The 57,671-nt window shown below is 64.4% G+C and carries 47 protein-coding genes; 21 read left to right on the top strand and 26 right to left on the bottom strand.

Translation table 11 applies throughout. From position 1 onward, the window contains the following. The first annotated feature begins 117 nt into the window (after positions 1 to 117). The gene (locus tag BUB09_RS16320) at positions 118 to 1,077 is read left to right on the top strand and encodes a beta-ketoacyl-ACP synthase III (protein ID WP_072899512.1); all 960 of its coding nucleotides are present in this window, start codon (positions 118 to 120) and stop codon (positions 1,075 to 1,077) included. Between the two features lie 79 nt (positions 1,078 to 1,156). Next, the gene (locus tag BUB09_RS16315) at positions 1,157 to 1,693 is read left to right on the top strand and encodes an RDD family protein (RefSeq protein WP_072899510.1); all 537 of its coding nucleotides are present in this window, start codon (positions 1,157 to 1,159) and stop codon (positions 1,691 to 1,693) included. Positions 1,694 to 1,711: 18 nt separating this feature from the next. Here BUB09_RS16315 and lptG read toward each other — a convergent pair whose 3' ends face one another. Then, complete coding sequence (lptG, locus tag BUB09_RS16310) at positions 1,712 to 2,773, bottom strand: LPS export ABC transporter permease LptG (RefSeq protein ID WP_072899544.1); 1,062 nt, start codon at positions 2,771 to 2,773, stop codon at positions 1,712 to 1,714. Then, positions 2,770 to 3,891, bottom strand: coding sequence for an LPS export ABC transporter permease LptF (lptF, locus tag BUB09_RS16305; protein WP_072899508.1), 1,122 nt, complete (start codon positions 3,889 to 3,891; stop codon positions 2,770 to 2,772). Before lptF ends, lptG begins: the two co-directional genes overlap by 4 nt. A 270-nt stretch (positions 3,892 to 4,161) precedes the next feature. On the opposite strand from lptF, the gene BUB09_RS16300 reads away from it, so the two are divergent. From BUB09_RS16300 to BUB09_RS16285, 4 genes are all read left to right on the top strand, one after another. Further along, a complete protein-coding gene (locus BUB09_RS16300; RefSeq protein ID WP_072899506.1) occupies positions 4,162 to 5,673 on the top strand; it encodes a leucyl aminopeptidase in 1,512 nt (503 codons plus the stop codon). A gap of 19 nt (positions 5,674 to 5,692) precedes the next feature. Further along, positions 5,693 to 6,130, top strand: coding sequence for a DNA polymerase III subunit chi (locus tag BUB09_RS16295; RefSeq protein ID WP_072899504.1), 438 nt, complete (start codon positions 5,693 to 5,695; stop codon positions 6,128 to 6,130). A 68-nt stretch (positions 6,131 to 6,198) separates the two neighbouring features. After that, positions 6,199 to 9,099: a valine--tRNA ligase gene (locus BUB09_RS16290; protein ID WP_072899502.1), complete on the top strand. Its 2,901-nt coding sequence runs from the start codon at positions 6,199 to 6,201 to the stop codon at positions 9,097 to 9,099. A 10-nt stretch (positions 9,100 to 9,109) separates the two neighbouring features. Continuing rightward, positions 9,110 to 9,544, top strand: a complete 435-nt coding sequence (locus tag BUB09_RS16285) for an FxsA family protein (RefSeq protein WP_072899500.1) — start codon at positions 9,110 to 9,112, stop codon at positions 9,542 to 9,544. Positions 9,545 to 9,549: 5 nt separating this feature from the next. Here BUB09_RS16285 and BUB09_RS16280 read toward each other — a convergent pair whose 3' ends face one another. Together BUB09_RS16280 and BUB09_RS16275 are read right to left on the bottom strand one after the other, a co-directional pair. After that, positions 9,550 to 10,734, bottom strand: a complete 1,185-nt coding sequence (locus tag BUB09_RS16280; protein WP_072899498.1) for a GGDEF domain-containing protein — start codon at positions 10,732 to 10,734, stop codon at positions 9,550 to 9,552. A 178-nt stretch (positions 10,735 to 10,912) separates the two neighbouring features. Then, positions 10,913 to 12,391, bottom strand: coding sequence for a DUF3336 domain-containing protein (locus BUB09_RS16275; protein WP_072899496.1), 1,479 nt, complete (start codon positions 12,389 to 12,391; stop codon positions 10,913 to 10,915). A 274-nt stretch (positions 12,392 to 12,665) separates the two neighbouring features. Here BUB09_RS16275 and BUB09_RS16270 point away from each other — a divergent pair, with 274 nt between their 5' ends. The 3 genes from BUB09_RS16270 to BUB09_RS16260 all read left to right on the top strand — a co-directional run bounded on the left by BUB09_RS16270 (position 12,666) and on the right by BUB09_RS16260 (position 16,565). Then, on the top strand, positions 12,666 to 13,577 hold the full coding sequence (locus BUB09_RS16270) for an AAA family ATPase (RefSeq protein ID WP_072899494.1): 912 nt from the start codon (positions 12,666 to 12,668) through the stop codon (positions 13,575 to 13,577). Positions 13,578 to 13,641: 64 nt separating this feature from the next. Beyond that, positions 13,642 to 14,568 (top strand): DUF58 domain-containing protein, encoded by a 927-nt coding sequence (locus tag BUB09_RS16265; RefSeq protein ID WP_175550233.1) that lies wholly within the window; start codon positions 13,642 to 13,644, stop codon positions 14,566 to 14,568. Further along, positions 14,565 to 16,565 carry a transglutaminase TgpA family protein gene (locus tag BUB09_RS16260; protein ID WP_072899492.1) on the top strand — a complete coding sequence of 667 codons (2,001 nt, stop codon included), beginning with the start codon at positions 14,565 to 14,567 and terminating at the stop codon, positions 16,563 to 16,565. Before BUB09_RS16265 ends, BUB09_RS16260 begins: the two co-directional genes overlap by 4 nt. Positions 16,566 to 16,598: 33 nt before the next feature. Here the strand turns inward: BUB09_RS16260 and BUB09_RS16255 are convergent, their stop codons facing one another. From BUB09_RS16255 to ilvN, 7 genes are all read right to left on the bottom strand, one after another. Continuing rightward, the gene (locus tag BUB09_RS16255) at positions 16,599 to 17,843 is read right to left on the bottom strand and encodes an MFS transporter (protein WP_072899490.1); all 1,245 of its coding nucleotides are present in this window, start codon (positions 17,841 to 17,843) and stop codon (positions 16,599 to 16,601) included. Beyond that, positions 17,843 to 18,343, bottom strand: coding sequence for a ribosomal protein S18-alanine N-acetyltransferase (gene rimI / locus BUB09_RS16250; protein WP_072899487.1), 501 nt, complete (start codon positions 18,341 to 18,343; stop codon positions 17,843 to 17,845). Before rimI ends, BUB09_RS16255 begins: the two co-directional genes overlap by 1 nt. Then, positions 18,340 to 19,158, bottom strand: a complete 819-nt coding sequence (locus BUB09_RS16245) for a uracil-DNA glycosylase (protein ID WP_072899485.1) — start codon at positions 19,156 to 19,158, stop codon at positions 18,340 to 18,342. Before BUB09_RS16245 ends, rimI begins: the two co-directional genes overlap by 4 nt. A 59-nt stretch (positions 19,159 to 19,217) precedes the next feature. Then, positions 19,218 to 20,903 (bottom strand): 2-isopropylmalate synthase, encoded by a 1,686-nt coding sequence (gene leuA / locus BUB09_RS16240; protein WP_072899540.1) that lies wholly within the window; start codon positions 20,901 to 20,903, stop codon positions 19,218 to 19,220. A gap of 307 nt (positions 20,904 to 21,210) precedes the next feature. Further along, on the bottom strand, positions 21,211 to 22,026 hold the full coding sequence (gene pssA / locus BUB09_RS16235; RefSeq protein WP_084083523.1) for a CDP-diacylglycerol--serine O-phosphatidyltransferase: 816 nt from the start codon (positions 22,024 to 22,026) through the stop codon (positions 21,211 to 21,213). A gap of 209 nt (positions 22,027 to 22,235) precedes the next feature. Then, positions 22,236 to 23,252, bottom strand: coding sequence for a ketol-acid reductoisomerase (ilvC, locus tag BUB09_RS16230; protein WP_072899536.1), 1,017 nt, complete (start codon positions 23,250 to 23,252; stop codon positions 22,236 to 22,238). A gap of 87 nt (positions 23,253 to 23,339) precedes the next feature. After that, on the bottom strand, positions 23,340 to 23,843 hold the full coding sequence (ilvN, locus tag BUB09_RS16225; protein ID WP_072899483.1) for an acetolactate synthase small subunit: 504 nt from the start codon (positions 23,841 to 23,843) through the stop codon (positions 23,340 to 23,342). Positions 23,844 to 23,968: 125 nt separating this feature from the next. Here ilvN and ilvB point away from each other — a divergent pair, with 125 nt between their 5' ends. Together ilvB and BUB09_RS16215 are read left to right on the top strand one after the other, a co-directional pair. Continuing rightward, positions 23,969 to 25,822: a biosynthetic-type acetolactate synthase large subunit gene (gene ilvB, locus BUB09_RS16220; RefSeq protein ID WP_072899481.1), complete on the top strand. Its 1,854-nt coding sequence runs from the start codon at positions 23,969 to 23,971 to the stop codon at positions 25,820 to 25,822. 97 nt (positions 25,823 to 25,919) lie between these two features. After that, a complete protein-coding gene (locus tag BUB09_RS16215; protein WP_084083522.1) occupies positions 25,920 to 26,696 on the top strand; it encodes an enoyl-CoA hydratase in 777 nt (258 codons plus the stop codon). A 45-nt stretch (positions 26,697 to 26,741) separates the two neighbouring features. Here BUB09_RS16215 and BUB09_RS16210 read toward each other — a convergent pair whose 3' ends face one another. The 10 genes from BUB09_RS16210 to BUB09_RS16165 all read right to left on the bottom strand — a co-directional run bounded on the left by BUB09_RS16210 (position 26,742) and on the right by BUB09_RS16165 (position 38,264). Continuing rightward, positions 26,742 to 27,899, bottom strand: coding sequence for an acyl-CoA dehydrogenase family protein (locus BUB09_RS16210; protein ID WP_072899479.1), 1,158 nt, complete (start codon positions 27,897 to 27,899; stop codon positions 26,742 to 26,744). Next, positions 27,899 to 28,639: a methyltransferase family protein gene (locus BUB09_RS16205; RefSeq protein ID WP_084083521.1), complete on the bottom strand. Its 741-nt coding sequence runs from the start codon at positions 28,637 to 28,639 to the stop codon at positions 27,899 to 27,901. The genes BUB09_RS16210 and BUB09_RS16205 overlap by 1 nt, the downstream gene beginning before the upstream one ends. Beyond that, positions 28,636 to 29,526 (bottom strand): SDR family oxidoreductase, encoded by an 891-nt coding sequence (locus BUB09_RS16200; protein WP_072899465.1) that lies wholly within the window; start codon positions 29,524 to 29,526, stop codon positions 28,636 to 28,638. The genes BUB09_RS16205 and BUB09_RS16200 overlap by 4 nt, the downstream gene beginning before the upstream one ends. Before the next feature lies 1 nt (position 29,527). Continuing rightward, a complete protein-coding gene (locus BUB09_RS16195) occupies positions 29,528 to 29,842 on the bottom strand; it encodes an SCP2 sterol-binding domain-containing protein (protein WP_072899463.1) in 315 nt (104 codons plus the stop codon). 46 nt (positions 29,843 to 29,888) lie between these two features. Then, positions 29,889 to 31,898 (bottom strand): acetyl-CoA carboxylase biotin carboxylase subunit, encoded by a 2,010-nt coding sequence (locus BUB09_RS16190; protein ID WP_245793323.1) that lies wholly within the window; start codon positions 31,896 to 31,898, stop codon positions 29,889 to 29,891. Beyond that, the gene (locus BUB09_RS16185) at positions 31,895 to 32,731 is read right to left on the bottom strand and encodes an enoyl-CoA hydratase/isomerase family protein (RefSeq protein ID WP_072899459.1); all 837 of its coding nucleotides are present in this window, start codon (positions 32,729 to 32,731) and stop codon (positions 31,895 to 31,897) included. The genes BUB09_RS16190 and BUB09_RS16185 overlap by 4 nt, the downstream gene beginning before the upstream one ends. Beyond that, positions 32,731 to 33,924, bottom strand: coding sequence for an acyl-CoA dehydrogenase family protein (locus BUB09_RS16180; protein ID WP_072899457.1), 1,194 nt, complete (start codon positions 33,922 to 33,924; stop codon positions 32,731 to 32,733). Before BUB09_RS16180 ends, BUB09_RS16185 begins: the two co-directional genes overlap by 1 nt. A gap of 60 nt (positions 33,925 to 33,984) precedes the next feature. Continuing rightward, the gene (locus BUB09_RS16175; protein ID WP_072899455.1) at positions 33,985 to 35,610 is read right to left on the bottom strand and encodes an acyl-CoA carboxylase subunit beta; all 1,626 of its coding nucleotides are present in this window, start codon (positions 35,608 to 35,610) and stop codon (positions 33,985 to 33,987) included. Between the two features lie 12 nt (positions 35,611 to 35,622). Next, on the bottom strand, positions 35,623 to 37,461 hold the full coding sequence (locus BUB09_RS16170) for an acyclic terpene utilization AtuA family protein (protein ID WP_072899453.1): 1,839 nt from the start codon (positions 37,459 to 37,461) through the stop codon (positions 35,623 to 35,625). Between the two features lie 167 nt (positions 37,462 to 37,628). Then, positions 37,629 to 38,264 (bottom strand): TetR/AcrR family transcriptional regulator, encoded by a 636-nt coding sequence (locus BUB09_RS16165; protein WP_072899451.1) that lies wholly within the window; start codon positions 38,262 to 38,264, stop codon positions 37,629 to 37,631. A gap of 266 nt (positions 38,265 to 38,530) precedes the next feature. On the opposite strand from BUB09_RS16165, the gene BUB09_RS16160 reads away from it, so the two are divergent. After that, positions 38,531 to 40,207 carry an AMP-binding protein gene (locus tag BUB09_RS16160; protein ID WP_245793322.1) on the top strand — a complete coding sequence of 559 codons (1,677 nt, stop codon included), beginning with the start codon at positions 38,531 to 38,533 and terminating at the stop codon, positions 40,205 to 40,207. 76 nt (positions 40,208 to 40,283) lie between these two features. Beyond that, positions 40,284 to 42,809: a DUF1302 domain-containing protein gene (locus BUB09_RS16155; RefSeq protein ID WP_245793321.1), complete on the top strand. Its 2,526-nt coding sequence runs from the start codon at positions 40,284 to 40,286 to the stop codon at positions 42,807 to 42,809. 99 nt (positions 42,810 to 42,908) lie between these two features. Here BUB09_RS16155 and fadA read toward each other — a convergent pair whose 3' ends face one another. Continuing rightward, positions 42,909 to 44,072, bottom strand: coding sequence for an acetyl-CoA C-acyltransferase FadA (gene fadA, locus BUB09_RS16150; protein ID WP_084083525.1), 1,164 nt, complete (start codon positions 44,070 to 44,072; stop codon positions 42,909 to 42,911). A gap of 30 nt (positions 44,073 to 44,102) precedes the next feature. Continuing rightward, entirely contained in the window at positions 44,103 to 46,256 is a 2,154-nt protein-coding gene (fadB, locus tag BUB09_RS16145) for a fatty acid oxidation complex subunit alpha FadB (protein ID WP_072899445.1), read from the bottom strand. 221 nt (positions 46,257 to 46,477) lie between these two features. Here fadB and BUB09_RS16140 point away from each other — a divergent pair, with 221 nt between their 5' ends. Together BUB09_RS16140 and BUB09_RS16135 are read left to right on the top strand one after the other, a co-directional pair. Further along, a complete protein-coding gene (locus tag BUB09_RS16140; protein ID WP_072899442.1) occupies positions 46,478 to 46,987 on the top strand; it encodes a phasin family protein in 510 nt (169 codons plus the stop codon). Positions 46,988 to 47,077: 90 nt separating this feature from the next. After that, complete coding sequence (locus BUB09_RS16135) at positions 47,078 to 48,004, top strand: ArsR family transcriptional regulator (RefSeq protein WP_084083520.1); 927 nt, start codon at positions 47,078 to 47,080, stop codon at positions 48,002 to 48,004. A gap of 42 nt (positions 48,005 to 48,046) precedes the next feature. Here the strand turns inward: BUB09_RS16135 and dnaQ are convergent, their stop codons facing one another. Genes dnaQ through BUB09_RS16120 form a run of 3 tightly spaced genes read right to left on the bottom strand, consistent with a single transcriptional unit; the run spans position 48,047 to position 50,057 of the window. Beyond that, positions 48,047 to 48,766 carry a DNA polymerase III subunit epsilon gene (dnaQ, locus tag BUB09_RS16130; RefSeq protein WP_072899440.1) on the bottom strand — a complete coding sequence of 240 codons (720 nt, stop codon included), beginning with the start codon at positions 48,764 to 48,766 and terminating at the stop codon, positions 48,047 to 48,049. A 23-nt stretch (positions 48,767 to 48,789) separates the two neighbouring features. Beyond that, complete coding sequence (gene rnhA / locus BUB09_RS16125; RefSeq protein ID WP_072899438.1) at positions 48,790 to 49,242, bottom strand: ribonuclease HI; 453 nt, start codon at positions 49,240 to 49,242, stop codon at positions 48,790 to 48,792. Next, entirely contained in the window at positions 49,239 to 50,057 is an 819-nt protein-coding gene (locus BUB09_RS16120; protein ID WP_072899436.1) for a class I SAM-dependent methyltransferase, read from the bottom strand. The genes rnhA and BUB09_RS16120 overlap by 4 nt, the downstream gene beginning before the upstream one ends. A gap of 39 nt (positions 50,058 to 50,096) precedes the next feature. On the opposite strand from BUB09_RS16120, the gene gloB reads away from it, so the two are divergent. The 6 genes from gloB (at position 50,097) to BUB09_RS16090 (ending at position 57,412) form a co-directional block, all read left to right on the top strand. Next, a complete protein-coding gene (gene gloB / locus BUB09_RS16115) occupies positions 50,097 to 50,927 on the top strand; it encodes a hydroxyacylglutathione hydrolase (RefSeq protein WP_072899434.1) in 831 nt (276 codons plus the stop codon). 121 nt (positions 50,928 to 51,048) lie between these two features. Next, positions 51,049 to 51,594, top strand: coding sequence for a hypothetical protein (locus tag BUB09_RS16110; protein ID WP_139250325.1), 546 nt, complete (start codon positions 51,049 to 51,051; stop codon positions 51,592 to 51,594). Next, positions 51,591 to 53,450: a tetratricopeptide repeat protein gene (locus tag BUB09_RS16105; protein ID WP_139250324.1), complete on the top strand. Its 1,860-nt coding sequence runs from the start codon at positions 51,591 to 51,593 to the stop codon at positions 53,448 to 53,450. Before BUB09_RS16110 ends, BUB09_RS16105 begins: the two co-directional genes overlap by 4 nt. Continuing rightward, a complete protein-coding gene (locus BUB09_RS16100; RefSeq protein WP_072899427.1) occupies positions 53,447 to 56,314 on the top strand; it encodes a tetratricopeptide repeat protein in 2,868 nt (955 codons plus the stop codon). The genes BUB09_RS16105 and BUB09_RS16100 overlap by 4 nt, the downstream gene beginning before the upstream one ends. After that, positions 56,298 to 57,011 (top strand): tetratricopeptide repeat protein, encoded by a 714-nt coding sequence (locus BUB09_RS16095; protein WP_139250323.1) that lies wholly within the window; start codon positions 56,298 to 56,300, stop codon positions 57,009 to 57,011. Before BUB09_RS16100 ends, BUB09_RS16095 begins: the two co-directional genes overlap by 17 nt. Then, positions 57,008 to 57,412, top strand: coding sequence for a hypothetical protein (locus tag BUB09_RS16090; RefSeq protein WP_072899425.1), 405 nt, complete (start codon positions 57,008 to 57,010; stop codon positions 57,410 to 57,412). Before BUB09_RS16095 ends, BUB09_RS16090 begins: the two co-directional genes overlap by 4 nt. Positions 57,413 to 57,671 lie beyond the last annotated feature (259 nt).

The raw sequence follows: 57,671 nt of genomic DNA, 5'->3' as shown, positions 1-57,671 counted from the left end.
TACGGTGTGCATTTGTAATGCACGCGCCGCCCATCCAAACTGTATTGAGAAAAAGCGTATTCACCCTCTCCGCAGACCCCGGTCCACCAGGGCAACCCGACCATCCGACCCTGATCAATGGCTTATTCGAGAATTGCCGGTACGGGCAGCTATTTGCCCGAGCAGCGCCTGACCAATCAGCAGCTGGCGAAGACGGTCGACACCACCGACGAATGGATCTTTGAGCGCACTGGCATCCGTGCCCGGCACATCGCCGCCGCGGAGCAGCAAACCAGCGACCTGGCGCTGCATGCAGCCCAGCGCGCGATGGAAGCGGCGGGCGTCACAGCCGCCGACATCGACCTGATCGTCGTGGCCACCTCGACGCCGGACATGATCTTTCCGTCGACTGCCTGCCTGCTGCAGGCCAAGCTCGGCGTCACGCGCGGCGCCGCATTCGACGTGCAAGCCGTCTGCAGCGGCTTCATCTACGCGCTGGCCACGGCCGACAAGTTCGTATCCACCGGCTCGGCGCGTTGCGCACTGGTGATCGGCGCTGAAACGTTTTCGCGGATTCTGGACTGGACCGACCGGCGTACCTGCGTGCTGTTCGGTGACGGGGCCGGCGCCGTCGTGCTGACCGCGTCCGACCAGCCGGGCGTGCTGTCGTCGCACTTGCACAGCGACGGCCGGCACAGCGGCATCCTGCGCGTGCCGGGCGGCGTCCAGAACGGCAAGGTTGTCGGCAATCCTTTCGTCGAAATGAACGGCCAGGCGGTCTACAAGCAAGCGGTGCGCGTACTCGGCGAGGTCACGCAGGAAGCGCTGTCGGCGCACGGCCTGACCGGCGCCGACCTCGACTGGATGGTCCCGCATCAAGCCAACATCCGCATCATCATGTCGACGGCCGAGAAGCTCGGACTCAAGCCGGAACAGGTGGTGACCACCGTCCACGAGCACGGCAACACCTCGGCCGCGTCGATCCCGCTGGCGCTGGATACCGCAGTCCGCGACGGGCGCATCCAGCGCGGTCACAACGTGATCTTCGAAGCCGTCGGCGGCGGCCTGACCTGGGGCGCGGTGCTGGTGCGCTGGTAGCGACGCGGGTCGCGCACCGCGCCGCGGAATCGCCGAGACTACGCGCCCCGCCCGTCTCCGGGCCCCGTCTGCCGAAGCCATGTCGCTGAACCTGCCTGCGCCGATCTGGCGCCGTATCGCCGCCTCCGTCTACGACGCGCTGCTGCTGTTGGCGCTCTGGATGGTCGCCGCCCTGATCGACACCGTGGTCCGCGACGCGCTGGGCTTGCCGCGTACCCGGCTGGCCTTCCAGGTGATGCTGTTCCTGCTCGGCATGGGTTTCTTTGGCTGGTTCTGGACCCATGGCGGCCAGACGCTCGGCATGCGCGTGTGGCGGCTGCGCGTGCGGCGCGTCGACGGCGCGGACCTGCGCTGGCCGATCGCCTGCCTGCGCTACGGCCTGATGCTGGTGACCTGGTTTGCGCTGCTGCTGCCGGGCCTGCTGCGGATGCCCAGCGCGGCGGGCTATGCACACGCGTCGACGCTGAGCGCGATCTGCCTGGCCTGGGTGCTGTGCGCGCTGCTGATGATGGCGCTGGACCCGCGCCGCCGCGCGCCCTGCGACTGGGTCGCACGCACCGAGGTCATCGTCGAGCCGCGGGACGATAGCGCCAGCCGAGCCGCCGAGGCTGGCTGAGGCGCCGTCGTTGGGGCTTTAGATGGCCCGGCGCAAGCGCAGCCAGCCGATCATGCCGAGCGCGGCCGTCGGCGCCGATGCTGCCAGCAGCGGCGGCCAGCCGAACAACTGGCCAAAGTCCGCAGTAACTTCGTTGACGACGTAGAAGCCGACGCCGACCAGCACGCCGATCATCAGGCGCAGACCGGCGCCGCTGTTGCGCAGCGACCCGAATACGAACGGCACGGCGAACATCATCATCGCCATCACGGTCAGCGGCTCCACCGCTTTGCGCCACAGCGTCAGCCGCTGTTCGCTGCTGTCCAGGCCGTTGTCGTCCAGATACGCAATCAGCTGCATCAGGCCGTTGGTCGACAGGCTCTTGGCCTGCAGCACGAACAGCCTCAGCACCTGCGGTGACAATCCGCCGGTCAACTCGAAGTGCGGCAACTGCTCGACGCGCGCGCTGTCCTCGGCGAACTCGGTGCGGACGACACCGCTCAAATCCCAGCGACCATCCCGATATCGACCGTCCTGAGCGGTGGTCACCGCCCGCAGACGCAGCTCGTCGTCGATCGAATAGATCACGGCGTCGCCGATGTGATCCTCGGCGATCAAGCGACGGATGTTGAAGATGTCGTTGCCGTTCTTCAGCCACACCGGGCGCGACTGGGCACCTTCGACACCGTAGCGCGCCTGCGTCTTGTAGCGCTCGGCCGACTGCTGGCCCAGCGGCGCAATCCATTCGCCAATCGTCCAGCCCAGCAAGCCCAGCAGGGCGCCGGCGATCAACGCGGCACGGCCGATCCGCAGATTCGACACACCGGCCGCACGGATCGCCGTGATCTCGCCGGTTCCCGCCATATTGCCCAAGCCCATCAGCGTGCCGAGCATCGCGATGATCGGCAGCAGGATGTGCAAACCGGCCGGCATGTTCAGCAGCGTGTAGACGGCCAACTCCTTGACCCCGTACTCGCCCTTGCCGGTGCCGCCAAGATCGGCGACGAAGCTGGTGAACGTGTAGATCGCCACCAGCGCCAGCGCCACGACGCCGGTCAGCGCCAGGATGTTGCGGATGATGTAGCGGTCGAGCCGGTTCATGCGCGTCCCGCGCTGCCAGCTGTCATCGTCGGCGCCAGCGGCCGACGCTGCCACCAGTTCAGTCGCGCTCCGATCAGATACAGCGCCGCACCGAGCACGATCGCATGGACCCACCACAAGCCGACCGCTTCGGGAATCTTGCCCTTGCCGATCCAGTTCTGGCCGATGCCGAGCAGATTGGAATAGAACAGATACACGACCATACCCAGCACCACTTTGCCGTAGCGGCCCTGGCGTGGCCCGACATGCGACAACGGCACCGCCAGCAGCGTCAGCAGGAACACCGACAGCGGCGCGGCGATGCGCCAGTGCAACTCGGCCCGGTCTTGCAGATCGTCGGAGCGCCACAGATCGCGGGTGCTCATCAGCTTGCGCTTGCCGCCGGTGTAGATGAATTCCGGCGGCGTCACTCGGGTCGTGAATTCGTCGAAGCGCAGGATGTCGTAGCTCGGCGCGCCGGGCCGGCCGTCAAAGCGCCAGCCGCCATACAAGCTGATCTCGCGGTCGCCGGTCTCCGTGTTCAGCCGCTGCCGCCCCTCGCTGGCGACGATGACCGACACGCCCTGGTCGGTTTCGATCTGGGCAAAGACCGACGTGAGCTTCTCGCGGTCCTTGTCCATCTCGCTGGTGTAGAAAACGGCGCGACCGTCGGCCACGCTCTTGAACCGCCCCGGCTCGAACGGCAGGTACTGGATCAGACGCCGCGCATCCTTGACGACGTAGTCCGCCGTGCGGCCGGCCCAGGGACCGATCTGGAACGCCAGCAGCGCCGTAAACACCGACAGCAGCAAACCCAGCGTCAGAAACGGCCGGTACAGCCGGAACAGGCTGACGCCGCAGCCGGTCATCGCGGCGATCTCGTTGTCCTTGTACAGCCGGCCCAGCGACAGCATCAGCCCCAGCAACAGCGACACCGGAACCAGAATCACCAGGTATTGCAGGCTCGACAAGCCGACGATCTTGAACAGCAGATCGCGCGGCAACTCGCCCGCTGCCGCATCTCCGAGCAAGCTGGCAAAGCGCGTCGACAGCATGATCAGCAGCAGCACCAGCGTGACGGCAAACCAGCTGGTGGCCGCATCGCGCAGCAGGTATCGGTCGAGGGTGGTGCCATTCATGAGCGGCCGATTATGCGTCGAGACGACGGCTTTTGCCCCGTACGCCTCCGAACTTGGGAGCGGCGGCGCAAATCGCTACACTGCGCGACACGAAAAAGGCCATGTTCCGGCCTGCACGGCACGGGTCCCAGGATAGGGCCTGGCTTGACCGGTTTTCGCAGCAGAACCGGGGCCTGATCAGGGCCGATCATTCAATACCGCGCAATCCGGTACGCCTCCACTCCGCGCCAGTCTGGCCGCAGGCACCGGCATAAAACACCCGAGGATTCGATGGAATATTTCGTCAAGAGCGGCAATCCAGAAAAGCAACGCGTTTCCTGCGTCATCGTCGGTATCTTCGACCGCCGCACGCTGAGCGAGTCAGCCGGCGTCATCGACGGCGTCAGCGACGGCGCGATCGCCGCCGTCATGCGGCGCGGCGACATGGATGGCAAGCTCGGCCAGACGCTGGTGCTGCACAACGTTCCGGGCACGTTTGCCGACCGCGTGATGCTGGTGGGCTTGGGCCGCGAGCGCAGCTTTGACGAGACCGCCTTCCGCAAAGTCAACGCCTCGGCAGCCAAGGCGCTGCGTGCCACCGGCTCGATCGACGCGGTCAGCTATCTGACCCACCTGCCGGTCAAGGGCCACGACTTCCACTGGAATGTGCAGCAGGCGGCGATGGTCGTCGAGGAAACCTTCTATCGCTTCGACGATTGCCGTGGTGAAAAGGCGCGCGAGGAATTGCCCACCTACAAGCTCGAGCGCCTGACCTACGACGTGCCGCGCCGCAGCGATCTGCCTGCCGGCGAGCGCGGCCTGGTCGAAGCGCTCGCGATCAGCAAGGGTGTCGCGGTCGCCAAGACGCTCGGCAACCTGCCGGGCAACATCTGCACGCCGACCTATCTGGCGCAGAGCGCCGAACAGATCGGCACCACGCATGGCTTCAAGGTCAAGGTGCTCGACGAACCCGAGATGCGCAAGCTCGGCATGGGCTCGTTCCTGTCGGTGGCGCGCGGCAGCCGCCAGCCGCCGAAGCTGATCGTCATGGAATACATGAAGGGCCCCAAGGGCGAACGGCCGATCGCGCTGGTCGGCAAGGGCCTGACGTTCGACGCGGGCGGCATCAGCCTCAAGCCCGGCGACCGCATGGACGAAATGAAGTTCGACATGTGCGGCGGCGCCGCGGTGATCGGCGCGTTCCGCGCGCTGGCCGAACTGCAACTGCCGATCAACGTCGTTGGCGTGATCGCTGCCAGCGAGAACCTGCCCGACGGCGCCGCCAACAAGCCGGGCGACGTCGTCACCAGCATGGCCGGCATCACGATCGAAATCCTCAATACCGATGCCGAGGGCCGGCTGATTCTGTGCGATGCGCTGACCTACACCGAGCAGACCTATGACCCTGCGGTGTGCATCGACATGGCGACGCTGACCGGCGCCATCGTCGTCGCGCTGGGCGGTTATCCGACCGGACTGTTCGCCAACGCACCCGGTCTGGCGCGCTCGCTGACGCAGGCTGGCGAGCAGATCGGCGACCGCGTCTGGGAGATGCCGCTGTGGCCCGAATACGAGGACCATATCCGCAGCGAATGCGCCGATATCGCGAATATCGCCACGGTCGGCGGCCGCGATGGCGGCGCGATCATCGGTGCCAGCTTTCTGCACAAGTTCACCAAGAAGATGAAGTGGGCGCACTTGGACATCGCCGGCACCGCGTGGAAAGGCAAGCGCAGTACCGGTCGACCGGTGCCGCTGATCGTGCAGTACCTGCTCAACGCGGCGGCCAAGCACCACGACTGATGCCGCAAGCGGCCGCACGATGACCCGCATCGATTTCTACATCCTGCCCGACGGCACCGACACGACCGGCGACGCGGTAATGACCGTGTGCCGGCTGTGCGACAAGGCGGTCGCCACCGGCGCACGCGTCTACTTGCGCGTGCCTGACGCGACAATGGCCGACGATATCGACGGGGCGCTGTGGAGCTTCCGGCAAGGCGGGTTCATCGCGCACGAGCGTTACAGCGGTACACGCTGCGACGACCCTCAGCCGGCGGTACTGATCGGTGATCTCGAACCGCCCGACACGCACCACGGCATCCTGCTGAATCTGGGCGCCGACGTACCCGCCTACTTCAGCCGCTTCGAGCGCGTGCTGGAGATCGTACCGGCCAGCGCCGCCGATCGGGCCAGCTCGCGGCAGCGCTACAAGTTCTACCGCGATCGCGGTTACGAACTGAACACCAATAACCTGTAACCCCTGCAGCCGCGCCGCTGGCGCCGGCTGATCGTCCCAGCATCCCAGAGCCTCACATGCAAACCCCGATGGACAAGACTTTCGAAGCTGGCGCCACCGAAGCCCACTGGGCTGATTACTGGGAGCGCAGCGGCTGCTACACGCCCAGCGGCGTCGGCGAGCCCTACTCGATCATGATCCCGCCGCCGAACGTGACCGGCACGCTGCACATGGGTCATGCGTTCCAGCATACGGTGATGGACGCGTTGATCCGCTACCACCGGATGCGCGGCTACGACACCTTGTGGCAGCCCGGCACCGATCACGCGGGCATCGCGACGCAAATGGTCGTCGAACGCAATCTCAAGCTCGCCGGCGAGCCGTCGCGAACCGAGCTAGGACGCGAGCGCTTCCTCGACAAGGTCTGGGAATGGAAGCGCTATTCCGGCGGCACGATCGAGTCGCAGATTCGCCGCATGGGCAGCTCGGTCGACTGGAGCCGCAATGCCTTCACGATGGACCCGGCCTATTCGCGCGCGGTGATCGAGCATTTCGTCAAGCTGCATGACGACGGCCTGATCTATCGCGGCAAGCGGCTGGTCAACTGGGACCCGGTACTGCAGACCGCGATCAGCGATCTGGAAGTCGTCAGCGAAGAAGAGAACGGCAAGCTGTGGCACTTCCGCTATCCGTTGGCCGACGGCAGCGGCCATCTGACCGTGGCAACGACGCGCCCTGAAACGATGCTCGGCGACACGGCCGTCGCCGTGCATCCAGAAGACGAGCGCTACGCCGCACTGGTCGGCAAGTTCATCAAGCTGCCGCTGACGGACCGCCTGATCCCGATCGTCGCCGACGACTACGTCGACCGCGAATTCGGCACCGGCTGCGTCAAGATCACACCGGCGCACGACTTCAACGACTACGCGCTGGGCCAGCGCCACGGGCTGCCGCTGATCAACGTGCTGACGTCGACGGCGACGATCAATGACGACATGCCCGAGCCCTATCGCGGACTCGACCGCTTCGTTGCCCGCAAGAAGGTCGTCGCCGATCTCGATGCACTGGGCTTGGTCGACAAGATCGACGACCACAAGCTCAAAGTACCGCGCGGCGACCGCAGCGGCGCGGTCGTCGAGCCTTTTCTGACCGACCAGTGGTTCGTCGATCTGACGCGTGAGACGCGCCATGACGGTAAGCCGGGCCCCGGTGGCCTAAAGGCGATCACGCAGCCGGCGCTGGATGCGTTCACGCAGGGCAAGATCAAGTTCGTTCCGGAAAACTGGATCAACACCTACAACCAGTGGCTGCACAACATCCAGGACTGGTGCATCAGCCGCCAGCTGTGGTGGGGCCATCGGATTCCGGCCTGGTACAACGCAGCCGGCGACGTGTTCGTCGCGCGCACGCCGTATGACGCGTTCATACAAGCCACCGGAGCACAAGGCGAGTTCCAGCTGCTGAGCATGCTCAAGGTCGCCAGTGACGACAGCACCGATGCAATCAACGAAAAGCTGCGCAGCGCCGACGCCGAGCGCTTCTGCCTGACGCAGGACAACGACGTGTTCGACACTTGGTTCTCGTCCGACATCTGGCCGATGGCCACGCTCGGCTGGCCGGACAAGACCGAGGCGCTGAAGAAGTACTACCCGAGCAGCGTGCTGGTCACCGGCTTCGACATCATCTTCTTCTGGGTGGCGCGGATGGTGATGATGGGGCGCTACTTCATGAACGGAGAAGTGCCGTTCCGCGAGGTCTACATCACCGGCCTGGTGCGTGACCCCGAAGGCAACAAGATGAGCAAGTCCAAGGGCAACGTGCTTGATCCGCTCGACGTGATCGACGGCATCACGCTCGACGCCCTGGTGGCCAAGCGCACCACCGGGCTGATGAAGCCCGAGACGGCGCCGAAGATCGAAGCCAAGACGCGCAAGGATTACCCGAAGGGTATCGACGCCGTCGGCGTGGACGCGCTGCGCTTCACGTTCGCTGCGCTGGCGACGCAAGGGCGCGACGTGCGCTTCGATGCGGCGCGGGCCTCGGGGTATCGCAACTTCTGCAACAAGATCTGGAACGCGGCGCGTTACGTGCTGCTCAGCTGCGACGGCCAGGACACCGGCCTGGACGAAACGCTGCCGGTGAGCTTGTCCACGGCCGACCGCTGGATCATTTCGCGACTGCAGCGCGTCGAGCAGGAAGCCGCCGAACATTTCCGCAGCTATCGCTTCGACCTGCTGGCCAGTGCGCTCTACCAGTTCGTCTGGAACGAGTACTGCGACTGGTATCTGGAGCTGAGCAAGCCGGCCTTGCAGAACGGTGACGCCGCGCAGCAACGCGGCACGCGACGCACGCTGCTGCGCGTACTCGAAAGCGCGCTGCGGCTGCTGCATCCGATCATGCCGTTCATCACCGAAGAAGTCTGGCAGCGGGTCGCGCCGCTGGCCGGCGTTGGCGGCGACAGCATCATGCGTCGTCCCTACCCGGTCGCTGACACGACCCGGATCGACGACGCTGCCGAAGCCGATATCGAATGGCTCAAGGCGCTGATCCTCGGGGTGCGTCAGATTCGCGGCGAGATGGACATTGCACCGGGCAAAGTGTTGCCGCTGTTGCTTCAAAACGCGGGTGCCGAAGACCTGGCGCGCTTGCAGCGCCAGAGCGGCAGCATTGAGTTCCTGGCGCGCGTCGAAGCGCCGCGCGTGCTGGCGGCCGATGACGAAGCGCCGCAGTCGGCCACGGCACTGCTCGGCGCGATGAAGCTGCTGGTGCCGATGGCCGGGTTGATCGACAAGGACGCGGAGCTGGCGCGCTTGAACAAGCGGATCGCGGCACTCGAAGGTGACTTGGTCAAGACGCAGACCCGCGTCGACAACCCGAACTTCGCCAAAGCACCGGAAGCCGTGCAGCAACAGGCGCGCGATCTGCTCGCCAAGCAGCAACAGGATCTGGTCGCGCTGCGCGAGCAGTGCCTGCGTATCGCCGCACTCTGAGCGATCGTCGATGCCCGCCTTGATCGTGATGCTGCTATGGATCGGCAGTGAGGCTTGGCTGATCAGCCGCGCGATCGAATACGTCGGCGGCGGCTGGGTACTGTTCTGGCTGCTGGCGGCCGCGATCGGTGGCGTGCTGTTGATCCATCGTCAGGGTGTGCGCACGCTGGCCGAACTGCGTGCCGCCACATCACGCGGCGAGTTGCCCGCACCGGTGTTGATCGAAGGCTTGGTCGTGATCATGGCCGGGCTGCTGCTGATGGCGCCCGGGCTCGTTTCGGATGCTGTGGCGCTAACCTTGCTGATGTTCGGTCTGCGCAAGCGTCTGGCGCAGCGCATTGTTGCGGGACTCGCCAAGGCCAGGCCCGACCTCAAGCACCCGGTCACGCTGGAAGGCGAATATCGTCGTCGTGGCGATTCAGGTGTGACCCAGCGGCGCGACTGACGCCGTCACTTCCACTGCGCGCTGCCGTCGCGATGCTCGTAGTAGCCGTGCGCAACTGCCTGGTTACGCCCCTGGCGCTTGGCCTGGTACAGCAACTCATCGGCATATCGCAGCAAGGTCACCGGCGTAACGCCGTCGCGCGGGCGTAGCCAGGTGACGCCCACACTGGCGGTGATGGGCACCGTCACACCGCTACCCGGCTCCCGCAGTTCGAGCCGATGCACCGCTTCGAGCAAGCGTTCGGCGATGTCCGGAATCTGCGATTCGTCAATGTCGTACCACAAGATCGCGATCTCTTCTCCGCCGAAACGGACCCGCAGATCGAGTGGGCGACGCGCAAACTCGGTTCTGATCAAGCGCCCGACCGAGTGCAGCACTTCATCGCCGAACAGATGGCCGTACGTGTCGTTGACCGACTTGAAGTGATCGATGTCAAACAGCAGCACAGCGACGCAACGCTGATCACGGCGCGCCTGCGCCAGCCGACTGGCGAAGACACGGTTGAACTCGGCGCGCGTCGACAGGCCGGTCAGAGGGTCGGTGCGCGCCAGCGCATCAGCATAGCGGTGGTTGATCCAGGCGACCCGCGAGATCAGTTCGTGTCCATAGACGCCGAGAATCACGATCAGCCCCATGAACGCCAGCGAGAACACTTCCACCGCCGACCGTCGATTCCAGCCCTGGAGCTCCAACTGCATCACCGCCGCGACGACGAAACAGAACAAGGCGCCGACCGCCATCCGGCGCCATCGGTAACCACCGAAGATTGAAGAGGAGGCGACGATCAAACTGATGACTTCGGGCGGCCAATCCATCAAGCCGAGCAGCGACAGGTAGCGCAGGTACAGCGCGCCCCAGGCCGTGGCGATCACGCTGACCGCCTGATACCGCTGGGTCAAGCCAGCCGCATGCGAGCGGAACGTCGCCCAGGCGGTCGTGAACAACAGCAGGCCCATCGCCGTGGTCCCCAGTGCCAGCCAGGGGACGATGCTCGGGTCCGGGGCAAACAGCAGGTTGCCGTAGAACGGCGCCAGCGCGATCGCGATGCCCTGAATCGCGAACGTCAGCGTACGACCGATGCGGTGGCGGCGGCGCTGGGTGTCGCGGAACTTGGCCTCAAGCTCGGCCGGAAAGGCTTGGCCGTATGAGCGCCGTGCTCTGATGGTTTCGAGTTGTGACAACTCGCTCATGCGCGAATTTCGCCCGTCGCCGGCCTGGCGAGTATCCGAAGTTCCGTTTCGGACTGAAGAGACGTTTACCTGACAGTGGGTTCATTCTAGCCAAGGTCCCTGTCTCAACTTGATGACAGCCGCTCAACGCCTGTGGTCAAAACTGCCTAAGCCGAATAAACCGGATGAGCGCGAGGCGTCAGCGTCTCGGCATCGACAACCCACCGGTACGATCCCGCACGACCTTCAGCGCGACGCCCTGCAGCTTGCGCCGTTGCTGGCCGCTGCCGGCGGTTTCGACCTGCTCCAGGCAGCGCTCGAGCGTCATGCTGATCGCGGTCTGCGTGCGGATCATCTCGACGCGCGCCCAAGCGGCACGCTCACCTTCGAGCAAGAAGCGCCGGACGCTGTCGAGCGTCGGGTTGCTGGTGACCTGGATGTAACGCCACAAACTGGCTTCGGGGAAGATGTTGATGTTGCCCCGATAGTCCTGGTCGAGCACGCTGGTCGCCACGTCGAGCGGACGATGCAGGCGCTTGATCGGCAGATTGGCGCGCGCAAAGTTCAGCAGGCTGGTCGCCTGCGAGCGCACCGTGGAATACGCATAGTCCCGGGCCGAATTGCGCAAGCCGCGGGTACCGGGCTCGCGCTCGGACACGAACGGCAGCACGTGCGGATTGGTCTGGCTGACGATGAAGTGATTGACGTTGTGCAAGCGGCGCAGGCGCAGCATCGGCAGGTCGGACTTCAGCGAGCCGTCATTCCATCGCAACAGCGGCATGTACGGCGTGCGGTTGCCGGTCTCGTCGCTGCTCATCAGCATCACCGGCGGGAACAGCACCGGCACCGCACAACTCGCCAGTACCGCCTCGCGAATGTACAGGTAAGGGAACGTCAGATGGTTCAGCAGCTTGGGCTGCTGATTGACGCCGGCCGGCGATACCGTGATGTTGATTGCCCGACCCGATAGCTTGTAAGCCTCTTCGAAGGTCAGATCGCGGATGTTCTTCGAGATCGCGCGGCGCAACTGCGTCTGGTCCATCACCGAGCCGCGCTTGAGCATCTGCCGCAGCGGCAGCACGCGCCAAAAGTGGTAGTACGCGTTGGTCGGGTCGAGCAACTCTTCCAGATCATCGGCACGCCGGCTGCCGACAGTGGCGGCGACGATCGAACCGGCACTGGAGCCCGACATCACTTCGGGCAACACACCCTCGCGATACAACGCACGAACCACGCCGACATGGAACAGCCCCAGCGTCGCGCCGCCCGACAGCATCAGGGCCGAGCGGCCATAGCTCAATGCCACATCGTGAAAGAACTTGTGCTTGTCGTTCTGCGAAAACTCGGGGATGTCGGTCGCCGCCAGTTCGTTGAGCGCGTCGCAGACCTCGCTGACATAGTCGCTGATCAGCTTCTTGGTCCCGATACGCGCGACCTTGTACAACGCGCTGTTGCCGATGTTGCCGAGGTTCCAGTGCAGGCCCTGCCGCAAGTGGTGGACCAGCTTGAGCGTCTGGCCTTCGGCGCGAAACGAGCGGATCTGCCGCAGACGGCTGCGGATCAAACGCCAGTCGTAATGGTCCGAGGCTTCCTCTGCCTTCCAGTCGTCGAGCCCGTCGAGCCGATCGAGTTCCAGCGCTGCCTCGCTCCAGGTCTTGTAGTCCGAAGCTCGATGCATGACAGCTTCGACAGCGCTTACATCGTGATCCACTGGACGTCCTCGTTTGGCAGCGGGCTGCATCGTGTCGCACTCCACTTGGCTGTCGCAAGCGGGTATCGGCCGATTCTCGGTACAGCGGATACCACTAGGGTCATTTTCACTATGCAACGAACCACGCGGCGATGAACGGCTCCGTATGGGTCACGACCGGCGGCTGCCAGCCGGACATCTTTGTCGCACACTGGACAACATCACGGACGCCCGCTCACACGCCACCAACCGGCCCCAACTTATGCACCCGCTGATACGCCCCACTCTCGACGCGCTGTCATCGATCGTGCTCGGCAAGGACCTGTCGCTGCGCTTGGCACTAACCTGCCTGCTGGCGCGCGGACATCTGTTGGTCGAGGACATTCCCGGCGTCGGCAAGACGACGCTGGCACTTGCGTTGGCCAGGGTGCTTGGCCTGCACTTCCAGCGGCTGCAGTTCACCAGCGACCTGATGCCGGCCGATATCATCGGCGTGGCGATCTTCGACGCTGCCAGCAGCAGCTTTCGCTTTCACGAAGGGCCGCTGTTCACCCAACTATTGCTCGCCGACGAGATCAATCGCGCCAGCCCCAAGACGCAGTCGGCGCTGCTTGAAGCGATGGAAGAGCGACAGGTCAGCGCGGAAGGTTCGACGCGTTGTCTACCACAGCCATTTTTTGTTGTCGCCACACAGAACCCGCATTCGCAGATCGGCGTGTTTCCACTACCGGAATCGCAGCTCGACCGCTTCCTGATGCGCATCTCGATGGGTTATCCGTCGCCGCAAGCGGAGCGCGCGCTGCTGATCGAACCAGAGCGGCGCGATCTGTTGCAAGACTTGCCGGCGACGCTGGACCCGCCGACCTTGATCGATCTGCAGGCACAAGTCCGCACTGTGCACACGTCGCCGGCGCTGATCGATTATTTGATCGCGCTGTTGCAGTACACGCGCGAACACCGGGCCTTGCGCCACGGCTTGTCGCCGCGCGCTGGTTTGGCATTGGCGCATGCGGCACAGGCCTGGGCGCTGATCGACGGTCGCCGCTCGGCTCTGCCTGAAGACGTGCAAGCGGTGTTCGCCGCCGTGGCCGGCCATCGACTGGTCGCGTCGGGCGATCGCGGCGACAGCGCGCCGACCGCGGCCGACATCCTTCATGCCGTCGCGATCCCCTGAATCCTTGGCGCTGATGCGGCGGCGGTGGGCGATATGGCGGATCAGGCCAAGAATCGACGCCTGGGTGCTGCGTCGCGTCAGGCCCGAAGCCGAAGCCGTTATCAGCCGTCGCCGCGTCTATATCGTGCCGACGCGCTTTGGCTTCGGATTCGCGGTGATGACGATCGTGATGCTGCTGGGAGCGACCAACTACTCCAACAGCATGGCGTTCCTGCTCGGCTTTCTGATCGCTGCACTTGGCCTGGTCTGCATGCACCACACCCATGCCAACCTGCTGAACGTGCGCGTACGCGCCGGGCGCACGGCCGCCGTCCATGCCGGCGATACGTTGCGATTCGAGATCGTGCTCGACAATCCGACGCAGAAGACGCGCTACGACTTGCAGTTGTCACGACATCGACGACCGGTGGTGGCGGTACATGACGTGACGGCAGGCGTGCCAATCCGCGCCAGTCTGGCCGTCGCTGCGACACGGCGCGGCTGGCAGCGCAATACGATGTTCCGGATCTCGACCGAATTTCCACTGGGCTTGTTCTATGCGTGGACACTGATCGAACTCGACCAAGTGGCACTGGTGTATCCGCGCGCGGCTGATGCAGCGTCCTCACCCCCTTCGGCTGGCAACAACGCCGGCGAACTGACCCGCAACAGCGACGGCCACGATGAGTTTGACGGTCTGCGCGCTTATCGCCCCGGCGATTCACCGCGGCGATTGCACTGGAAGAGCTTGGGCAAGCGTCAGCCGCCGAGCGTGCGCGTGTTCAGCGATACCGCATCGCCCGAGCGCTGGCTCGATTGGGACGCACTGCCCGGCCTGGATACCGAACAGCGGCTGTCGCAGCTGACGCGCTGGGTGCTCGATGCCGAGGCGGCACAGCAACGCTACGGGCTGCGCTTGCCGTCGCAACGGATCGACCTCGACCGCGGCGAGGTGCACCAGCAGCGCTGCCTATCGGCGCTGGCGCTGTACGGAACGAATCCGACGCGATGAAGCCCGAACGTCTGCCTGACCTGCTATCTCGGACCAGTCTGCTGCGGCTGCTCGCGGTCATGTTGCTGGTGATTTCACCGCATCTGCTGCGACTGCCGGCCTGGGAATCGGCACTGGTGCTGTCGATTGCAGCGTGGCGCGGCGCGGCAGCCATCCGGCAGTGGCCAATGCCGCATGCGTTGCTGAAGATCGCGTTGACGATGGCGATCTTCGCGGGCGTCTATGCTAGCTACGGCCGCGTCTGGGGACAGAATGCGGGCGTCGCGCTGCTGGTGGTGATGCTGGCCCTGAAGCTGACCGAACTGCGCGAACGCCGCGACGTGATGGTCACCGTGTTCCTGCTGTACTTCCTGCTGGTAACGCACTTCTTGTACTCGCAGGCGCCGTGGACGGTGCTGTATCTGTTGCTGTCGACGGTCGCGATCACGGCGGTGCTGATCGACGTTCATCACGCCGGCCACGCCCGACCGCTGCCGATGACCTTGCGCCTGTCGGCCCAGATGCTGTTGCAAAGCCTGCCGCTGATGCTGCTGATGTTCGTGCTGTTTCCACGGCTGCCAGGACCGCTGTGGACGCTGCCGGACGACGCCGGCGGCGCAAGGTCGGGGCTCAGCGACACGATGACGCCGGGCGACATCGGCCGCTTGGCGCTCAGTGAGGAGATCGCGTTTCGCGTTCGCTTCAACGGTGCGGTACCTGCACCGAGCGATCGCTATTGGCGAGGGCCGCTGCTGACCGAGTACGACGGCCTGACCTGGCATGCGGACCGGCGTCACGCGCACGCCCCTACGCCGGACATCAAGCTGCAGGGTCCGCGCTACGACTACGAGATCACGCTGGAGCCCACCCGCGCTCATTGGCTGTTCGCGCTCGACATGCCGTCGCTGCCATCGCTACCCGAGGGAACACGACTTGGCAGCGACTATCAGTGGCTCGCCAATGAACCGGTACGAGAGCTGCGCCGTTATCGCTTCCAAGCTCAGCTGCAATACCAGCTGCAGCTCGACCTGCCGCTGGCGTTACGTCGACTGCAGCTGGCGTATCCGGTCGATGGCAACCCGCGAGCCCAGGCGCTCGCGCGCGCATGGCGCGCGCAGTCGCGCAGCGACGAAGAACTGGTGCAGCGGGCATTGCGCCATTTCCACGACGAGCCCTATTCGTACACGCTGCAGCCGGGTGCGCAGCGCGCCGATGCGCGCAGCCGCATCGACGAGTTCTTGTTCGAGTCGCGCCGCGGCTACTGCGAGCATTACGCCGGCGCATTCACCTATTTGATGCGCGTCGCCGGCATACCGGCACGCGTGGTCACCGGCTATCTCGGCGGCGAGCCCAACCCGTTTGGCGACTGGTACGTCGTCGGTCAGTCCGATGCGCACGCTTGGAGCGAAGTCTGGCTCGCCGGGCAGGGATGGGTCCGCGTTGATCCGACGTCGGCCGTCGCACCCGAACGAATCGACCGCAGCGTGACCACCGCCCGCGCACGCCGCACCAATAGCCGCAGCGCGGCGCTCGGCACGCTGGACTGGCCGGCATTGCGCTATCGAGTCGAAGCGACCTGGGACTGGGTTGACGCGCAATGGAACGGGCTGGTCCTCGGTTACGGCACCGAGCGACAGCGCGAACTGCTCGGGCGCATCGGTCTGGGCGACTGGCAGTCGATGCTGCTGGCGCTGACCGGCAGCGTCACGCTGCTGCTGACCGTCATCGGCATCGTCTTGATGCGCCGCGCCGCGCCCGCTGCCATCGATCCGGCGGTGCGCCTATGGCAACGCGGCATTGCGCCGCTGGCGCGCTATGGCCTAAGCCAGCGATCCGATGAGGGCGCGCGCGACTTTATCGAGCGTGCACAGCAGCAGCGCCCGGAACTCGCTGATGCATTGACCACGCTGCTTCGCGCCTACGTCGACCTGCGCTACGAAGCAGAGCCGGGACCGGACGCCCTGGCACGGCTGCGCAAGGCCAGTCGCTGGTCGCCGCCACGTCGCCGCCCGCGCTAAGCGTCAGCGCGTTGCGCCCGCAGCCTGCGCCATTCAGGTCTTGGGTGCGGGCACACGCGACAGCAACAGCATGCCGCCGACGAAGAACAGCACCAGAATCAGGATCGACAAGCGCGCATCGCCGGTCACCAGCTTGGTGACGCCGACTGCGATCGGCCCGAGCACCGCGGCGAACTTGCCGAGCATGTTGTAGAAGCCGAAGAACTCACCGGACTTGCCGGCCGGTATCAGCCGCGCGTAGTACGAACGCGACAGCGCTTGCACGCCGCCTTGTACCAGGCCAATCGCCGCCGCCATCAAATAGAACTGCGTGACGTTTTCCAGCAGGTAGGCGTAGCAGGTGACGGCGATGTAGACCGTCAGCGCCAGATATAGGCCGCGCTTGGTACCCAGCTTACCCGCGATCCAGCCGAATCCGATCGCTGCCGGGAAGCCGATGAACTGCACCATCAGCAGCGCCGTGATCAGACTCGACGACGCAAAGCCCAGCGTCAGTCCGTAATCGACCGCCATCCGGATCACGGTGTCGACGCCGTCGATGTAGAGCCAATACGCCAGCAGAAACATCCACACTGGCCGGAGCTGACCCAGTTCGACGAGCGTGCTGCGCAGCTGCCGCAAGCCCGCCACCAGGTCGGCGACGGCGCCGTTGGTGCGCACCCGTGCTTCCGGCACGTTGCGCAGCAGCGGGATCGCAAACACGGCCCACCAAATCGCCACCAGCAAGAACGACACGCGCGTCGCCGATGCCGCATCGGCCAGACCGAACAGCGCCGGCTTGAGGACCATGGCCACGTTCAGCGCAAACAAGCTGCCGCCGCCGAGATAACCCAGCCCGTAGCCGAGCGACGAAACACGGTCCATCTGGTCATCGTCAGCGACGTTGACGATCAGCGAGTCGTAGAAGCTGGTACCTGCCTGGAAGCCGATCGAGCCGAGCGTGAACAGCACGGTCGCGGCCATCCACTGTCCTTGCCCGACCCAGTAGAACGCCGCCGTCGACAAGATGCCGACCGCACTGAACATGGCAAGAAAGCGCTTCTTCAGGCCGCCGCGATCCGCGATGCTGCCGAGCAGCGGCGCCAGCAACACCACGACCAAGCTCGATACCGAACTGGCAACCCCGAGCCAGAACGTGCGCGTACCCGAGTCCAGCGTGCTGGCCCAGTATTGTTCGAAAAAAATCGGGAACAGCCCGGCGATGACGGTCGTCGCAAACGCGCTGTTACCCCAGTCGTACAGGGCCCACGAGTATTGGCGACGTCGTTCGAGCGTCATCAGGGCACGACCGGAGATAACAGCGACAACGACAGCACCAACGCATCCTCTCCGCCGCTGGCGGACCGGTAGTAGTTGCGCCGCGTTCCGATCTGCGCAAAGCCATACGCGGCATATAGCGCCCGCGCTGATGTATTCGACGGCCGCACTTCGAGGAACATCGACTCCATCGCCGCAGCGCGAGCCACGGCCAGCAGATGATCGAGTAGTTGCCGCGCCAGACCGCGCCGGCGATGCTCAGGCGCGACGCAGATGTTCAGCAACTGCGCCTCGCCGACGGCCATGCTCATCAGCGCATAGCCAAGCAAGGGCGCTGCGACGTCAGGACCGCCGGCCGGATCGAGCAGCACCCAGGCGCTATAGCCGGCATGCAGCGAGTCGCGGAAGTTGGCCTCGCTCCACGGATAGTCGTAGGCACGACGTTCCAGCTCGAAAACGGCCGGCAAGTACGACTCGCCCATCGGCAACAGACGCGGGCGCTGCTCGACGGCGACCGTCATCCGGCGTCGTGCTGCTGCAGCAACTGATGAATCCGCTTCAGATCCTGCCAGCTCTTGGCTTTTTCGCGCGGACTGCGCAGCAGATAGGCCGGGTGGTAGGTGATGAACACCGGCGTGCGCGTCGGCCCGTACTCGAACAGCGGCCCGCGCAGCTTCGACAGCGGCTCATCGGTGTGCAGCAGGCGCTGCGCCGCGGTCCGGCCAAGGCCGACGATCAACTTGGGCTTGATCAACTCGATCTGGCGATCGAGATACGGGCGGCACGCTTCGACTTCGTCAGCCTCGGGGTCACGGTTGCCCGGCGGACGGCATTTGACGACGTTGGCGATGTAGGTGTTCTTGCTGCGACTGCGGCCGATCGACAGCAACATCTGGTCGAGCAGCTTGCCAGCGCGACCCACGAAGGGCTCCCCTTGCGCATCTTCATCGGCGCCCGGCCCCTCGCCGACCACCAACAGCGGCGCGTCTTCGACGCCGACGCCGAACACGGTCTGCGTACGCGTTGCGCACAGCTTGCAGTGCTGGCAGTCCCGCACCCTGTCGCGCAATCCAACCCAGTCACGCGGCACGTCGATGGGAGTCGCCGCCGTGATCACCGGGGGCGCAGCCGGGGCCACAGGCAGCGGCAGCGTCGCGGGAATCTTGGCTCGTGGCGGCATCGGCTCGATCGGTCGTGGAACAGCGGCTTCGGCAGCGACCGCAGTGGCGGTCGTTGCAACGACCCGCTCTGCGGGCGCAGCCGACGGGGCATCGCGACGCACGTAGTGCTCGATGCCCAGTGCCTTCAGATACGAGCGGCGGCGTGCGGGGTCCATGCGCCGATTGTACGGGCCGGCAGGCTTTGGGCGCGACGCCGTGGCGTCGCGCCCGCTGCTCAGCGGCGCGCGGCCAAAATGCGGTTGGCGCCCGACAGGATCGCCTTCAGCGAGGCCGTGACGATGTTGGCATCGCGGCCAACGCCGAAAACGTTCTTCTGCCCGGCCAGCGGCTCACCAATCTTCAGCTCGATGTAGGTCACCGCTGCTGCATCGGCACCCGCGCCGATCGCATGCTCGGCGTAATCGACGATCGCGATCGGCTCACCCATCAGCTGCGACAAGCCGGACACGAACGCATCGATCGGTCCGTTGCCGCGGCCTTCGAGCTTGCGTCGCTCGCCGCTGATGCTGATCTCGGTCGACAGCTCGACCGTATTGCGCGACGAGTCTTCGACCAAGTGGTGAGCGACGTAGCCGTACGGCTGCTGGGCGTCCAGATACGCGCGGCTGAAAATCGCCCAGATGTCGGCGGCGCTGACTTCCTTGCCGGATTCATCCATCGCTTCCTGGACGATCTGGCTGAACTCGATCTGCAGCCGGCGCGGCAACTTCAGGCCATATTCCTGTTCGAGCAGATAGGTGATGCCGCCCTTGCCGCTCTGCGAATTGACGCGGATCACCGCTTCGTAACTGCGGCCGACGTCCTTCGGGTCGATCGGCAGATATGGCATATCCCAGATGTCGCCTTCCTTGCGGGCGGCGAACGCCTTCTTGATGGCGTCCTGGTGCGAGCCCGAGAACGAGGTGTAGACCAAGTCGCCGACATAGGGATGGCGCGGATGCACCGGCAGCTGATTGCAGTACTCGACGGTGGCGCGAACCGAATCGATATCGGAAAAATCCAGGCCCGGATCGACACCCTGCGAATACAGGTTCAGCGCCAGATTGACGACGTCGACGTTGCCGGTGCGTTCGCCGTTGCCGAACAAGCAGCCTTCGACGCGGTCGATACCGGCCATCATCGCCAGTTCGGCCGTCGCCACGCCGGTGCCGCGGTCGTTGTGCGGGTGCGCCGACAGAATGATGCCGTCACGCCGCTTCAGATTGCGGTGCATCCACTCGATCTGGTCGGCGTAGAGGTTCGGCGTCGAATGCTCGATCGTCGTCGGCAGATTGATGATGCAGCGATTGGTCGGCGACGACTGCCAGATCTCGGTGACCGCGTCGACGCAGGCCTTCGAGAACTCCAGTTCGGCGTCGGAGAACATCTCCGGCGAATACTGGAACGTCCAGTTCGTTGCCGGCTGCTCGGCAGCCAGGTCCCTGACCAGCTGCGCATGCGGCACGGTCAGCTCGGCGATCACCTGCTCCTTGCTCATGTTGAACACGACGTTGCGCATCACCGGCGCCACCGCGTGGTAGTAATGCAGGATCACGTTGCGCGCACCGCGCATCGCTTCGAACGTGCGGCGGATCAGCGGCTCACGCGCCGGGGTCAGCACCTGGATCGCGACGTCGTCCGGAATGTGCCCGCCTTCGATCAACTCACGCATGAAGTCGAATTCAATCTGCGAGGCGGACGGAAAGCCGACTTCGATCTCCTTGAAGCCGATCTTGACCAGCATCTGGAACATGCGCAGCTTGCGCGCCGCATTCATCGGCTCGATCAACGCCTGATTGCCGTCGCGAAGATCGACGCTGCACCAGATCGGCGGACGCGTCACGACGACGTCGGGCCAAGTGCGGTCGCGCAGACCGATCGGCGCAAAGCTACGGTACTTGGTGGCAGGGTTCTTCAGCATGGCCATGGCGTGGTTCCAGGAGGCGACCGGATTCGGCATCCGGTTGGCGGCGGCGTGCTAGGCAAGCGAGCCTGCACCGCGGCAGCCGGTGGTATGAACTTGTTCGGGGTTTTGCACGGTGAGGGGCCCCGTGCGGCCGTGTGCTGTTGGTCTGCCTTACGGCAGAAGCAGCAGGAGAAGCGGAAGCAGCGCCAGCGCCGGCGCGGGGCCGGGCTTGAGGGCAACGTGGTTGCGGGCGCTGATCATGGGCGCGAAGTGTAAGCATTTTGCAGGCGCGCGCAAAGCCGGGGCCTGGCCAACGGTGCCTTCAAGCCGACGTCGGCTTCTTGCCACGGCTGCGGCGCCAGATCACGGCCGTCGGCCCCGACAAGGCATACGCCAAGAAGCCGAGAAACAGCACGCGCGGCGGATCGATCGCCACCAGCGCCAGTACGCCGACGATGCCGGCGAACGTGGCGAAGCGCACCGTACCCGACAGGTTGAGCTTCTTGAAGCTGTTGTAGCGAATGCTCGACACCATCGACAGCGCCGTGGCAAGCGTCAGCGGCGCAGCCAGCCACAGCACGTCGTGACCGTCAAACGGCACACGGCCACTGATCCACGCAAACAGCGAGCGGCTGTCGTCGACGCTGCTCCACACGAAGAACGTGACCACCGCCGCTGCTGCCGGGCTCGGCACGCCGAAGAAGTCCTTGTTGCTGCTGGCAATCGCGGCCAGCACGTTGAAGCGGGCCAGGCGCATCGCAGCACAGGCCGCATAGCTGAACGAGATCACCCAACCGAGCTTGCCGCCGAGCCAGGCGTAGTCCGCCAGAAACTGCAGGCTGTAAGCGTAGATCAGGATCGCCGGCGCGACACCGAAGGCCACCATGTCGCACAGCGAGTCGTATTCCTTGCCGAAGTCGCTGGCGGTGCCCGTCATCCGCGCGATGCGGCCGTCGAGACCGTCCGCGATCATCGCCACCAGAATGCCCACGCAGGCCGCCTCGAAGCGCCCGTCGGTGGCCATCAAGATCGCGTAGAAGCCGCCGAACAGCGTCATCGTCGTGAACAGATTCGGCAGGATGTAGATGCCCTTGCGTCGCTTGCGCGGCGGCGTCTCGGTCATCGGGGTCTCGCTCATGCTCGCGCCTCTTACGGCCGGGTGGTCATCGAATCATCTTAGCCGCGGCCTGCTGAATGCCGCCACGGCAGCCAGAAACAAGAAACCCCTCTCCCACCGGGAGAGGGGTTGGGGTCAGAGCGTGATATCGCAACCGATGTTGCGGCGTCACCGCCCTGACCCGGCGCTTCGCGCCCCCCTCTGCCGATGGCAGAGGGGCCAAGACAAGCTTAGTTCTTGGTCTTGTCGACCAGCTTGTTCTTGCCGATCCACGGCATCATCGCGCGCAACTGGGCGCCGACGACTTCGATCGGGTGCGCGGCGTTGAGGCGGCGCATCGCGGTCATTTCCGGGTAGCCCAGCTTGCCTTCGGAAACGAAAGCCTTGGCGTACTTGCCGGTCTGGATGTCGAGCAGGGCCTGCTTCATGGCCTTGCGCGATTCGGCGTTGATGACCTTGGGACCGGTCACGTACTCGCCGTACTCGGCATTGTTCGAGATCGAGTAGTTCATCGTTGCGATGCCGCCTTCGTACATCAGGTCGACGATCAGCTTGAGCTCGTGCAGGCACTCGAAGTAGGCCATTTCCGGCTCGTAACCGGCTTCGACCAGGGTTTCGAAGCCGGCCTTGACCAGCTCCACGGCGCCGCCGCACAGCACGGCCTGCTCACCGAACAGGTCGGTTTCGCACTCGTTCTTGAACGACGTCTCGATGATGCCCGAGCGACCGCCGCCGATGGCCGAAGCGTAGGACAGCGCGACCTGCTTGGCGCTGCCGCTGGTGTCCTGATAAACGGCGATCAGGTCGGGGATGCCGCCGCCCTTGGTGTACTCGTTGCGCACCGTGTGGCCCGGAGCCTTAGGCGCGATCATGATCACGTCGAGGTCGGCGCGCGGCACCACCTGGTTGTAGTGGATCGCAAAGCCGTGGGCGAAGGCCAGCGTCGCGCCCTTCTTGATGTTCGGCTCGATCTCGTTCTTGTACAGCTCGGCCTGGAACTCGTCCGGCGTCAGAATCATGATCAGATCGGCCCAGGCGCAGGCGTCGGCGACGCTCTTGACCTTCAGACCGCCAGCCTCGACCTTGGCGGCCGTGGCCGAACCCGGGCGCAGCGCCACGACGACATCGACACCGCTGTCCTTCAGGTTCAGCGCATGGGCATGGCCCTGCGAGCCGTAACCGACGATGGCGACCTTCTTGTTCTGGATGATCGACAGGTCGGCGTCTTTGTCGTAGTAAACCTTGATAGCCATGTCTTTGCTTCGCTCTTTGGATGTGACGCGGGGCCTGCGGCCCCGTCCTTACAGATTCGGATGGATCGGCGGGTTGCCCGGCTATTGCGCCGGCAGCGCCAGCACCTCGTGGCCGCGCGCCATGGCCGCAACACCGCTACGGACCAGCTCGAGGATCGGGGCCAGCGCGCCGACCTCGGCAACGAAACCGTCGATCTCGGCGCCGGTGCCCGACAGCTGAAGCAAGCGGGTGTTGGCGGTTTCGTCGAGGATCTGGCCGCGGTGGCGGCGCACGCATTCGACGACTTCTCGCGCGGCGCCGTTGCTGACGTCGACCTTGACCATGACCAGCTCGCATTCGAGGTGGTCGTGGCTCGACAGGTTGGTGATTTCGACCACGTCGACCAGCTTGCGGGTCTGCTGGATGATCTGGTGGATCACCTGGTCAGTGCCGGTGGTCACCAGCGACAGGCGGGACACGGACGGGTCGTGCGTGGGGGCCACCGACAGTGAGTCGATGTTGTAGCCGCGCGACGAGAACATGCTGGCAACCCGGGCAAGGGCTCCGGCCTCGTTCTGCAGCAGAATGGAGATGATGTGGCGCATGGGGGGCGGAAGAATAATGGGGGGTATCCCCCGGCGCAACCGCTAGCGCAGGCGCAGACCTGTCGGCATGAGGGAATCCCCCCTATAATTCGCGCCCCATTTTCGCCTCCCGGCCCCGCCGATCCATGAACGCCGCACCCGCCAACGCACGCCACCCGCTGTCAGGAACCTCGATGTCGGGTGCCGAGATCGTCGTACAGGTTCTGGCCGACGAGGGCGTGGACGTGATTTTCGGCTACTCCGGCGGCGCGATCCTGCCAACCTACGACGCGGTGTTCCGCTACAACCAGCGGCACCGCGCTGCCGACGGCAGCGAGCCGATGCCGCTGATCGTGCCGTCCAACGAACAGGCTGCCGGCTTCATGGCCGCCGGCTACGCCCGCGCATCCGGCAAGGTCGGCGTCGCGCTGGTGACCTCGGGTCCGGGCGCAACCAACACCGTCACGCCGGTGCGCGACTGCATGGCCGACTCGGTGCCGATCGTCGTCATCTGCGGCCAGGTGCCGACCGCCGCGATCGGCTCGGATGGCTTTCAGGAGGCGCCGATCGCCTCGATCATGGGGTCCTGCGCCAAGCACGTGTTCCTGGTCACTGACGCGACCAAGCTCGAATCGACGCTGCGCGCCGCGTTCGAGATCGCCCGCAGCGGCCGCCCCGGTCCGGTGGTCGTCGACATCCCCAAGGACGTGCAGAACTGGTCCGGCCCGTTTGCCGGTGAAGGCACACTGCCGCTGCCCGGCTTCCGCGCACGCTTGCGCGAGGTCTACGGCAACGTGCTGGGCGGCGACAAGGCCGAGCAGTTCGCCGATCTGCTCGCGGCGGCCAAAAAGCCGCTGATCTACGCGGGCGGCGGCGTCATCAACGGCGAAGCGTCCGACAGCCTGCGCGCCTTCGCCGAAGCCTTCGGCATTCCGGTGACGACCACGCTGATGGGCATCGGCGTCGTCGACACCGCCGCGCCGCTGTCGCTGCAGATGCTCGGCATGCACGGCACCGCGTTCGCCAACTACGCGACCGACGACTGCGACTTTCTGATCGCGATCGGCGCACGCTTCGACGACCGCGTCGCGGGCGTGCCGGGCAAGTTTGCCGGCAACGCGCGCGCGATCGCGCACTTGGACGTCGACCCATCCGAAATCGGCAAGGTCAAGCGCGTGCACTGGCACCACGTCGGCGAACTCAATGCCGCGCTGCGCACGTTGCTCGACACGGCGCAGCGTCGCGGCCTGAGCCGTGACCACGCCGAATGGGTGCGCTGGCGCGAGCACATCGCCTCGCTCAAGCAGACCTACGCGATGAACTACGACCGCGAATCGATCGCAATCCAGCCGCATGCGGTCATCGAAGAAATCAACCGCATCACCCAGGGCAAGGCCGTGGTTGCCACTGGCGTGGGCCAGCACCAGATGTGGGCCGCGCAGTACTTCGATTTCGCCGAACCGAGGCTGTGGCTGACATCGGGCTCGATGGGCACGATGGGCTTCGGCTTGCCGGCCGCGATCGGTGCGGCCTATGCGCGCCGTGACCGCGTGATCATCGACATCGATGGCGACGCCAGCATCCGGATGAACTTCGGCGAGTTGGAAACGGTGACCACCTACAACCTGCCGGTCAAGGTCGTCGTGCTGAACAACTTCGGCGACGGCATGGTCAAGCAGTGGCAGCGCTTGTTCTTCGAAAGCCGCTATGCCGGCTCCGACAAGGGCCTGCACCGCAAGGACTTCATCAAGGCGGCCGAAGCCGACGGTTATCAGTTTGCGCGTCGCGTCCGGCACAAGGCGGAACTGGCCGAAGCGGTGCGCGCGTTCATCGAGTTCGATGGCCCGGCGTTCCTCGAAGTCGAGATCGACCAGATGGCCAGCGTCTATCCGATGGTCGGCCCCGGCATGAGCTACGAGCAGATGATCACCGGCGAGTGGATTCCGTCGCGAAAGGCGGCCAGTGCCACCGTCAAGACCGACAAGGCCGATCTGTTCTAGCCCTTCTCTGCCGCGCCTACGCCGATGGGGTGGGCGCGGACGCCGTGTCAGCCGCTAGACTCCGGGTATTCACGTTCCCATCTCCCGGAGTCCCACGATGAGCCAACCCCTGACGGTCACCGAACTGCACGGTGCGGTAATGACACTGCGGCTGAACCGCGCCGATAAGAAGAACGCGCTCAACAGCGAGCTCTACAACGGCATCACGGCCGCGTTTGCCGAAGCGGCCGCCAACCCGGCGGTACGCGTGGTACTGATGACCGGCACCGCCGACAGCTTCTGCGCCGGCAACGACATCGTCGACTTCTTGCAGAACACGCCGACCACGGCCGACGACGCGCCGGTGATGCGCTTCATGCGGGCGATGGCCAACTTCCCCAAGCCGATCGTGACGGCCGTCAACGGTCTGGCGATCGGCGTCGGCGTGACGATGCTGCTGCACAGCGACCTGGTCTACGCCGCGCAGAGCGCCAAACTGCAGATGCCGTTCACGAACATCGGCATCTGCCCAGAGTTCGCGTCGAGCCTGCTGCTGCCGGCGATGATGGGCCATCAGCGCGCCGCCGAGCTGACGATGTTCGGCGAGCCGTTCGACGCGCAGACCGCGCGTGAAGTCGGCATCGTCAACGCCGTACTGCCCGACGCCGAACTGGCAGCGTTCGCGATGGAGCGAGCGCAAAAGCTCGCACAGCAGCCGCCCAACGCGCTGCGCACGACCAAGGCGCTGCTGAAGCGCTGGCCGATCGAGCAGATCAACGAGGCCATCCCCTACGAAGCCAGCTTCTTCATGCCGATGCTGAAGATGCCGGAGGCGATCGAGGCACTGGGCGCGTTCATGCAGAAGCGCAAGCCGGACTTTTCGCGCTTTAGCTAAACCACACCGCTGATGCAGGCGACGGCGCCCCCGCCGTCGCCTGCATCAATAGCCGAGTTGTTTGGCGGCGAGGTCCTTCATCACCTCGGACGCACCGCCGCCGATCGACAGCACCTTGGTTTCACGGAATACACGCTCGACCTTGGCACCGCGCAAATAGCCGGCGCCGCCAAAGATCTGCACGGCCTCTCCGGCCACACTTTCCAGCGTGCTGGTCGCCAGATTCTTCAGCAGACATAGGTCCGCAATCGGCGTCTGCCCGCGCGAGACGCGCCAGGTCAGCAGATCGAGCTGCGCTTTGACCGCGTCGATGCGCGACTTCATGTCCACCAGCTTGTGCCGTATCGCCTGCCGCGACAGCAGCGGCTTGCCGAAGGTTTGGCGCTCGCGGGCATAAGCCAGCGACTCCTCGTAGCACAGCTGCGCGCTGGCCCAAGCCTGGGCGGCGAGCATCAGACGCTCGTTGTTGAAATTCATCATGATCGCCATGAAGCCGGCGTTCTCGGCGCCGATGCGATGACTGACCGGGACGCGGCAGCCGTCGAAGTACAACGTCGCGGTATCCGAGCAATGCCAGCCCATTTTCTGCAGCGGGCTGCGCGTGAATCCCGGTGTGCCGGCTTCAACCACTAATAGCGACACGCCGCCCAAGCCGGGCTCGCCGGTTCGCACCGCGAGCGTGATGTAGTCGGCGCGCATGCCGGACGTGATGAACGTCTTCTGCCCGTCTACGACGTAATGATCGCCATCGCGACGCGCGCGCGTGCGCAGGTTGGCAACGTCCGATCCGCCGCCGGGCTCGGTCACCGCCAACGCGGCGATGCGCTCGCCGGCCAGCACCGGTCGCAAGAAGCGCTGCTGCTGCTCGGGCGTGCCCGCATACATCAAGGGCGGGCTGGCAATGCCGTGCGACAGCAGGCTGGCGATCAGTCCACCCGCACTGGTGCGTGCCAGTTCTTCGACGACGATCTGCTGATAAAAGCGATCGGGCACATCGACGCCGCCAAGCTTCTCCGGAAACCCGATACCGAGCAGGCCCGCATCGGCCGCCTTGCGGTGCAACTCGCGCGGCAATTCGCCTGCGGCCTCCCAGGCGTCGATATGCGGTGTGCATTCACGTTCGACAAAGCGGCGCACTTGCACCCGGAATGCGTCGTGATCCTCGTTCAGATACGGCGACAACGCCGGCTTTGCACCCGCCATCAAAACACTCCTGGCAGCAACCATGCGCTGCGCTTCTTGTAAGCCCGCCATTGAGGATGGCGCGACATGCTCGCCTCCTTGAATGCCATGTTCGGCGCGAATAAACCGAGCCAGAACACCATCAGGATCACGGCCGGTATCCAGTGCCAGACCAGCAATGCAAATCCGCCATACACCATCATCTCGCCGAGATAGTTCGGGTGGCGGACATAGCGGAATACACCGTCGGTGATCAAGCCGCGCTGATATCGCAGCGTGTAGAACTTGTGGGCGTCCGCCGCGATCATTACCACGCTGCCGAGCATGCTCATCGAGATGCACAGGCAGAACCACGCGGCGTCCGGCAGCGGATACTGAGGCGCCGCCGTCCCCGAGATCAGCAGCCAGCCGAAGCTCCAGTACAAACCCAGACCGAAAGCGCCGACCAAGCTACTGAGCAGCGTCACCCTTCGTTGCCAATTGGCGTCGGGAAAGCAAAGGTCCTTGAGCAACCAGCACAGACCATAGCTGCCGTGCAGCGCCAGGTAGATCCACGCCGCCGTGCTCGTCGCTGCGGGTGTCAGCGGCGCGTAGATCAGCATCAACAGACCGTAGAACAGAAAGCTGCCGCCTTTCTGCGCATTGATGATCCACGAGAACCTCAACGGCCGCGGGCCGCCGCCGAGGTCGTACAACAGCCTGTCGCTGACCGCGCGCAAAACGCGAGCCCAACGCGGTGGCGCGGCTGCTGATGCGTTCATCGGGCTTTGGGCTTGAGCGCTTCAAGCGCCGCCGGCGGCCGCTCGCGATGGAAACCGCCATACGGCGTCGTCGACGGCTTGCCAGCCAGCGGAAACAACTTGGTGTTGCAGCTGGCCGCACCGTCGATCGTCAGCGTCGCGCCACTGACGAACGATGCAGCGTCGGACAGCAAAAATACGATCGCGGCGCTGACTTCGGCTTCGTTCGCCAGACGCCCCAGCGGAATCGCCGCCGCCATCTGAGGCAGCACCACGCTGGAAAACGCCGGGTCATAAGCGTCCATGCCGCTAGACGCGACAAAGCCCGGCGCGACCGCATTAACACGCGTACCGCTGGCCGCCCATTCGACGGCCACCGTTTGCGTCAGATTCATCATGCCGGCACGCGCTGCACCGCTATGCGCCATGGCCGGCATGCCGCCCCACATATCCGCGATCATGTTGACGATCGAACCGCCGCGCTTGGCGAAGCAACGCAGGTACAGCTCGCGCGCCATCAGAAAACCACCGGTCAGATTGGCGCCGAGTACCGCCTCAAAGCCCTTCTTGCTGATCGCTTGTGCCGGTGACGGGAACTGCCCGCCGGCGTTGTTGACCAAACCGTGGATCGCACCATCTCGCTCGTCAAGCATGGTCTTGACGGCGAGCTTGACCGCATCTTCATCGCGAATATCGAAGGCCGCCATCGACGCGCTGCCACCGTCCGCGACGATCTCGTCAACGGTCGCGGACAGTTTTTCGGTCTTGCGTCCGGTCACGATGACGTGTGCACCCAGCGCCGCCAACTCGTGCGCGGTACAGCGGCCGATGCCCGAGCCACCGCCGGTGACGATATATGTGCGCCCGGCGAACAGCCCGGGCGCGAACACGCTGCGGTAGCCCGACATCTCAGAGCTTGCTGGCGTCGAAAAGACCCGAGATGCGCTGGGCCAGCATCATGTCGCCGTCGAGCTGCAGCTTGCCGCTCATGAACGCGCTCATGCCGCTAAGTTCGCCCTTGAGCAACTGCACCAGATCATCGTCGTCCATCGTCAGCGCGACATCGGACGAAGCGGCCGTACCGTCATTCACGACGCAGACGCCATTCTTGATCGTCACGTAGACCGGCTTGGCGATATTGAACTGGATCGTGCAATCGGTTCCGGACGCAGCATCGGCATTGAGGGCCTGCGGCAGCTTGGCGAGAAATTCATTTGCGCTCATCGTTGAAGCTCCTATTGTTGTTGAGGTTGAACGTTATCGGTACGGCTTATGCTGCGTCAGGTTTGATCTGCACCAGCAACTGACGCGACTTGACTTGCTGTCCAGGCTGCACCGCGATGCTCTCGACGATGCCGGCAACCGGCACACTGAGCTGAAACTCCATCTTCATCGCTTCGAGTACCGCCAGTGGCGTGCTGCGATCGACGCGCTGACCGACTTCCACATGCACGGCGACGATACGGCCGTCCGAGTGCGCCAGCAGTCGCCCATCAGACCCGGCGGCAGCTGACGCCACCGGCGCCAGCGTACGGTCGCGAAAGCACGACGTCGCCTGGCCGTCGGCGATCCAGAGTGCATCACCATCCCTGACGAACTCGATGCGCCGGTGCTGACCCTCGTAGATCGCCACGTAACCGGTCGGCGTCGACTCGATCACCTGCAGATCGATGCGCTGATCATCAACGGTCACGTTGAAACGGCGGCCGTCCACAACGGTCAGCCGCGGACGAATCAGGTCATCGCCATGTCGCAACACGCAGGGCGCCGCCGTCGGATGCGAGCTTTGCCAGCCGATCCATTCATCCGCCAGACCATGCTGCTCACGCAACACACGCGCGTCGTCCAGATAAAGCGCGACCACGGCCAATGCGACCCGCAACGGCGTCGCCGCGTCGAACTGTCGCTGCTGAAGGTGCTGATTCAAGAACGCCGTCGAAAACTGCCCGGACGCGAATGCCGGGTGCGCCACGATCGCCCGCAGAAAGTCGAGATTACTGGTCACGCCGAGCAGTACGGTCTCGTCAAGTGCGCGCAACAGCCGGTTTCGTGCTGACTTTCGGTCGTCGCCATACGCGATGATCTTGGCTTGCATCGAGTCGTAGAACGGGCTGATAGCAAGGCCGTCATACAAACCCGTGTCGACGCGCACACCCTCGCCCGCTGGCGCGCGCCAGCGCAGCACGCGACCCGTCTGCGGCCGATAGTCCTGCGACGGATCTTCGGCACAAAGCCGCACTTCGATCGCCGCGCCGCGGCGCCGCGCATTCAGCTCGGCCTGCGTCATCGGCAACGACTCGCCGCGCGCAACCCGCAGCTGCCACTCCACCAAGTCGACGCCGTAAACCGCCTCGGTCACCGGGTGCTCAACCTGCAGCCGCGTGTTCATCTCCAGAAAATAGAACTGCCGGTCCTGACCGAGCATGAACTCGACGGTGCCGGCGCCGACGTACTGCACCGCACGCGCTGCGGCGACCGCCGCTTCACCCATCTGCTGACGCAGTGCTTCGTCCAGCGCCGGAGAGGGCGCTTCTTCGACGACTTTCTGGTTGCGACGCTGAACTGAGCAATCGCGCTCGCCCAAGTGCACGATCTGGCCGTGACGGTCACCGAATATCTGGATCTCGACATGTCGAGCGTCGACGACCGCCTTCTCGACCAGCAGCTCGCCACTGCCAAAGGCACTGGCGGCTTCACTGCGCGCCGATGCAATGCTCGCGGGTAGTGCATCAGCATCGTGGACCAGCCGCATGCCACGGCCGCCACCGCCTGCGGCCGCCTTGATCATCACGGGCAGCCCGATTCGCAGCGCCTCGCGCTGCAGATCCTGATCGGTCGGCGAATCGTCGGCGCCGCGCCCTTGATAGCCTGGCACGCATGGCACGCCGGCTTGCAGCATCAGGCGTTTGGAAGCCGACTTGTTGCCCATCGCGTCGATCGAATGGGGATCGGGTCCAATGAAGATCAGGCCCGCACTCTGCACCGCACGAGCAAACTCGGCGCGCTCGGAAAGGAAGCCATAACCCGGGTGAATCGCATCGGCGCCGGACGCACGCGCGGCGGCGATCAGTTTGTCGATCGACAGGTAGGACTCTGCAGCGGGAGCCGCGCCGATGTGCACCGCTTCGTCGGCGTGGCGGACATGCAGAGCCTCTCGATCCGCATCGGAGTACACCGCCACGCTGCGGTACCCCATACGGCGCAAGCCGCGCATGATGCGTACTGCGATCTCGCCACGATTGGCGACCAGCACCTTGGTGAAGCCCATGGTATGACTCATGACGAGGCGCTCCCCTGCGCCGATACCACCCAGCTCGCGCGACGCTTCTGCATAAACGCCGTAATGCCCTCAGCTGCCTCACTGCCACGTGCGCATTGCGAAAACTGCAGCGCCGCGGCATCAAGTCGCGTCGCCAACTCCGCCGCTTCAACGTTCATCAGGATCGACTTGGTAATGGCGTTGGCTTGCGGGGCGCAGCGCAGCACCGCATCGAGCGTCTCGTCGAGCATCGCGTCGAGTGCAGCGGCATCATCGGCCACGAGGTGGACCAATCCAAGCCGCAATGCCTCCGCGCCATCGAATTGAGCGCCGGTCAGACACAGGCGCCGCGCTTGCGACAAGCCGACTCGTGACGCAACGAACGGCGCGATCTGCGCAGGCGGCAGGCCACGCGTGGTCTCAGGCAGGCCGAAGCGAGCCGCCGAGTGCGCGATCGCGATATCGGACACGCAGACCAGGCCGAAACCGCCGCCCAGTACGCTGCCTTCACATACCACGACGACGACCTGGGACGCGGCTTCGACCTGCTGCAGCATCGTGCCGAAGCGGCGGTTCAGTGCCGCAATCGGGTCATCACCAGCACTCTTTGGCGCTGTCGCCAGGCTTTTCAGATCGGCTCCCGCGCAGAAGTGTCCACCGGCGCCTCGGATCACCACGGCGCGTACATCGAGTCGTCCTCGGATCGCATCAAACGCGTCGATGATCTCGTCGAGCATCGCCGCAGTCATCGCATTACGCGATACCGGACGATTCAGCGTCAGATACAAAACGCCCTGCTGTAAGACCAACGTAATACTGTCGGTCGCCGGCAGTATCAATTCAGCCGGCTGCATCAGGCCGCTGCCTTCGTCGCCGCCTCGTCCGCCGGCTTCTTCTTCTTGCCCGGCAGGATGTTCATCATCTTGCAGATAATGCCGAGCATGATTTCATCCGCACCACCGCCGATCGAGATCAGGCGCGAGTCACGGAAGCATCGCGCCACATTGCTCTCGGTCATGTAGCCCTGACCGCCCCAGAACTGCAGGCAGGCATCGCTAACCTCACGGCTGACGCGGCCCACCTTGAGCTTGCACATGCTGGCCAGCATCGAAGCGTCACGTCCGGCGACGTATTCCTCGGTGGCCTGATAGACCAGCGCCTTCAATGATTCGACTTCGGTGCGCAGCTCGGCGAGACGAAAGTGGATGTACTGGTTGTCGATCAGCGGGCCGCCGAAAGCCTGGCGCTGACGGGTGTACTCGATCGTCTCGTTGATGCAGTTGAACAGCGAATCGATGCCGCTGGCGGCACCAAACAAGCGCTCTTCCTGGAACTGCAGCATCTGGTACGTGAAGCCCATACCCTCTTTGCCGATCAAGTAGCGCTGCGGCACCCGAACTTCATCGAGAAAGATCATCGCCGTATCCGAAGCGCGCATACCGAGCTTGTCCAGCCGCGTTTTGCGGTCGACACCTTTGGCGTCCATCGGCACGACGATCAACGACTTGTTCTGATGGACCTTGCCCTCGCCAGTATTGACCAGCATGCACGCCCAGTCGGACTGCGTGCCATTGGTGATCCACATCTTGGAGCCATTGATCACGTAATCGCCGCCGTCCTTGCGTGCCGTGGTCTTGATGCTGGCCACATCGGAACCGGACCCCACTTCGCTGACGGCCAGCGAGCAGACCCGCTCGCCGGCAATCGTCGGCGCCAGGAATTCGCTGCGCAGCTCGTCCGAACCAAAGCGCGCCAGTGCTGGCGTTGCCATGCTGGTCTGCACACCGATCGCCATCGGCAGGCTGCCGCCGATGCAATTCCCCAGCGCCTGGCCGAAGATCACTTCATAGGAATAGTCGAGGCCTAGCCCACCGAACTTCTCTGGCCGCGTGATGCCGAGTAGACCCAGCTTTCCCATCTTGCCGAAGACTTCGCGCGCCGGAAAAACACCGTCTTTTTCCCATTGAGCGATATGTGGATTGAGCTCCTGCTGGACGAACTTCTTGGTGGTGTCGTACAGCGAGCGGTGTTCGGCGGTCAGCAACATAGTGCGTTCTCCTGATTCTTCTCGTATTGATTCTTGAAGCGGGAATGGCGGGTGCCGCGGCTACAAACGCGCCACGCCGTAGCTGCTGCGCAGGGTTTCGCGGGCGGCGCCTTCGCGGCATACCGACAAGCACAGGCCCAGTACTTTTCGCGTGTCGCGGGGATCGATCAGACCGTCGTCGAACAACCGGGCGGTCGCGGCAAACGCATGCGATTCCTTGTCGAACTGGCCGACGATGTTCTGACGGATCGCCGCCAGCATTTTCTCGTCGGTTTCGCTCATCTGTTTGCCCTGCTTGATCCATTTGTCGCGGGTGATGATCTCCATCACGCTGGCGGCCTGCTCTCCGCCCATTACCGCCGTGCGTGAGCTCGGCCACGCAAAAATGAAATGCGGGCCAAAGCCACGACCACACATGCCGTAGTTGCCGGCGCCGAAGCTGGCGCCGATCACGATCGTGATTTGAGGAACCGAGGCATTGGCAACGGCCTGGATCATCTTGCTGCCGTGTTTGACGATGCCGCCTTGCTCGCTTTCGGTGCCGACCATATAGCCGGTGGTGTTCATCAGATACACGATGGGCACACCGGCCTGGCAGCAAAGCTGGATGAACTGTCCGGCCTTGGTTGCACCGCGCGTCGTGATCGGCCCGTTGTTGGAGACGATGCCGATGCGGTGACCGTGCAGCACGGCGCGGCCGCAGATCGTCTGATGGTCGTAATCGGCCTTGAACTCCAGGAACTCTGAGCCATCGACGAGTCGAGCGATCACCTCGCGGCAGTCGAAGGGCTTGCGGTAGTCGGGCGGAACGACGCCACACAGTTCCTCGACGTCGTACAGCGGGGCCCGTAGCGGCAGCTGTTCCAATACGGGTCGGCGTGCATTCCAGTTGAGATTGGCGACGATTTCGCGCGCGATGCGGATGCCGTCGGCATCGTTTTCGGCAACGAATTCGGTGGTACCCGCCGTCTGTGCGTGCATCTCGGCGCCGCCGAGCTCCTCTTCATTGGCGATCTCGCCGGTTGCCGCCTTGAGCAATGGCGGCCCGGCCAGAAACACCTTGGCGCGCTTGCGCACCATGACCACGTAGTCGGACAAGCCCGGCATGTAGGCACCGCCTGCCGTGGAAGAGCCATGGACGATGGTGACTTGCGGAATTCCGGCAGCGGAAAGCCTCGCTTGATTGGCAAACGTGCGGCCGCCTGGAATGAACACCTCGGCCTGATACAGCAGATTTGCGCCGCCGGACTCGACCATCGAGACGACAGGGAGTTTCTGCTGGAGCGCGACCTCCTGGATGCGCAGGCCTTTCTGTACACCCCAGGGCGTCATCGTGCCGCCTTTGATCGCCGAGTTGCTGGCGGTGACGATGCAGCGCACGCCCGATACATACCCAATGCCGGCAATCGTGTTACCGCCGGCCAGCGAGCCGTCCTTGTCGTCATGCATCCGGTAGCCGGCCAAGGTTGACAACTCCAGCCATGGCGACCCGCGATCCAGCATCAGATGCACCCTCTCGCGCGGCAGCAATTGCTGCCGCTGGTGGAAGCGCTCGCGCTTGCTTTCCTCTTCGGTGCGGCCCTTGGCTTCGACGGCGCGCCAGTCGGCGATGGCCTTGAGCATGCCGTCGCGATGCTGCCGATAGCTTTCACTGCTGGTATCGATTTGGGTTTCGAGAATGGGCATATCGTGGCTTTTTCAGCAGTCGGGAAGCTGAGCCGCCAGTGCGGCATCCACCGGCACCGGAAGATCGAGCAGCATTTGCGCGAAGGCCTTGCCTTGCGGATCGGTACGCAAGCTGCACGCACCACCGCCGCCAAGCGCGTGATGCAGCAGGAAGTTGAAGCTATGACTACCGGGCAGTTCCCAGCGATCGACGCGGCCCTGACGACCACCGGCTAGAACATGCGCGAAGTAATCGCGCACCACCGCCGCGGTCAGCTCACGCCGCAGCAACGGCATGAAATCGGCACGGCGCGCGATCACGCCGATATTGGCGTGATCACCCTTGTCACCCGAGCGGGCGAGCGCGAGACGACGCAGTGGCACCCGCTGCGTGTCGGCAGTGGCTGGCTCATGCGCAACGTCGGACGTCGCTGTCGGCGCCGTTGATTCCTCCGAACCATTACTCGATACCGCGTCGGCAATCGGCACCAACTGGCGCCGTTCGCCGACGACGATGGCAATCTCGATGCCCCGCTTCGGAACCAACGTCGAAAACAGCCTCGGAATCATGCTCGGCTCGGGCCTGCCGGCGTTGAAATAGCCAGTAAAGCCTGGCGCCATGCCGGTGGCAGCCTGTGCAATCTCGCGTGCGAACAGCTTCAGCGCTTTGGGATTGCGATGCTGCGTCACGATCTTGACGACGACCTCACGGGTTGCCGCCGCTCCAGGGCGCGCATGCGGACCGTAGCTTTCTTCTGCACCGATGCAGTGAATGTCGACGCCGCTGAAGTCGCCAAGACCCGCCGCCAGTAGCTGGCGACGTACTTTTTCGACGATGGCATTGGCGGACGCACGCCCCTTGGCGGCTGCATTGTCGCCACCGATCATGAACAGAGCGGCGCAGCGCATGCCATCCGGATAGGTCGCCGACACTTTGTAAAACGCACTCGGTGCACGTCCGCGCGCACCGCTGACGGCGACGCGGTCCCTGCCGACGGATCGCAGTTGCACCTGAGTGAAATCGCAGATCACGTCCGGCAAGCGATAGGCCTGCGGATCGCCGATCTCGTAGAGCATCTGTTCGAGCACCGTGTGTGGCGTCACCGCACCACCGGTTCCTGCTGGCTTGGTGACGATCATCGCTCCAGCAGCATCAACCTCCGCGATCGGAAAGCCCATGTCGACATAACCATCGGCGATCTGCTGCCAGTCGGTGAAGTTGCCGCCGGTCATTTGCGCACCGCACTCAAGCAGGTGGCCGGCCAGCGAGCCAGCGGCGAGCCGATCATAATCATCGGTATGCCAGCCGAAGCGCTGGATCAGTGGGCCGAGTACGACGGCGGAGTCGACGCAGCGACCGGTTACGACGATATCGGCACCGGCATCAAGCGCAGCTGCGATCGGAAACGCACCCAGGTACGCATTCATCGACACCAGATTGTTCGGCAGCGGCTTGCCGGTATCGAGTTCGCTGCAGTCGACATAGTCGCGGCGGCGCGGCAACAGATCATCCCCGACAACAGCGCCGACCGTCAGTCCGCCGCCCGACTTGGCGATCAGCGCTTCCAGCGCGGCCTTGCAGGCCAGCGGATTGACACCACCGGCGTTGGCAACGACTTTGATCCCGCGTGCCTTGAGCTGCGGCAGCAGAGGCCCGATCACATGCTCAACGAAATCGGTGGCATATCCATCGTCAGGCGACTTCATGCGCTTGGCCGCCATGATCGACATCGTGATTTCCGACAGGTAGTCGAACACCAGCACGTCGATATCACCGCGCTCGACCAATTGCGCCGCAGCGGTATGCGTGTCACCCCAGAACGCCGACGCGCAGCCGATGCGCAGGGCTGCCTTGCCCGCCTGCTCCCGCATACCCGGTCTCCTCCGTGGTGCTGGACGACCCGGCAGCGTCTTCGCGGGCCGAGCGTTATTGGTCTGTCCGGATCATTCCGCAGGGCTCAACACAATGTCAAGACAGTGTGTCCGATTTTCGCGCAAATCGACGTATCGACCGATCCGCCAAAGCAGGGGCGCAACCCTCAGCGGCGCGCTTTGTCCGGTTCGTACATCGCGTGCCAGACCACATGCGCCAGCGCTTGGGCCAGCGAGCGCCGCCGCTGCGGGGCGGCGCCGCGGCCGAGTTGGTAGCAGGTCGCGTCGACCATCAGCGTCAGCGCCTCGGCGACTTCACGCGCGACACCGGGCCGCAAGCGGCCGGCTTCCTGGATGCGATCATGCGCAACGCGGCTGCCCTTGAGCACGCCGCCGAGCAACTCTTTGAACGCCTTTTCGGAACTGGCGTCATAGGACGAGGTTTCGACCAGCGCACGCATCACGCTTCGGTGACGATCGTAGACTTCCAGTACATCCAGCATCGCGTCCGCGAGATCGTCGAGCCGCGCCGTGTCGGCGATTCGCCACCAACCGTCGCAGGCCTGCATCAGCTCTTCGGCGACACGCGCCGCGAGCCGCTGCACCAGCGCACCCTTGTCCGCGAAGTAGATGTAGAACGTCGAGCGCGCGATGCCGGCCTGACGCGCCAACTGCTCGACGCTCAACTCGGTGAAGCTCAGACCGGAATCCAGCAGTTGCTCGGTAGCACGCAGCAATGCACGTTCGACCTGAAGTTGCTTGTCGACTCGCTGCGCTCGCGATGCGCGGGTAATGGAGGCCACCGGTACTCACTGGTCGTTGCTGTCAGATTGCAGCTTGCCGCATCGGACACGATCTGCGCCAGCGTCATCGCCTGACCCCATCTGTCGGACACTCTGTCCAATCTGGGTGTTTGATTATTCAAAACGCCCTTGCTAACGTCGGCAAAACCCAGCTGGCGTATTGACCGGCGGGATATGAACACGACTCGCCGTCATGAGCGGCCGGGCAGCTGGAGGAGAGAGGTATGCAGGATCAAGGATCGTCTGCGCCCGCAGTGGCGGCAGCAATGTTGCCGCTCCAGCGTCTGTATGCGCACGAACGAGAGCGTCCCAGCGCGATGTACCTGAGCCAGCCGCTGGCCGACGGCAGCGTGGTTGAGTTCAGCTGGGCGCAGACCATGGACCAGGCACGGCGTCTGGCAGCCTACCTGCGAAGACAGGACTGGCCGCCCGGCACGCACATCGCGCTGTTGGGCAAGAACAGCGCCTGGTGGTTCATCGCCGATTTCGCGATCTGGATGGCGGGCCACGTCAGCGTGCCGCTGTATCACACGCTCAACGCAGCCTCGATCCGGCAGATCATCGATCACTCCGGCTGCCGGGCCTGCTTCGTTGGCCGGCTCGACCAGCCCGGTGTCGTTGATGACGGCCTGCCCGACGGATTGCCTCGCATCCGGCTCCGCGATGCCGCCGCGTCGGTGTCCGGCGCCGACTGGGACGCAATCCAGCGCGATACGCCGCCGATCACCGACAGCCCGCTGCGCGATGCGGGAGATGTCGCGACGATCGTCTACACCTCGGGCACGACCGGCATGCCCAAGGGCGTGATGCACTGCTTCGGCACGCTCGGCTTGGTCAGCTCAATGACGACGCGGATGTTTGGCGCCACGGCTGACGAGCGCCTGATCTCCTACCTGCCGCTGGCGCACATCGCCGACCGCGGCTTTTGCCAGCTGGCATCGGTGCAACTCGGCTGCTGCGTGTACTTCGCGTGGGGTGTCGAGACCTTCGTCGCCGATATGCACCGCGCCCGGCCGACGTTGTTCTTGTCGGTGCCGCGCCTTTGGACCAAGTTTCAACAAGGTGTCAGCGCGCGGATGCCACCGGCACGGCTGGCGCTGCTACTCAAACTGCCGCTGCTGCGCGGACTGATCCGGCGCAAGATTCTGCGCGGCTTGGGGCTCGATGCGGTACGCGTCGCGTTTTCCGGTGCCGCACCAACACCGCCGGACCTGTTCCGTTGGTATCGCGCGCTCGGCATCGAACTGCTTGAGGTCTACGGCATGAGCGAGAACTTCGGCATCTCGCATTGCGGACGCGTCGGGCAGTTCCAAGCCGGCTTGATCGGCCCGCCTTGGGACGGCGTTCACGCGAGGATCAACGCTGGCGATGGCGAGGTGCAGGTGCGCTCGCCGGGCTCGATGCTGGGTTACTACAAGGCTGAAGCGCTGACCCGCGACGCGTTCACCGACGACGGCTATCTGAAGACCGGCGATCGCGGCGAGATCAGTCGCGACGGCCAACTGAAGATCACCGGTCGCATCAAAGAGCAGTTCAAGACCAGCAAAGGCAAATTCGTGGTGCCCGCACCGATCGAGAACCGACTCAGCTCCGGTGGGCGAATCGAAGCCTGCTGCGTGACCGGCGGCGACGAACTCCCCTCGCCGCTGGCGCTGGTGATGCTGTCGGCGGACGAGCACGCGCGCTGTCTGCGCGACGCCGATGCACGACTCGAAACGCAAGCCTGGCTCGAGCAGCGGCTGGCCGACACCAATGCCGAACTGGATCGCCACGAACGACTCGTCTGCCTGGTGGTGACGGCAGAAGCCTGGACCGTCGAGAACGGCATGGTGACGCCGACGATGAAGGTCAAGCGCAATGAAATCGACGCGCGCTACAAGCGACATATAGCGAACTGGTGTGCCGAAAAACGCCCGGTGATCTGGGCACAGGCCTCGAGCTAATCGCGAGAACGTCCGCAGCACCTCGCCTAGGCGCGGCGCTTTGCCGCACGCGCCGGCGTGTTCCGGGAGAGCATCGATGAAGCGCATGACGACGGTCGTCTACAAAGCGGTGGCCGGGCTCAGCATGGCCCTGCTGTTGGGCCACGGGGCGCAAGCCGTGGAATTGGAGCTGCCGTCGATTGGCGGCAATGCCGTCGACGGCGTGCTGAACAGCACGTTCACAGCCGGCGTCGGCATCCGCATGGAAAAGCCGAGCGACGATCTGATCGGCAAAGGCAATCTGGATCCAACGGTCTGTGCCAATCCGTTTCAGGGCTGCCAGGGGCTGTTTCGCGAACAGTCTGCGCCGGCGCGACGGATCGCCAATGCGCGCGGCGCCGCCGGTATGAACGGCGACGACGGCAACCTGAACTATCGCCAGTACGATGTGTTCCAGGCACCGCTGAAGCTCGATTCGGACCTGACGTTGCGCTGGGACGAGTTCGGCTTCTTCGGGCGCGTGCTGGCGTTCTACGACGTCGTCAACAACGACTTCAATCAGCGCCACGCCAACCGCATCACGCCCGAGAATGCCGATCGCGTTGCGCGCAACGGCACGTTCATCCCGGTGCCGCTATTGCAGAGCACGATCGGCGCACTGCCGCCGGCGCTGCAGCAGTTCGTCGGCGGGATTCCGATTGCGGCCGGCCGCTACTACGGCGGCGCCGAAGCGGCGCGCACGCGACGTGACGACGGCGAAACGCTGCGGCAAATCGGCACCGATATCCAGGCGCTCGAAGCCTACTTCTTCGGCAACTTCGAGATATTCGGCCACTCGGCCACGTTCAAGCTGGGCCGGCAGATCGTCAATTGGGGCGAGAGCACGCTACTGGCGCTCAATAGCGTCAGCAACGCCAACCCGGTCAACGCCAACAACGTGTTTCGCGTCGGCACGCTGACCGAAGAAGCGTTCACGCCGATTGGCATGGCCTTCGGCAGCGTGCAGCTGACCGATGCACTGGTCGTCGAAGGCTATTACCAGCTCGAATGGAAAAACCTCGAAGCACCCGCTCCCGGCAGCTACTTTTCGACGCTGGACATCGGCACCAACGGCGCCGGCCAGACGCTGAATCTGAGCTTCGGTGGTTCGGCAGAAGACCCCGACTGCCTGGGTAAGCTGCTCGACAATCCGCTGTCGCAGATCACGCCCACCTGCGTGACGATCAACCGCGTGAAGGACTTGGAGCCGCGCACCGGCGGGCAGTACGGCATCAGCCTGCAGTACTACGCCGAGAATCTGAACAACGGTACGCAGCTGAACTTCTACTACCAGAACTACCACTCGCGCATTCCGTACCTGAGCCTGTTCTCCTCGTTTCCGAGTTGTGCGCGGGCCGAAGGCAATCCGATGGGCATCGACGCCACCGACCTGCTGTCGTTCGTCATGACCTGCCCTGACCTGCCGCTGCTCAACGGCAATGAGACGACCGCGACATCGGATGCGGTGCCGTTCCAGACCGCTCGATTCGCGCTCGACTACCCCGAAGATATTCACATGTTCGGCGTCAGTTTCAGCAGCAACTTCGGCGACTACTCGATGCAGGGCGAAATCGCCTATCGCCCGAACAAGCCGATGCAGGTCGACGGCCATGACCTGACGTTCGCGGCGTTCGGACCGACGCTGACCAACTGCAACAGCGCGGCCGCCGGTTGTGCCGGCTCGCTGGTCGGCATCGGCTATCCGGAAGAAAGCGCACCGACGGGCTTGTACGGCAGCAGCGACTTCATCCCCGCGGCCGGCCAGACCGGTTATCGCGACACGGTCGATCTGATCGTCGGCCATGTGCCGGGCTCGGCGCGGGCTTTCCCGAACTACGTGATTCCGTATCGCGGCGGTGTTGCCGGCCAAAACGCGCCGTGTTTCCCCAAGCCCGGCACCGCCGAAGATGCGGCCTACGGCTTCGACCGCTTCGAACACCCGTATTACGAGTACGATCGCAGCAGCCCTTGCTACATCCGCGGCTACGAACGCTTTCACGACCTGAACTTCAACCTCGGCGCAACCCGCGTTTACGCTGCAACCGAAAATCCGATCGGCGCCGATCAGGTCATCGTTCTGTACGAAGCCGGCGCCGAATACGTTCCGAACCTGCCGGCGTACGACGAACTGGTGCTGCAAGGGCCGTTGACCGACCAGTTCGCGCCGACGGCTGGCGCCGATGGAACCGGCGCCGACGGGTCGCGCCGCGCCTGCGGTGGCGCCAGCAACTGTTCGATCGGCCCCGATGGCGTCCGATTCAACCCGAGCCAGCAAAGCTCGCGCGCGTTTCCGACCTCGTTCTCTTACGGCTACCGGATCATCTCGCAGATCAGCTACGAATCGGTGCTGCCCTCAATCAGCCTGCGGCCGCTGCTGATCTGGCGCCAAGACTTGGGCGGCATCTCGCCAGGACCGGCCGGCAACTTCGTCCGCGGCCGCAAGGAGTTCGATTCGCTGATCGAAATCCGCTACCGCGCCGACTTGTCGCTGAACGTCGGCTACACCTGGTTCTGGGGCGGTGGCGTCTATAACACGCTGGCCGACCGTGACTTTGCCCAGATGTTCGTCAAGTACCAGTTCTGATCAAGCGGCGTCAGGCCTGCATCAAAACACGGGTAACGCATACAAAAAAGGCCGGGAAACCCGGCCTTTTTTGTGACACCCGATATCAGAACTGCGAGATCAGACAACGCGCTCCAGCACCGTGGCCACGCCCTGGCCCATGCCGATGCACATCGTTGCCACGCCGTAGCGGGCATTCTTTTCAGCGAGCACATGCGCCAGCGCGCCGGTGATGCGCGCGCCGGAGCAACCCAGCGGATGACCCAGGGAGATCGCGCCGCCCTTGATGTTGACGCGATCAAGGCGATCCATCAGCTTCAGATCCTTCATCACGGCGATCGACTGCGCCGCGAAGGCTTCGTTGAGCTCGAAGTAGTCGACGTCCTTGATGTCGATGCCCGCGCGCTGCAGCGCCTTCTTCGTGGCCGGGACCGGGCCGATGCCCATGATCGACGGATTGCAGCCCGCCGATGCCATGCCGATGATCTTGGCCAGCGGCTTGATGCCCAGCGCTGCCGCCTTTTCGGCGCTCATGATCAGCGTGCACGAGGCGCCATCGGAAATCGCCGAGCTGTTACCGGCGGTGACCGAGCCCTTCGGATTGAACGCCGGCTTGAGGCTCATCAGGTTGTCGAGGCTGGCGTCGGGGCGCACGACTTCGTCGAAGTCGACGATGATCGGAGCACCGTCGGCATCATGACCCTGCGTGCCGACCATCTGGTTCTTGTACTCGCCGTTCTTCCAGGCCGCGTACGCCTTCTGGTGCGAGGCGAGCGCGAACTCGTCTTGGCTCTTGCGATCGATGCCATGCGTTTGCGTCAGCATCTCGGCCGTCAGGCCCATCATCGCCGCTGCCTTGGCGGTGTTCAGCGACAACTCGGGGTCGCCGTCGAAGCCGTGCGTCATCGGCACGTGGCCCATGTGCTCGACACCACCGCACAAGTACACGTCACCGACGCCGGCCTGGATCTGCGCCGCGGCGATATGGATCGCGCTCATCGACGAGCCGCACAGACGATTGACCGTCTGCCCGGGCACCGTCTGCGGCAAGCCGGCCAGCAACAGCGCGTTGCGCGCGATGTTGAAGCCCTGCTCCAGCGTCTGCATCACGCAGCCCCAGATCACGTCTTCGACGTCGGCCGGCTTGACCGCCGGATTGCGCTTGAGGATTTCTTGCATCAGGTGCGCCGACAGCATCTCGGCGCGCACGTTACGAAATACGCCGTTGCGCGAACGACCCATCGGGGTGCGGATCGCGTCGACGATGACTGCTTCATTAGCCATGTTCATTGACTCCAGCGTGAGCGCGAGGGCTCACTTCGAATAGAAAGTTTTGCCTTCGGCCGCCATCTTCTTCATCGACTCGGTGGGCTCGTAGAGCTTGCCCAGATGCGCAAATTTCGCGCACTTCTCGAGGATGGCCGGCAGGCCGATGGAGTCGGCGTACTTGAGTGCACCGCCGCGGAACGGAGGGAAACCGATGCCGTAGATCAAGCCCATGTCGGCTTCGGCCGGCGTTTCAACGATGCCGTCATCCAGGCAACGCACCGTCTCGATGATCATCGGCAACATGTGACGATCCATGATTTCCTCATCGCTCATGTCGACCAGGCCCTTGGGCTGCGCCGCCTTCAGCAGCTCGTAGGATTCGGGGTCGGCCGTCTTCTTCGGCTTGCCCTTGGGATCGGTCTCGTACTTGTAGAAGCCGACGCCGTTCTTCTGGCCGAAGCGCTTGTTTTCGTACATGACGTCAAGCGCCGTCTTTTCCGGCGCCTTGCCCATGCGGTCCGGATAGCCTTCGGCGAGCACGTCGCCGACGTGGTGGCTGGTGTCCATACCGACGACGTCCTGCAGATAGGCCGGGCCCATCGGCCAACCGAACTTCTCCATCACCTTGTCGACCTTGACGAAGTCGGCGCCATCGCGGATGGCGCCGAAGAAGCCGAAGAAGTAAGGGAACAGGATGCGGTTGACGAGGAAGCCAGGGCAGTTCTTGACGACGATCGGCGTCTTGCCCATCGAACTGGCGTACGCCACGACGCTGGCGATCGCTTCCTTGCTGGTCTTGGAGGCGTAGATCACCTCAACCAGCGGCATGCGATGCACCGGATTGAAGAAGTGCATGCCGAGGAAATTCTCGGGGCGCTTGAGCGCCGTCGACAGATCTTCGATCGAGATCGACGAGGTGTTCGACGCGATGATCGTGTTCTCGCCAACAATGCCTTCGACTTCGGCCAGCACCGACTTCTTGACCTTCGGATTTTCGACGACGGCTTCGACGATGATGTCGACGCCCTTCATCTCGTCATAGCTGAGCACCGGGCGGATCGACGACAGCACCTTGCCGGCCTTTTCCGGCGTTAGACGCTTGCGCTCGACTTCCTTGCTCAGCAGCTTGTTGGCTTCGTTCATGCCCAGGTCCAACGCTTTTTCAGCGATGTCCTTCATGACGATCGGCGTACCGCGGCTGGCGCTGGTGTAAGCGATACCGCCGCCCATGATGCCGGCGCCGAGCACGGCGGCCTGCTTGACCGGCTTGGCGATCTTGGTCGCGCTCTTGGCTTTCTTCTTCAGGAACTGGTCGTTCAGGAAGATGCCGATCAACGCATCGGCAACCGCCGTCTTGGCGAGCTTGGCGAACGCAGCGGCTTCGATCTTCAGCGCGTCATCACGGCCTTTGGATGCGGCCTTCTGGATGACCTTGACCGACTCCACCGGCGCCGGCATGTTCGGGCCAGCCTGGCCGGCGACGAAACCCTTGGCGGTTTCGAACACCATCATCGATTCGATCTGGTTGAGCTTGAGCGGGCCCTTCTTCTGCTCGCGACGCGCCTTCCAGTCGAGCTTGCCTTCGATGGCCAGTGACAGCGTGCGCAGCGCGGCGTCGCGCAGCTTGGCAGCCGGCGTGACGCCGTCGACTGCGTGAACCTTGAGTGCAGCGGCCGCCTTCTGCTGCGTACCGGCCGCGATCCATTCGATCGCGTTGTCGGCGCCGGTCAGGCGCGGCATACGCACCGTACCGCCGAAGCCCGGAATGATGCCGAGCTTGACTTCAGGGAAGCCGACCTGCGCCGAGTCGCTCATCACGCGATAGTCGGTCGACAAGCACATTTCGAAACCGCCGCCGAGCGCGATGCCATTGATCGCGGTGACGGTCGGGAACGGCAGATCTTCGATCGCATTGAACGACTGATTGGCGTTGAGCGCCCAACCGGCCAGTTCTTCTTCGGACATCTGGAAGTTCTTGCCGAACTCGGTGATGTCGGCGCCGACGATGAACACGTCCTTGGCGCTGGTCACCAGCAGGCCCTTGATCGACCCGTCGGCTTTCAGGGCGGCGGCAGCAGCCGCCAGTTCTTCGACAGTGTTCTTGTCGAACTTGTTGATCGCGTCTTCCTTGCGATCGAAACACAGCTCGGCGATGTCGCCGTCCAGTTTCGTCACGCGGATGGATTGGCCTTGGAACATGGCGGGAGCAGACTCCTGGTGGTTTGAATTCGGGCAGGTACGCATCGGCATTGTGACCCCGACGCGGCCATACTCAGCGGTATGGAAGGGCCCGGCATGATAGCGCTGGGCCGTTACCACCGTAAACAAAGGCGCTGCAGTAGCACGATCCAAGGTGACGGCGCTGTCGCAGGCACCTACACTCGGCTGACATCGTCGTGTCACAACTAAGGAGCGCTGCCTTGAAAGCCAAACACCGACTCGATCAGCTGAAGAAACAGTTCGATCGGATGCGCAAGGACTCGCTGGCTGCCGTCGGCACCGCCAACGAGGCCGTATACGCGGGGCTGCACAAGTTCGCCGACAAAGAACTCAAGGCACTGAGCGAGTACTACGACAGCGCGCTGAGCTCGCTGCGCGCAGCCAAGCAGGATCGCAGCGGCATCAAGGACGTGGTGCAAACCCAGTTCGACCTGATGCAGCAGACCGTGACCCGTCTGATCGCGCACGCACGCGAATCGGTCGAGGCCGCAACGGCGACGGCAAGCGGCAAAGCGGCGCCCGAACCCGCGATGGCCGCTTCGGCAGCGGCCAAGTCCGCGCCGCGCAAGGCGCCTGTGAAGAAATCAGCGTCGCCGAAGAAGGTCGCTGCGAAGAAGTCGGCGGCGCCGGCTGCAACGACCGCTGTCAAAGCGCCCGCTGCGAAAAAGGCGAGCAAGCCACGCGCGTCCAGCAAGAAAGCCAGTAGCTAAAGCGTCGATTGCATGGCCCAGCCCGCCCGCGCGCTGCGCCGGCGGGCTTTGCATTGCCCCTCCCCCGTCGTCAACCGTCGCTGCAAGCCCATGTCGCTGTCGCTAGAACAAGGCACTGAACTGTGCCGCCTGTTGGCCGATCCGAGTCGCTGCCGCTTGCTGCTGCTGCTGGAAGCCTATGAATTATCGGTGGCCGAGCTGACCGACATCACCGGGCTGGCGCAGAGCCGCGTATCGACGCATCTGTCACGGCTCAAGCGCGCGGCACTGGTGCAGGACAAGCGCGTCGGCAGCGCGGCGCTGTATTCGGCCAGCGGCAACGGCGGCGCCGCTGCCGACTTGTGGTCACATCTGCGTGAGCAGATCGACGATCGGCAAACCCGGATCGACCGCGAACGGGCCGAAGAAGTCGTACTGGCGCGCAAGCATGGGCAGACCTGGGCCGAGTCCGTCGCGGGCCGGATGGAACTGCATTATTCGCCGGGCCGCACCTGGGAGGCGACCGCGCGAGCCTTGATCGGCCTGCTGGAACTGGGCGATGCGCTGGATCTGGGCTCCGGCGACGGCGTGCTGACCGAGTTGATCGCCAGTCATGCCCGTCACGTGACCTGCGTCGACGTCAGCCCCACCGTGGTTGCTGCAGCGCGCAAGCGACTCGCCGGCTTCGCCAATGTCAGCATCGAAGAAGGCGATATGCATGCGCTGCCATTTGCCGATGCCCGCTTCGACCATGTGTTTGCGATGCATGCGCTGCCGTACAGCCGTCAGGCGGAGCAAGTGCTGCGCGAGGTGGCGCGCGTGCTCAAGCCGGGCGGACGCGTGGTGATCGCCACGCTTGGCGAGCATCATCATGAAGAAGCGATGCGCGCCTACGATCACGTCAACTTGGGGCTGACACCTGCGGCGCTGGCTGCACTGTTGCAGCGCGCTGGACTGCAGGTCGAGAGCTGCCGCGTTACGTCGCGAGAAACACGTCCGCCCTACTTCGAAGTGGTCACCGCACTGGCGCGCAAGTAGCCTCGCCGGTCGCGGCGATATCGCGCAGCGATCGACGTCGGGTCAATGCAGCTCGCCGCTCCAGATCAGCTTGTCGCCGCTTTTCTTGGTGATGGTCTTCAATCTGGCCTGATGCGCCGTCAGCTCATCTTCGGTCGGTAGCACCACGACCAGCGGCGCATCGGCGGGCGCGCCCAGCAGGTCGACGAAGCGCGAGCGCCGCGCGCCGCCGCTGCGCGAGCTGTCGTCGAGCATCAGCGCCGATTGCCCGCCGGTCATCGCCAGATACACGTCGGCGAGCAAGCCAGCGTCGAGCAGCGCGCCGTGATGTTCTCGATGCGAGGCATCGACTGCGTAGCGCTTGCACAAGGCGTCGAGGTTGACCTTCTGCCCCGGATGCAGACGCCGCGCGAGCAGCACGGTATCGATCACCTTGCAGACATCCTGCAACCGCGTGCCGACGCCGGCGCGACGGAACTCCTCGTCGAGAAAGCCCAAGTCGAAGCCCGCGTTGTGGATGATCAGTTCCGCGCCGGCCAGATAGTCCCAAAGCTTTTGCGCGACCTCGCGGAACTTCGGCTTGTCGGCCAGAAACTGCAGGCTGATGCCATGAACTTCCTGAGCGCCGGCGTCGATCTGCTTGTCTTCCGGGTGCAGGTACTGATGAAAGTTCTCGCCGGTGGGCCGGCGATTGCGCAGCTCCACGCAACCGATCTCGATCACGCGATGGCCTTGGCTGACTTCAAGGCCGGTGGTTTCGGTGTCCAGCACGATCTGACGCACGACAGTGTTCTCCGGGGTATCGATTAGCCGGCGCCGACGCGCGCACCGGCTTGCAGACAGCCCTTGTTCGCAAGTTGATCCGCCAGCTCGTTGCCCGGGTCACCGGCATGGCCTTTGACCCAGCGCCATTCGATCTGATGTCGCGCACAGGCAGCATCGAGCAGCTGCCACAAATCCTGATTCTTGACTGCCTTGCCATCGGCAGTGCGCCATGCCCGGCGCTTCCAGCCTGGCAACCATTCGGTCAGGCCTTTCATCACGTAGGTCGAATCGGTGTGCAGCAGCACCTGGCAGGGCTCCCGCAGCTGCTCCAGCGCCTGGATCGCGGCCGTCAGTTCCATCCGGTTGTTGGTCGTGCCCGGCTCACCGCCGCACAACTGCTTCTCGGTGCCGTTGTAGCGCAGAACCGCGCCCCATCCACCAGGACCCGGGTTGCCCTTGCAGGCCCCGTCGGTATAGACCACGACAGACTTCATGACGACGGCGTCTCCAGCGTCGGCGAGGCGACCGACTGTGCAGCAGGTGAGTTATTGGAATGGGCAGCGGAATGGGTCGCCGCGCCAGCACCGACGGCGCCGATCAGCGGCCTGACCTGAGCCCGTTGAGGACGTCCGACCCAGTTGACCGGCAACACGCGCTTCTTGGCCACCAGCAGGTAGGACGGCGCCAGCGGCGCCACCAACGTGCCGAGGCTCCACGCCTGATTCTGCGAGCGGGGCGCCAGCCATGGGAATCCGGAACCGAAACGCCGCACCTCAGTGATTTCAAAGTCGAGCAATTCGAGCCAGTCCTGCAGGCGACCGATCCGGTAGTAACGCAGCGGCGGCGGAAACGCGCGGTACCCCAGCCCCATCCGCTGACGCAGCACCCAACTGCCCAGCGGATTGAAGCCGATCACGAACAGTCGACCGCGGTCGCTGAGCACGCGCGCCGCTTCACGCAGCACGTTGTGAGGCGCCGAAGAAAACTCCAGCGTATGCGGCAACACCACGCCATCGACGCTCTTGCTGGCGATCGGCAGGTCCTCCGGCGCGGCCAAGGCCTGCGCGCCGAAGTCCGATACCGTGCCGAGGACGGCGCGGTGCAGCGTTTCGGTCGACTGGAGCAATTCGTCGCCATGTCCCCAGGAGCCGATCTGCAGCATGTGCCGGCCAAAGACCTCGGGCAACACGCGATGCAACTCGGCCTGTTCCTGGGCAATCAAGCGCTGCCCCTGCGGGGAGCGCAGCCACTGCTCAAGCGTGGAGCGGTTGAACGGTCGGCCGGAATGGCGTGTCGGTGCTGGCAACATCGTTGACTCGGGTTCGTTGAACCGACGACCATCTTAACCATGTCGATCGCGCTCTGCCCCGCCGCCCCCGCCGACCCGACGCTGCAGTTCGGCGTCATCCCCATCTTCAACGACAACTATGTCTGGTTGCTGTGTCGCGACGGCGAGGCGGTGGTCGTCGACCCCGGCGACGCTGGGCCGGTACGCGCCGCGCTCGACGGCGTTGGGCTTCGACTGAGCGCGGTGCTGATCACGCACCACCACTTCGATCATGTCGGTGGCATCGCCGCCCTCAACCCCAACGGTGACGTACCGGTCTATGGACCGCGCGCCGAAGCCGACAAGATCAAGGGCCTGACGGTACTGCTTGACGACGGCGATCAAGTCGAGTTGCTCGGCTGCCGGCTCGACGTGCTGGCCGTGCCCGGACACACGCTCGGCCACATCGCCTATCACCTCGCCTCGGCGGCGCGCCTGTTCTGCGGCGATACGCTGTTTTCGGGCGGCTGCGGGCGGCTATTCGAGGGAAGTCCGGCACAAATGAAGGCCTCGCTGGACCGCCTCGCCGCGCTGCCGGACGACACGGCCGTTCACTGCACGCATGAGTACACCGAATCGAACCTGGCGTTTGCGGCCGCTGTCGAACCTGCGTCAACGGCATTGGCCGAGTACCGCCGTTGGGTCACCGGACAACGCCACAACGGAGAGCCGACCCTTCCGAGCCGGATCGGGCTCGAACGCCGGATCAATCCGTTTCTGCGCTGCAACGAACCCGCGGTGCACGATGCCGCTGCTCGACATGCGGACCGGGCGATGCGCGATGCCGTCGACATTTTCGCAACGCTGCGTGCATGGAAGGACCACTTCCGTCCTCCGGCCGCGACAACCTGATCTGACCGACGGACGCCCCAACGGAGTGCACGGCTTTGCCGCTGAGTGGAGCGGCCCTGCTAAACTCGGCCAAACGACGACAGCACGATCCCTGATGCCTGCATTACGCGGTCATACGACCTTGAGACGGACCTTCTTTGCGTTGATGCTCGGCCTTGCCCCTGGCGCAACCGCCTGGGCCGACGCCGAGTCGGACGCCGCCCTGCAACTCGACCAATCGATCCAGGTGCTCAAGGATGAGGCGCTGCAATTCAACCGCGACGCCCAGTTGGTCGAGGAAGAGTTCAGCTACCCGCCGCAGACCCGCGTCGACGTCTACGTCAGCGTCGAGACCGCCGCGCTGCTGATGCGCACGATCAGCGTCAGCATCGACGGCAGCACCCCGGTCAACTTCGACTACAGCGACTTCGACGCTCGGGCGCTGCTCAAGAGTCGCGGCATGCAACGAATCGGCCGTTTCAATGTCAGCAAGGGCAGTCACAAGCTGCATGCCGAGTACGTGGGCCAGTACGCCGATGCCAAAGACGGCGAGCCCGAACTGGCCGATCGCATCGACACCGTATTCGACAAGACCCTGCTGCCGGCGACGCTGGAACTGATCGTCGGCAAGGCCAACCGCGGCGGCAAGCCGATCCTGCGCCTGAAGGAATGGAGACCCGCACCGTGAACGCCCGTTTGCTGAGCCGTCTGCTGACCGGTTTGGTGTTGGCCAGCTTCGGTGCCGGCGCTGCTCAGGCAGCCGTCGAACTCTACAAGCCGGGTGGCGCGAACGATCCCCACTTGCGCGCTGCGCGCTTTCTCGGCGAAGACAAGCGACATTTCTCGGCATTGACCGAGTTGCTGAAGCTCCAGGCCGAATCCGAAGGGCGACCGGTTGCAGCGTCCCAGTTCCCATGGCTGCTGGCCGACAACTATCTGTCGTTCGGCCTGCGCGAGCGCGCCGACACCGTCTATCGCGGCATGGCCAATGCGGCCAGCAGCGACCCGGTCCAGTACGGTCGTGCGCAACTCAAGCTCGCTCAGTTCGAATACACCCGGGGCTATTTGCCCGAGGCCCGGGCCACGCTGCTCAAGATGCGCGACGGCCTGCCGAGCGAGTTGCTGCTTGAATGGCAGGACCTGACTGCCCGCGTGCTGATGGCGATGGGCAAGGACGCCGAGGCGGTCGAGGTGCTGACCGAACCCAAGAACGGCAGCGACCAAAGCGACTTCACCCGCTACAACCTGGGCGTGGCCTTGCTGCGTGATGGCCGTACCGAACAGGGCCGGACCGTGCTCGAGCGCGTCGGTAATCTCGACCCGACCGACCGCGACTCGCTGGCGCTGATGGACCGCGCCAACATGACCCTGGGCTGGAACTTTCTGCAGAACCAGCAAGGCGCGGTCGCGCGGCCTCTGCTGCGCAAGGTTCGCGTCGAAGGCCCGTATTCAAATCGCGCCCTGCTTGGCTTGGGCTGGGCCGAGCTGACAGAGGACGGCAAGCGCGCCCGGCGAGCCAACGTCAACGACGGCGGCGACGACCGAGCTGCAGACCGGTTCGGTTCGTTTTCAACCCTGGGCGTGCTGCTGCGCCGAGGGTTGATCGAGGACGATCCGGTGCGCCAGCGGACGTTCCGACGCATCGAAGGTGCCTCCGATCGCGAAGAAGCACTCAAGGCTGCGCTGCCCGCCTGGCTGATCCTGGTCGATCGCGACCCGCAGGATCCCGCCGTTCAAGAAGCATGGCTGGCGATCCCCTACTCGCTCGACCAGATCGGAGCCCACGATCAGGCACGCGCGTTCTACGAGCAGGCCGTCGAGCGACTCGAAGTCGCGCGCAAGCGCACGAATTTGGCGATCGACGCGCTGCGTACCAACCGCATGGTCGAGACCATCGTCAAGCGCGATCTTGACGCAGAATCAGGCTGGAACTGGGAACTCAAGGACCTGCCCGACGCACCCGAGACCTACTACCTGCAGACGCTGCTGGCCGAGCACCGCTACGCCGAAGCGCTGAAAAACTACCGCGACGTGCGTCTGCTGGCGCGCAATCTCGACGCGTGGGACAAGCGCCTGTCCGACATGGAAAAGGCCTACACCACCGCCGATCGCGCTTCGGTCGACCCGCGAATGCTGTTTTCGCAGGCCACCGAAGCCAAGCCGGTCGAGCGACCTCGGATCAAGATCGAGCTTCGGCCCGAGTCGTCGCTATCGCCGCCGGGTCGTTATCGCAAGCCGTTGGCGGGGGGCGCAGCGGTCCGCCCCCAGCTGCAGTTGGCCGACGCGCCCAAAGTGCAGAATTTTGTCGGCACCTATGAACGGATCGGCCAGATGCGCCAGCGTCTTGCATCACTGCGCCCAAGCCTGGCGCGCATTGGCGATGAGCAGGGCCGATACCTGCAGCGACTCGGCACGGTTGAGCTGAAAGCACAGAAAGACCAGATCGAGAAGTACTTGGTCGAAGCGCGTTTCGCGCTGGCGCGGCTGTACGACCGCCAGACCGGCTCCAATGACCCCGACGAATACGAGATCAAGAAGAAATGATCCGCCTGCGACGCGCACTGAAGGCTGACGCGGCCAGCCCGCTGTCGCCGCTGCTGGGCGCCGCCTGCGCCGGCCTGATTCTGTCGGCCTGCAGCGGCATGCCGGCCGAGGTCAAGAACACCACGCCCACGATCCGCCAGACGCTGAAGAAGGAAGCGCCGATCGAGCAGCAGCTGCGACTGGATCGCACGGCTCCAGTCGCCCCCGATCCGGACAAAGCGCTCGAAAATTACCGGCAGTTGCTGCAACTCAGCCCGGACGACAACACGCGCGCCGAAGCCCAGCGCCGAATTGCCGACTTGCAGGTGCAGACCGACGATCTCAAGGGTGGCGGCGAAGACAGCGCCGCGACGCTGGGCAAGTCGATCAAGATTTATCAGCAGCTGCTGACCGAGCGACCCGGCGACGTCAATAACGACCGCGTGCTGTATCAGTTGGCGCGTGCACATCAGAACAGCGGCAACAGCGATGCGGCGATCGATACGCTGGCGACGCTCAACCGCGACTTCCCGCAGTCCACACTCGGCGGCGATGCCCACTTCCGCCGCGCCGAGCTGCTGTTTCAGCGCGAGCGCTTTGCCGAGGCTGAAGGCGAATACAAGATCGTCATGGACTTGAAGGACCGGACCCCGTTCTTCGAGCCAGCGCAGTACAAGTACGGTTGGTCGCTGTACAAGCAGGCCAAATACGACGCGGCGATCACCAGCTTCTTCCAGATTCTCGATCGCGAACTGCCCGAAGGCGAAGTTACGCGTGTCGACGCGGTTGAAAAGGTCAAGAAGGGCAAGAACGACCTCGTCCGTGACTCGCTGCGCGTGGTATCGCTGTCGCTGATTGCCCAGGGCGGCGGTCAGGCTGCCAACGACTACTTCAAGAAGTACGGCGACCCGCGCTTCTACCCGCTGATCTATGACGCACTCGGCAAGCTGCTGATCGAGCGTGAGCGCTTTACTGATGCGGCTGAGGCATTCGCGGCGTTCCCGCAGCGGTATCCGTCGCACCCGCTGTCGCCGGGCTTCCAGTCGCAAGTGATCGGCGCTTATCGCGACGGCGGGTTCAAGGACCTGGTGATTCGCGAAAAGGAGCGCTACGCGGTCACCTATGACCCGCAGGCCGCTTACTGGGCCGGCAAGCCGGCGACGCCGGAAGTGATGAACGAGCTGCGTCTGCACATGGAAGACCTGGCGCGCCATCATCACGCGCTGGCCCAGGCCGGCAAGGCCGACGCCGCCAAGGCGCGGCCGGAGTTCATCGTCGCCGCTGGTTGGTACAAGCGCATCCTCGAAGTGTTTCCGACCGACCCCAAGGCGCCGGACATCAACTTCCTGTACGGCGATGCGCTGCTCGACGGCGGCCGGACGCGCGATGCTGCCGAGCAGTACGCCCGCACCGCTTACGACTACAAGACCCATCCGCGGACCACCGATGCGGCGCTGGCCTCGTTCCAGAGCTACGAAAAATACGCGCGCGAAGTGCCGGCCGGCGAACGCAATGCGGCGCTGCGGCTTGCGGTCGATTCCGGTATCAAGCTGGCTGACAGCTTCCAGTACCACCCCGAAAAGCTGCCGGTACTGACGCAAGCCGCGCAGGACCTGTACGAGATGAAGGCGCTCGACGAGGCGATCAAAACCTCGCAGCGCGTGCTCGACAACACGCCGCCGGCCAAGCCCGATCTGCAGCGGATCGCCTATAGCGTGATCGGCGACTCGCAGTTCGAGCTCAAGCGCTACCCGCAGGCCGAAGCCGCGTTCTCGCAGGAACTCAAGCTCACGGCCGCAACCTCGCCGACCCGCAAGGAAGTTAGCGAACAGCTGGCGGCATCGATCTACAAGCAAGGCGAAGCCGCACGCGACGCGGGTGACCCACGTCGCGCCGTCAACGACTTCCTGCGGCTGGGCGAAGTCGTTCCCGACGCCAGCATCCGCCCGAACGCCGAGTACGACGCAGCGTCCGTGCTGGTCGAAATGGAAGATTGGCCGACTGCGGCGCGCGTGCTCGAAGGCTTCCGCACGCGCTTCCCGGCCAGCAAGCTGATCCCGGACGTCGACAAGAAGCTGGCCGTGTCCTACCAGAAGGACAACAAGCCGGCCGCGGCAGCAGCGGCCTACGCACGCATCGCGCAGCGCCCGACCGAAACGGTGCCGGTGCGGATGGAAGCCGCGTGGTTGTCGGCCACCTTGTTCGACGAAGCCAAGCTGCCGGCTCAGGCCGGGCCGGCGTACCAGACTTACGTGACCAGTTATCCGCGCCCGATCGATCGGGCGATGACGGCACGCTCGCGCCTGGTCGACTACGCGCGCGACGGACGGAATGTCGAACAGCAGCTGTTCTGGCTGCGTGACATCGTCAACGCCGATGCATCGGCGGGGGCCGAGCGCAGCGATGCGACGCGTGCGCTGGCCGCCAAGTCGAGCCTGGAAGTGGGCCGCATCACGGCGGCGCAGGCGAAGACCTTGCGGATCACGTTGCCGATCGAGGCCTCGCTGCCGGCCAAGCAGAAGGCCGTCGAAGCCGCGATCCAGGCGTTCAACCGGGCTGCCGGCTACGGTTTTGCCGACGTCACCACGGCCGCGAGTTACGAACTGGGCGTGCTGCATCAGGACTTCGCCCGGTCGCTGGTCGATTCCGAACGTCCGAAGAAGCTGTCCGATCTCGAACTGGAGCAGTACAACCTGCTGCTCGAAGAGCAAGCCTTCCCGTTCGAAGAAAAAGCGATCGAGGCGCACGAGAACAATCTGCGGCGCATTCCGCAGGGTATCTACGATGAATGGGTCGCCAAGAGCGCCAAGGCGCTGGCCCAACTCGCGCCCGGCAAATACGGCAAGCGCGAGAAAAGCGAGGAGTTTTATGAATCGCTCAAGTAAGCGCGTCGGCATCGCCGCATCGCGGCCGATCACGACGTGGACCACGCTGCTGCTGGTCGCGGTGCTGACCGCCTGCGGCGGCGGCAAGACCACCAAGCCCGACCGTCCGGCCCCGCCATCGCCCACAGCCAACGCCGAACCGACGACGCCGGTTCCGGACAAGGGCGATCCCGAGGCACGCTTCAAGCAGGCCCTCGAACTGATGAAAGGTCGCAAGACGGCCGAAGCCGAATCAGCGTTCCTGAAGCTGGCGCAGGACTTCCCGGACTACGCCGGGCCGCAGATGAATCTCGGCATCCTGTATGCCAAGAGCAATCGGCGCGACGTCGCGATATCGGCGTTCAGCCGCGCGGCGACGATGAATCCGCAGAACGCGTCGGCGTTCAATTGGCTGGGTATCGCCAACCGTGAAGCGGGCAACTATCCGCGCGCACAGCAGGCCTACGAGAAAGCACTCGCGGTCAAACCCGACTATGCGGCGGCCCATCTGAACCTGGGCATTCTGCTCGATGAATATCTGAAGCAGCCTGCGGCCGCATTGCCGCATTACCAGGAATACCTGCGCCTGTACGGCAAGGAAGACCTGCGCGTGCTGGCTTGGATGGCCGAAATCCAGGCGTCCCAGAAAGCCGCAGAAGCCACTGCGGCACCCAGCGCCACTGCGCCGGTCCCGGCCAGCACCGGAGCCAAAAAATGAATCGGTACTGCGGCATCGTGTTGTTGTTGGCGGCCGCGCTGCCGTCTTGGGTCGCTGCGCAGTCCGCGCCCAAGCCTCCCACCGACGAACTGCCGGCGGTCAACACCAGCGGTGGCATCACCAGCACGACGGCGCCCGCAGCGCCGCCTCGTGCCACCTCGGGCGGCGCCAACAGCGGCGGCACGACGATCATCGGCGAACGCGAATCCCCCATCGGCCTGTACATTACGCCGTGGCGCAATGCGTCGGCGGAAGTCGATATCGACCGCCCGGCGCGCTTGCTGTCGGTGCAGCTCGAAGGACTCGATCGCAAAGTGTTCAGTCGCCAAGTGGAATATTACGAGGCCCTGACCGCTGCACAGAAAGCCAAGACACCGCCTGCACCGCCGGCACGGCCTTAAGTCAGGACGCATTCCACGCCAGACCATCGGCCACTAAACTTTCGACGCTCGCGCCCTGGTCCACGACCGAAGCGCGTCACGTCATCCGGCATTTCCGCGTCATTGCAGTACCGCAGTCCGTAACTTTCCTGTTTCGATAACCTGTTATTTCAGCGACCCGCAGAGGAGCGAGCTCCATGGAGTTTTTCAATCACGTCATCCGGTTCTTTCAAGGTGGCGGCGCGTTTATGTATCCGATCGCGCTGGTGCTGGCGATGGC

This window comes from Hydrocarboniphaga daqingensis, assembly GCF_900129825.1.
Taxonomy (GTDB): domain Bacteria; phylum Pseudomonadota; class Gammaproteobacteria; order Nevskiales; family Nevskiaceae; genus Hydrocarboniphaga; species Hydrocarboniphaga daqingensis.
This window is presented reverse-complemented; position numbering and strand designations above follow the sequence as displayed.

Bases quoted from the DNA above. Each gene is read 5' to 3' on its own strand.
- BUB09_RS16320 (WP_072899512.1), top strand. From the start codon at position 118: ATGGCTTATTCGAGAATTGCCGGTACGGGCAGCTATTTGCCCGAGCAG.
- BUB09_RS16315 (WP_072899510.1), top strand. From the start codon at position 1,157: ATGTCGCTGAACCTGCCTGCGCCGATCTGGCGCCGTATCGCCGCCTCC.
- lptG (WP_072899544.1), bottom strand. From the start codon at position 2,773: ATGAACCGGCTCGACCGCTACATCATCCGCAACATCCTGGCGCTGACC.
- lptF (WP_072899508.1), bottom strand. From the start codon at position 3,891: ATGAATGGCACCACCCTCGACCGATACCTGCTGCGCGATGCGGCCACC.
- BUB09_RS16300 (WP_072899506.1), top strand. From the start codon at position 4,162: ATGGAATATTTCGTCAAGAGCGGCAATCCAGAAAAGCAACGCGTTTCC.
- BUB09_RS16295 (WP_072899504.1), top strand. From the start codon at position 5,693: ATGACCCGCATCGATTTCTACATCCTGCCCGACGGCACCGACACGACC.
- BUB09_RS16290 (WP_072899502.1), top strand. From the start codon at position 6,199: ATGGACAAGACTTTCGAAGCTGGCGCCACCGAAGCCCACTGGGCTGAT.
- BUB09_RS16285 (WP_072899500.1), top strand. From the start codon at position 9,110: ATGCCCGCCTTGATCGTGATGCTGCTATGGATCGGCAGTGAGGCTTGG.
- BUB09_RS16280 (WP_072899498.1), bottom strand. From the start codon at position 10,734: ATGAGCGAGTTGTCACAACTCGAAACCATCAGAGCACGGCGCTCATAC.
- BUB09_RS16275 (WP_072899496.1), bottom strand. From the start codon at position 12,391: ATGCATCGAGCTTCGGACTACAAGACCTGGAGCGAGGCAGCGCTGGAA.
- BUB09_RS16270 (WP_072899494.1), top strand. From the start codon at position 12,666: ATGCACCCGCTGATACGCCCCACTCTCGACGCGCTGTCATCGATCGTG.
- BUB09_RS16260 (WP_072899492.1), top strand. From the start codon at position 14,565: ATGAAGCCCGAACGTCTGCCTGACCTGCTATCTCGGACCAGTCTGCTG.
- BUB09_RS16255 (WP_072899490.1), bottom strand. From the start codon at position 17,843: ATGACGCTCGAACGACGTCGCCAATACTCGTGGGCCCTGTACGACTGG.
- rimI (WP_072899487.1), bottom strand. From the start codon at position 18,343: ATGACGGTCGCCGTCGAGCAGCGCCCGCGTCTGTTGCCGATGGGCGAG.
- BUB09_RS16245 (WP_072899485.1), bottom strand. From the start codon at position 19,158: ATGGACCCCGCACGCCGCCGCTCGTATCTGAAGGCACTGGGCATCGAG.
- leuA (WP_072899540.1), bottom strand. From the start codon at position 20,903: ATGCTGAAGAACCCTGCCACCAAGTACCGTAGCTTTGCGCCGATCGGT.
- pssA (WP_084083523.1), bottom strand. From the start codon at position 22,026: ATGAGCGAGACCCCGATGACCGAGACGCCGCCGCGCAAGCGACGCAAG.
- ilvN (WP_072899483.1), bottom strand. From the start codon at position 23,843: ATGCGCCACATCATCTCCATTCTGCTGCAGAACGAGGCCGGAGCCCTT.
- ilvB (WP_072899481.1), top strand. From the start codon at position 23,969: ATGAACGCCGCACCCGCCAACGCACGCCACCCGCTGTCAGGAACCTCG.
- BUB09_RS16215 (WP_084083522.1), top strand. From the start codon at position 25,920: ATGAGCCAACCCCTGACGGTCACCGAACTGCACGGTGCGGTAATGACA.
- BUB09_RS16210 (WP_072899479.1), bottom strand. From the start codon at position 27,899: ATGGCGGGTGCAAAGCCGGCGTTGTCGCCGTATCTGAACGAGGATCAC.
- BUB09_RS16205 (WP_084083521.1), bottom strand. From the start codon at position 28,639: ATGAACGCATCAGCAGCCGCGCCACCGCGTTGGGCTCGCGTTTTGCGC.
- BUB09_RS16200 (WP_072899465.1), bottom strand. From the start codon at position 29,526: ATGTCGGGCTACCGCAGCGTGTTCGCGCCCGGGCTGTTCGCCGGGCGC.
- BUB09_RS16195 (WP_072899463.1), bottom strand. From the start codon at position 29,842: ATGAGCGCAAATGAATTTCTCGCCAAGCTGCCGCAGGCCCTCAATGCC.
- BUB09_RS16190 (WP_245793323.1), bottom strand. From the start codon at position 31,898: ATGAGTCATACCATGGGCTTCACCAAGGTGCTGGTCGCCAATCGTGGC.
- BUB09_RS16185 (WP_072899459.1), bottom strand. From the start codon at position 32,731: ATGCAGCCGGCTGAATTGATACTGCCGGCGACCGACAGTATTACGTTG.
- BUB09_RS16180 (WP_072899457.1), bottom strand. From the start codon at position 33,924: ATGTTGCTGACCGCCGAACACCGCTCGCTGTACGACACCACCAAGAAG.
- BUB09_RS16175 (WP_072899455.1), bottom strand. From the start codon at position 35,610: ATGCCCATTCTCGAAACCCAAATCGATACCAGCAGTGAAAGCTATCGG.
- BUB09_RS16170 (WP_072899453.1), bottom strand. From the start codon at position 37,461: ATGCGGGAGCAGGCGGGCAAGGCAGCCCTGCGCATCGGCTGCGCGTCG.
- BUB09_RS16160 (WP_245793322.1), top strand. From the start codon at position 38,531: ATGTTGCCGCTCCAGCGTCTGTATGCGCACGAACGAGAGCGTCCCAGC.
- BUB09_RS16155 (WP_245793321.1), top strand. From the start codon at position 40,284: ATGAAGCGCATGACGACGGTCGTCTACAAAGCGGTGGCCGGGCTCAGC.
- fadA (WP_084083525.1), bottom strand. From the start codon at position 44,072: ATGGCTAATGAAGCAGTCATCGTCGACGCGATCCGCACCCCGATGGGT.
- fadB (WP_072899445.1), bottom strand. From the start codon at position 46,256: ATGTTCCAAGGCCAATCCATCCGCGTGACGAAACTGGACGGCGACATC.
- BUB09_RS16135 (WP_084083520.1), top strand. From the start codon at position 47,078: ATGTCGCTGTCGCTAGAACAAGGCACTGAACTGTGCCGCCTGTTGGCC.
- rnhA (WP_072899438.1), bottom strand. From the start codon at position 49,242: ATGAAGTCTGTCGTGGTCTATACCGACGGGGCCTGCAAGGGCAACCCG.
- BUB09_RS16120 (WP_072899436.1), bottom strand. From the start codon at position 50,057: ATGTTGCCAGCACCGACACGCCATTCCGGCCGACCGTTCAACCGCTCC.
- gloB (WP_072899434.1), top strand. From the start codon at position 50,097: ATGTCGATCGCGCTCTGCCCCGCCGCCCCCGCCGACCCGACGCTGCAG.
- BUB09_RS16100 (WP_072899427.1), top strand. From the start codon at position 53,447: ATGATCCGCCTGCGACGCGCACTGAAGGCTGACGCGGCCAGCCCGCTG.
- BUB09_RS16095 (WP_139250323.1), top strand. From the start codon at position 56,298: ATGAATCGCTCAAGTAAGCGCGTCGGCATCGCCGCATCGCGGCCGATC.
- BUB09_RS16090 (WP_072899425.1), top strand. From the start codon at position 57,008: ATGAATCGGTACTGCGGCATCGTGTTGTTGTTGGCGGCCGCGCTGCCG.